The organism is Hansschlegelia plantiphila, from assembly GCF_027922265.1.
Classification (GTDB): domain Bacteria; phylum Pseudomonadota; class Alphaproteobacteria; order Rhizobiales; family Methylopilaceae; genus Methylopila; species Methylopila plantiphila.
In genome coordinates, this window is the sequence record NZ_BSFI01000018.1 from 1 (window position 1) to 54,652 (window position 54,652).

At 66.5% G+C, this 54,652-nt stretch carries 46 protein-coding genes and 3 pseudogenes; 35 read left to right on the forward strand and 14 right to left on the reverse strand.

Annotation, left to right across the window (positions count from 1 at the left end):
• Window positions 1-284 (forward strand): annotated as a pseudogene (locus PKE75_RS13280) (3-deoxy-8-phosphooctulonate synthase); the annotation flags it as partial.
• A 21-nt stretch (window positions 285-305) separates the two neighbouring features.
• On the opposite strand, the gene PKE75_RS13285 reads toward PKE75_RS13280, so the two are convergent.
• Window positions 306-944: an acyltransferase gene (locus PKE75_RS13285; RefSeq protein ID WP_271169222.1), complete on the reverse strand. Its 639-nt coding sequence runs from the start codon at window positions 942-944 to the stop codon at window positions 306-308.
• Between the two features lie 46 nt (window positions 945-990).
• Window positions 991-2,145 carry a right-handed parallel beta-helix repeat-containing protein gene (locus PKE75_RS13290; protein WP_271169223.1) on the reverse strand — a complete coding sequence of 385 codons (1,155 nt, stop codon included), beginning with the start codon at window positions 2,143-2,145 and terminating at the stop codon, window positions 991-993.
• Window positions 2,146-2,580: 435 nt separating this feature from the next.
• Between PKE75_RS13290 and PKE75_RS13295 the strand changes: the two genes are divergently transcribed.
• The 5 genes and pseudogenes from PKE75_RS13295 (at window position 2,581) to PKE75_RS13315 (ending at window position 7,974) form a co-directional block, all read left to right on the forward strand.
• On the forward strand, window positions 2,581-3,591 hold the full coding sequence (locus PKE75_RS13295; RefSeq protein WP_428979142.1) for a KpsF/GutQ family sugar-phosphate isomerase: 1,011 nt from the start codon (window positions 2,581-2,583) through the stop codon (window positions 3,589-3,591).
• 196 nt (window positions 3,592-3,787) lie between these two features.
• Window positions 3,788-5,536 carry a capsular polysaccharide export protein, LipB/KpsS family gene (locus PKE75_RS13300; RefSeq protein WP_271169225.1) on the forward strand — a complete coding sequence of 583 codons (1,749 nt, stop codon included), beginning with the start codon at window positions 3,788-3,790 and terminating at the stop codon, window positions 5,534-5,536.
• Between the two features lie 45 nt (window positions 5,537-5,581).
• On the forward strand, window positions 5,582-6,667 hold the full coding sequence (locus PKE75_RS13305; protein WP_271169226.1) for an FkbM family methyltransferase: 1,086 nt from the start codon (window positions 5,582-5,584) through the stop codon (window positions 6,665-6,667).
• 152 nt (window positions 6,668-6,819) lie between these two features.
• Window positions 6,820-7,104 (forward strand): annotated as a pseudogene (locus tag PKE75_RS13310) (HAD hydrolase family protein); the annotation flags it as partial.
• Window positions 7,105-7,200: 96 nt separating this feature from the next.
• Complete coding sequence (locus tag PKE75_RS13315) at window positions 7,201-7,974, forward strand: 3-deoxy-manno-octulosonate cytidylyltransferase (RefSeq protein WP_271169266.1); 774 nt, start codon at window positions 7,201-7,203, stop codon at window positions 7,972-7,974.
• 632 nt (window positions 7,975-8,606) lie between these two features.
• Here the strand turns inward: PKE75_RS13315 and pstS are convergent.
• Window positions 8,607-9,617: a phosphate ABC transporter substrate-binding protein PstS gene (gene pstS, locus PKE75_RS13320; RefSeq protein ID WP_271169227.1), complete on the reverse strand. Its 1,011-nt coding sequence runs from the start codon at window positions 9,615-9,617 to the stop codon at window positions 8,607-8,609.
• 32 nt (window positions 9,618-9,649) lie between these two features.
• Complete coding sequence (gene phnA / locus PKE75_RS13325) at window positions 9,650-10,933, reverse strand: phosphonoacetate hydrolase (RefSeq protein WP_271169228.1); 1,284 nt, start codon at window positions 10,931-10,933, stop codon at window positions 9,650-9,652.
• A 128-nt stretch (window positions 10,934-11,061) separates the two neighbouring features.
• Here phnA and PKE75_RS13330 point away from each other — a divergent pair, with 128 nt between their 5' ends.
• Window positions 11,062-12,000, forward strand: a complete 939-nt coding sequence (locus PKE75_RS13330; protein WP_271169229.1) for a LysR substrate-binding domain-containing protein — start codon at window positions 11,062-11,064, stop codon at window positions 11,998-12,000.
• 181 nt (window positions 12,001-12,181) lie between these two features.
• On the opposite strand, the gene PKE75_RS13335 is transcribed toward PKE75_RS13330, so the two are convergent.
• The gene (locus PKE75_RS13335; RefSeq protein WP_271169230.1) at window positions 12,182-12,418 is read right to left on the reverse strand and encodes an SANT/Myb-like DNA-binding domain-containing protein; all 237 of its coding nucleotides are present in this window, start codon (window positions 12,416-12,418) and stop codon (window positions 12,182-12,184) included.
• Between the two features lie 85 nt (window positions 12,419-12,503).
• Window positions 12,504-12,844 (reverse strand): annotated as a pseudogene (locus PKE75_RS13340) (IS6 family transposase); the annotation flags it as partial.
• A 584-nt stretch (window positions 12,845-13,428) separates the two neighbouring features.
• Between PKE75_RS13340 and groES the strand changes: the two are divergent.
• The 16 genes from groES (at window position 13,429) to PKE75_RS13420 (ending at window position 30,631) form a co-directional block, all read left to right on the forward strand.
• Window positions 13,429-13,722, forward strand: a complete 294-nt coding sequence (gene groES / locus PKE75_RS13345) for a co-chaperone GroES (protein WP_271169231.1) — start codon at window positions 13,429-13,431, stop codon at window positions 13,720-13,722.
• A 62-nt stretch (window positions 13,723-13,784) separates the two neighbouring features.
• A complete protein-coding gene (gene groL, locus PKE75_RS13350) occupies window positions 13,785-15,410 on the forward strand; it encodes a chaperonin GroEL (RefSeq protein ID WP_271169232.1) in 1,626 nt (541 codons plus the stop codon).
• 95 nt (window positions 15,411-15,505) lie between these two features.
• The gene (locus tag PKE75_RS13355) at window positions 15,506-15,901 is read left to right on the forward strand and encodes a hypothetical protein (protein ID WP_271169233.1); all 396 of its coding nucleotides are present in this window, start codon (window positions 15,506-15,508) and stop codon (window positions 15,899-15,901) included.
• Window positions 15,898-16,758 (forward strand): alpha/beta fold hydrolase, encoded by an 861-nt coding sequence (locus PKE75_RS13360; RefSeq protein ID WP_271169234.1) that lies wholly within the window; start codon window positions 15,898-15,900, stop codon window positions 16,756-16,758. The genes PKE75_RS13355 and PKE75_RS13360 overlap by 4 nt, the downstream gene beginning before the upstream one ends.
• Window positions 16,759-17,108: 350 nt before the next feature.
• The gene (locus tag PKE75_RS13365; RefSeq protein ID WP_271169235.1) at window positions 17,109-17,453 is read left to right on the forward strand and encodes a hypothetical protein; all 345 of its coding nucleotides are present in this window, start codon (window positions 17,109-17,111) and stop codon (window positions 17,451-17,453) included.
• Complete coding sequence (locus PKE75_RS13370; RefSeq protein WP_271169236.1) at window positions 17,450-18,814, forward strand: LLM class flavin-dependent oxidoreductase; 1,365 nt, start codon at window positions 17,450-17,452, stop codon at window positions 18,812-18,814. Before PKE75_RS13365 ends, PKE75_RS13370 begins: the two co-directional genes overlap by 4 nt.
• Window positions 18,815-18,848: 34 nt before the next feature.
• The gene (locus tag PKE75_RS13375; protein ID WP_271169237.1) at window positions 18,849-19,640 is read left to right on the forward strand and encodes an ABC transporter ATP-binding protein; all 792 of its coding nucleotides are present in this window, start codon (window positions 18,849-18,851) and stop codon (window positions 19,638-19,640) included.
• Window position 19,641: 1 nt separating this feature from the next.
• Complete coding sequence (locus PKE75_RS13380; protein WP_271169238.1) at window positions 19,642-20,472, forward strand: ABC transporter permease; 831 nt, start codon at window positions 19,642-19,644, stop codon at window positions 20,470-20,472.
• A gap of 26 nt (window positions 20,473-20,498) precedes the next feature.
• Window positions 20,499-21,554, forward strand: a complete 1,056-nt coding sequence (locus PKE75_RS13385; protein ID WP_271169239.1) for an ABC transporter substrate-binding protein — start codon at window positions 20,499-20,501, stop codon at window positions 21,552-21,554.
• 189 nt (window positions 21,555-21,743) lie between these two features.
• Window positions 21,744-22,703 carry an aliphatic sulfonate ABC transporter substrate-binding protein gene (locus tag PKE75_RS13390; protein ID WP_271169240.1) on the forward strand — a complete coding sequence of 320 codons (960 nt, stop codon included), beginning with the start codon at window positions 21,744-21,746 and terminating at the stop codon, window positions 22,701-22,703.
• Window positions 22,704-22,713: 10 nt separating this feature from the next.
• Window positions 22,714-23,826 (forward strand): FMNH2-dependent alkanesulfonate monooxygenase, encoded by a 1,113-nt coding sequence (gene ssuD, locus PKE75_RS13395; RefSeq protein WP_271169241.1) that lies wholly within the window; start codon window positions 22,714-22,716, stop codon window positions 23,824-23,826.
• Between the two features lie 761 nt (window positions 23,827-24,587).
• Window positions 24,588-24,821 (forward strand): hypothetical protein, encoded by a 234-nt coding sequence (locus tag PKE75_RS13400; protein ID WP_271169242.1) that lies wholly within the window; start codon window positions 24,588-24,590, stop codon window positions 24,819-24,821.
• Between the two features lie 24 nt (window positions 24,822-24,845).
• The gene (locus tag PKE75_RS13405; protein ID WP_271169243.1) at window positions 24,846-26,171 is read left to right on the forward strand and encodes a tetratricopeptide repeat protein; all 1,326 of its coding nucleotides are present in this window, start codon (window positions 24,846-24,848) and stop codon (window positions 26,169-26,171) included.
• Between the two features lie 81 nt (window positions 26,172-26,252).
• A complete protein-coding gene (locus PKE75_RS13410; protein ID WP_271169244.1) occupies window positions 26,253-27,299 on the forward strand; it encodes a sulfate ABC transporter substrate-binding protein in 1,047 nt (348 codons plus the stop codon).
• Window positions 27,296-29,047 carry a SulP family inorganic anion transporter gene (locus PKE75_RS13415; protein WP_271169245.1) on the forward strand — a complete coding sequence of 584 codons (1,752 nt, stop codon included), beginning with the start codon at window positions 27,296-27,298 and terminating at the stop codon, window positions 29,045-29,047. Before PKE75_RS13410 ends, PKE75_RS13415 begins: the two co-directional genes overlap by 4 nt.
• Window positions 29,048-29,215: 168 nt before the next feature.
• Complete coding sequence (locus tag PKE75_RS13420) at window positions 29,216-30,631, forward strand: FAD/NAD(P)-binding protein (RefSeq protein WP_271169246.1); 1,416 nt, start codon at window positions 29,216-29,218, stop codon at window positions 30,629-30,631.
• 159 nt (window positions 30,632-30,790) lie between these two features.
• Here the strand turns inward: PKE75_RS13420 and PKE75_RS13425 are convergent, their stop codons facing one another.
• From PKE75_RS13425 to PKE75_RS13440, 4 genes are all read right to left on the reverse strand, one after another.
• Window positions 30,791-31,183: a hypothetical protein gene (locus PKE75_RS13425; protein ID WP_271169247.1), complete on the reverse strand. Its 393-nt coding sequence runs from the start codon at window positions 31,181-31,183 to the stop codon at window positions 30,791-30,793.
• An 82-nt stretch (window positions 31,184-31,265) separates the two neighbouring features.
• Window positions 31,266-32,768, reverse strand: coding sequence for an APC family permease (locus PKE75_RS13430; RefSeq protein ID WP_271169248.1), 1,503 nt, complete (start codon window positions 32,766-32,768; stop codon window positions 31,266-31,268).
• A gap of 404 nt (window positions 32,769-33,172) precedes the next feature.
• Window positions 33,173-35,608 carry a heavy metal translocating P-type ATPase gene (locus PKE75_RS13435; RefSeq protein WP_271169249.1) on the reverse strand — a complete coding sequence of 812 codons (2,436 nt, stop codon included), beginning with the start codon at window positions 35,606-35,608 and terminating at the stop codon, window positions 33,173-33,175.
• A 556-nt stretch (window positions 35,609-36,164) separates the two neighbouring features.
• On the reverse strand, window positions 36,165-36,593 hold the full coding sequence (locus PKE75_RS13440) for a hypothetical protein (RefSeq protein ID WP_271169250.1): 429 nt from the start codon (window positions 36,591-36,593) through the stop codon (window positions 36,165-36,167).
• A gap of 586 nt (window positions 36,594-37,179) precedes the next feature.
• Between PKE75_RS13440 and PKE75_RS13445 the strand changes: the two genes are divergently transcribed.
• Window positions 37,180-38,151, forward strand: a complete 972-nt coding sequence (locus PKE75_RS13445) for an exopolysaccharide biosynthesis protein (RefSeq protein ID WP_271169251.1) — start codon at window positions 37,180-37,182, stop codon at window positions 38,149-38,151.
• Window positions 38,148-38,474 (forward strand): hypothetical protein, encoded by a 327-nt coding sequence (locus PKE75_RS13450; protein WP_271169252.1) that lies wholly within the window; start codon window positions 38,148-38,150, stop codon window positions 38,472-38,474. The genes PKE75_RS13445 and PKE75_RS13450 overlap by 4 nt, the downstream gene beginning before the upstream one ends.
• Window positions 38,475-38,477: 3 nt before the next feature.
• Here the strand turns inward: PKE75_RS13450 and PKE75_RS13455 are convergent, their stop codons facing one another.
• Window positions 38,478-40,601 carry a P-type ATPase actuator domain-containing protein gene (locus PKE75_RS13455; RefSeq protein WP_271169253.1) on the reverse strand — a complete coding sequence of 708 codons (2,124 nt, stop codon included), beginning with the start codon at window positions 40,599-40,601 and terminating at the stop codon, window positions 38,478-38,480.
• Between the two features lie 467 nt (window positions 40,602-41,068).
• Between PKE75_RS13455 and cysT the strand changes: the two genes are divergently transcribed.
• Genes cysT through PKE75_RS13470 form a run of 3 tightly spaced genes read left to right on the forward strand, consistent with a single transcriptional unit; the run spans window position 41,069 to window position 43,890 of the window.
• Window positions 41,069-41,938: a sulfate ABC transporter permease subunit CysT gene (gene cysT, locus PKE75_RS13460; RefSeq protein WP_428979143.1), complete on the forward strand. Its 870-nt coding sequence runs from the start codon at window positions 41,069-41,071 to the stop codon at window positions 41,936-41,938.
• On the forward strand, window positions 41,928-42,824 hold the full coding sequence (cysW, locus tag PKE75_RS13465; RefSeq protein ID WP_271169254.1) for a sulfate ABC transporter permease subunit CysW: 897 nt from the start codon (window positions 41,928-41,930) through the stop codon (window positions 42,822-42,824). The genes cysT and cysW overlap by 11 nt, the downstream gene beginning before the upstream one ends.
• Window positions 42,825-42,837: 13 nt before the next feature.
• Window positions 42,838-43,890 (forward strand): sulfate/molybdate ABC transporter ATP-binding protein, encoded by a 1,053-nt coding sequence (locus PKE75_RS13470; RefSeq protein ID WP_271169255.1) that lies wholly within the window; start codon window positions 42,838-42,840, stop codon window positions 43,888-43,890.
• 125 nt (window positions 43,891-44,015) lie between these two features.
• Here PKE75_RS13470 and PKE75_RS13475 read toward each other — a convergent pair whose 3' ends face one another.
• From PKE75_RS13475 to PKE75_RS13485, 3 genes are all read right to left on the reverse strand, one after another.
• Entirely contained in the window at window positions 44,016-44,342 is a 327-nt protein-coding gene (locus tag PKE75_RS13475; RefSeq protein ID WP_271169256.1) for a 4Fe-4S binding protein, read from the reverse strand.
• Window positions 44,339-45,949, reverse strand: a complete 1,611-nt coding sequence (locus tag PKE75_RS13480; RefSeq protein ID WP_271169257.1) for an FAD-binding protein — start codon at window positions 45,947-45,949, stop codon at window positions 44,339-44,341. Before PKE75_RS13480 ends, PKE75_RS13475 begins: the two co-directional genes overlap by 4 nt.
• Before the next feature lie 98 nt (window positions 45,950-46,047).
• Entirely contained in the window at window positions 46,048-46,821 is a 774-nt protein-coding gene (locus PKE75_RS13485) for a Crp/Fnr family transcriptional regulator (RefSeq protein WP_271169258.1), read from the reverse strand.
• Between the two features lie 194 nt (window positions 46,822-47,015).
• On the opposite strand from PKE75_RS13485, the gene PKE75_RS13490 reads away from it, so the two are divergent.
• The 7 genes from PKE75_RS13490 (at window position 47,016) to PKE75_RS13520 (ending at window position 54,341) form a co-directional block, all read left to right on the forward strand.
• The gene (locus PKE75_RS13490; protein ID WP_271169259.1) at window positions 47,016-48,449 is read left to right on the forward strand and encodes an amidase; all 1,434 of its coding nucleotides are present in this window, start codon (window positions 47,016-47,018) and stop codon (window positions 48,447-48,449) included.
• Window positions 48,450-48,511: 62 nt separating this feature from the next.
• Entirely contained in the window at window positions 48,512-49,486 is a 975-nt protein-coding gene (locus PKE75_RS13495) for an ABC transporter substrate-binding protein (RefSeq protein WP_271169260.1), read from the forward strand.
• A complete protein-coding gene (locus tag PKE75_RS13500; protein ID WP_428979141.1) occupies window positions 49,483-50,313 on the forward strand; it encodes an ABC transporter ATP-binding protein in 831 nt (276 codons plus the stop codon). Before PKE75_RS13495 ends, PKE75_RS13500 begins: the two co-directional genes overlap by 4 nt.
• Window position 50,314: 1 nt before the next feature.
• Window positions 50,315-51,163: an ABC transporter permease gene (locus PKE75_RS13505; RefSeq protein ID WP_271169262.1), complete on the forward strand. Its 849-nt coding sequence runs from the start codon at window positions 50,315-50,317 to the stop codon at window positions 51,161-51,163.
• Complete coding sequence (locus tag PKE75_RS13510; protein ID WP_271169263.1) at window positions 51,160-52,614, forward strand: amidase family protein; 1,455 nt, start codon at window positions 51,160-51,162, stop codon at window positions 52,612-52,614. The genes PKE75_RS13505 and PKE75_RS13510 overlap by 4 nt, the downstream gene beginning before the upstream one ends.
• A 3-nt stretch (window positions 52,615-52,617) precedes the next feature.
• Window positions 52,618-53,676, forward strand: a complete 1,059-nt coding sequence (locus PKE75_RS13515; protein ID WP_271169264.1) for an LLM class flavin-dependent oxidoreductase — start codon at window positions 52,618-52,620, stop codon at window positions 53,674-53,676.
• A gap of 434 nt (window positions 53,677-54,110) precedes the next feature.
• Window positions 54,111-54,341 (forward strand): hypothetical protein, encoded by a 231-nt coding sequence (locus PKE75_RS13520; RefSeq protein WP_271169265.1) that lies wholly within the window; start codon window positions 54,111-54,113, stop codon window positions 54,339-54,341.
• The last annotated feature ends 311 nt before the right edge of the window (window positions 54,342-54,652 follow it).

A 54,652-nucleotide genomic window follows, 5' to 3' on the forward strand; every position in this document is an offset into this window, starting at 1 on the left:
GCGCGCTGCCCGAGATGGCGAAGACCGGCGCGCCGGTGATCTTCGACGCCACTCATTCCGTCCAGCAGCCGGGCGGGCAGGGGACGTCGTCCGGCGGTCAGCGCGAATTCGTGCCGGTGCTGGCGCGGGCGGCGGTCGCCGTCGGCGTGGCGGGCGTGTTCATCGAGACCCATCCCGACCCCGATCACGCGCCCTCCGATGGACCCAACATGGTCCCGCTGAAAGAGATGGCGGCGCTCCTCGATCGGCTGATGGCGTTCGATCGGCTCGCCAAATCCGCCTGACGAGAGCGGGGAGGCTCGGGCTTAGGCTTCGCGCAGCGCCGGCGCCGCCTCGAACGGGAGCAGGCGGCGATCCCAATCCACGTTCCGGCGGATGATCGCCGCAGGCACGCCGGCGATCAGCACATAGGGCTCGTAGAACGACTTGTTCACGAACGACTTTGCGCCGACGATCGAATGCTCCGGGATGCGGACGCCCTTCGACACCACCGCGTCGAGCCCGATCCAGACGTGATCTCCTATCGTCACCGAGCCCGGTCGGTTGAGCCGCAGGCCGGTCGTGCGATCGATGATGGAGTGCGAGTCCGAGGTCCTGATCTCGATGCGCTTCGAGAACATGCAATCCTCCCCGATGGTCACGTCGCAGCCTTCGACGCTGTAGAGCGTGACGTGCTGGAACGTCGTTCGGGCGCCGATGCGGACGGTCCGGCCGTTCCCCTTGATGACGATCCGGCCGTTCAGGATGCAGCCGTCTCCGATCGTCAGCCGGTTGCGCGACCCCTTCACGGTGATCTGCAGACCGGCGAGCTTGCCGCCCGAGCCGAGATCCACGCGGTTCCCGTCCCCTCCTATGGCTAGCACGGACGGCATGTCGGTCCGGTCTCCGGCATAGGTGACCCTGTTGTTCCTCGGGTCGGTCTCGTCGAAGGGTTCGTCGGTCACGTGCGGCTCCCGGGCCGATGAATGAGCTGGTCGTCCACGTCCCGGCCTATCGGGCTCGGCCGCAGGTGTCGGCGTAATTCAAGCCCTTGAACGGCATGAGACCGGCGGCGCATCGCACGGCGGACGGCGAAGCCTCCCGGCCGTTCAGGTCGTTTTGGCCGAACTGCGAGGTCGAAGCGCCGAACGTGAAGACGTATCCGTCTCCCTCCGACCGACAGTGATTGCCGGAGACTGAAACATTCAGCACCGGGCGGCCGAGCATCTCGGACCGCGGCCCCGTCCCGACCACGACGCACGAGTCCGAGGCGGCGATGTCGTTGTTCACGACGCGGTTGCCGTCATCCTCGATGACGGCCGCCACGCCGATATCCGAAAAGACGTTGCCGGCGATGACGTTGTTCGGCGCGCGGTCGAGCACGTATCTGCCGTCGCCGTAATACGGGTCGCCGCAATCTGACGAGGTCAGGATGCGGCTTTGCCGCGAAGCCGCCCAGACGCCGATGAGCGATCCCTGGATCAGGTTGTCCTCAATCCTGTTCCGCTCGCTCGGCATGATGCGCTTGAAGTTCCGGCCGTGGCCGGAGACCGCCTCCTGGCAGTTCTTATACAGGTAGACCGCGCCGCCATTGCCGCGGAACGTGTTGCGGCGAATGACATTGTCGCTCGACGAGTCGATCGCGATCCCCTCGCGCCGGCCGAGTCCTCTGCGGGCGTGACGCGGCGATCCGAGCCCGTTGGCGGCGATCTCGCTGCCTTCAACCGTCGTGCGCAGCGAGTGCGGCCCGATATAGACGCCGACTCCCGCGTTCCCGGTCAGGCGTGAGCCGGTTATCCGCACGTCCTGCGAGTAGGCCAGAACGTAGACGCCGGCGATCTCGTTGCCGGACGAGACGACGTTGTCGAGGGTGACGTCGCGGGTCGCGGCCTCGTATCGCGCTGCCGCCGTGTATCGCTTTTCGCGCACCGAGGCGGGCGATCGCCAGCCGACGACGATCCCGCTGCTGGTCGCGTTCGCGATGCGGCAGTTCCTGACGGTGACGCCGCTGACGCCGGCGCCAACGCCGATCTCGACGCCGAAGGGATGGCGGCGCGCAAGGTCGATCAGCGCGCCGCGGCAGTCGAGGGTGACCCCGCTCGTCTTCAGTACGATCGGCGCGTCGTAGACGCAGTTCGGCTCCAGCAGAACGCTCGGGCCTGACATGTCGGGCGGCGGGCACGCCGCGGACTGAGATTTCTCAGAAGTCGCCGGAGCGGCCCGCGGCGCTCCTGGAAGAAGTGCGACGCAGACAGCGAGGGTCGTCACAGCAGCCCGGACGGCTGCCGCCCGACGGCTCGGGCCGCCCAGCCGTAGGCCCTCCTGAAACTGTGTAGCCGCCAAAAGGACCCACCTGGCCGCGGGCGTTCAGTCAACGCAAGCGCAACAAACCCGAAGCTTATGATAATACGCAAGCAATGACAGTTTCATGACATTCATATACTTGTAACAACTGTAATGATTGTCACACCAATGAGAATCATACTTGTTTGTGACGGAACGCACATTTATCGTCCAAATACAGTCTGAAACGGCAGGGCGGCGATGCTGTCGTCTTTCATCGTCGGTGATCGGCTCTCGTTCAGGAGATCGCGTATGGATATGGCAGTGCAGCAGCAGAGTGACGCGCTGGCTTCCGGCCGGGCGTTCTCCGCTTCCGTGAACTCTGCGCTGCGAACTGTCGACGTCGAGGTCGCCGGCGTCGCGCGCCTCCGAAAGTCTCTGGAAGGCGCGCTCGGCGCAGTCTTCGAGGATGCGGTGGATCTCATCGACCGCTCCGCGGGCCGGACGATCGTCACCGGCATGGGCAAGAGCGGGCACATCGGCCGCAAGATCGCCGCCACCCTCGCCTCGACCGGCACCCCGGCCTTTTTCGTGCATCCCGCGGAAGCGAGCCATGGCGACCTCGGCATGATCACGGCCGATGACGTGGTGCTCGCTTTGTCCTGGTCAGGCGAGACGGCGGAGCTCCGCGACCTCGTGAACTATGCGGGCCGCTTCAGGGTGCCGCTGGTGGCGATCACCTCGAATGGCGGCAGCGCGCTCGGCAAGGCGGCCGATCTGGCGCTCGTCCTTCCGGCGGTCGCGGAGGCGTGCCCGCACGGGCTTGCGCCCACGACCTCGACCTTGATGCAGCTCGCGCTCGGCGACGCGCTCTCGGTCGCGCTGCTCGAGCGTCGGCGGTTCACGCGGCATGAGTTCAAGCGGTTCCATCCCGGCGGCAAGCTGGGCGGCGTGCTGACGCTCGTGAAGGACGTCATGCGGTCGGGCGAGTCGGCTCCGGTCGTCCGCTCTGGAGCCGGCATGGCGGAGGCGCTGATCATGATGTCGGCCAAGAGCCTCGGCTGCGTCGCCGTCGCCGACGCCTCGGGCGCGCTGATCGGTGTGATCACGGACGGCGACCTGCGACGGCATATGGGGCCTCAGCTCACCAACATGGCGGTCGACGCCGTCATGACCCGCGCGCCGCAGACCATATCGGGCGACGAACTCGCCGCCACCGCGCTGAGCGAGATGCAAGCGAACGTGATCTCGGCCCTGTTCGTGGTGGACAAGGGGCCGGGCATCGGCGTCGTGCACATGCACGACCTGATCAAGCTCGGGGTCGCCTGAAGCCGTGGAGGCCCTTCCTTCCGCCCGAACGCGCCTGTCGTCCGAAGAGGTCACGGCTCTTTCGCCCGCCGCCTTCGCCGGACTGCGGCTCGTGCCGCCGGAGCCTCGGCCCGAGCCGGCTCCTCCGGCCGTTCGAACGCGTCGTCGCGCTTGGTTCGCCGACCGGGCCCAGCTGGAATCCGCCGCGCTCGCCCTGATGAAGGCGAAGAATTTCGCGGCGGCCGAACGCAGGCTGGTCCGCCTCGCCCTGACCGGGCCGATCAGCGACATCTGCTACCTCGATTATGTCCGCAAGGTCATCTATCCGAGGCATGCGACCCGAACGGCCGACATCGGCCGCAGCCGCGATCTCACGCGATTCCAGGCGCACATGAATCGCGCCTTCGTCCTCGCCGGAGAAGGCGATCTCGCCGGCGCGCAGGATCAGCTGCACGAGTTGCTGAAGCTCACCGGGCCGAACGCCGACGTCTGGCACGCGATCTGGTTCATCTGCCGCTACGGCGGAGAGATCGACGCCTCGGTGACTGCGGGGCAGAAGTATCTGGAGCTGACGCCCGGCGTAAAATTCCGCTTCGCCAAAGGTCTAGCGCTCGCCGCCGAGCGCATCGGACGGATCGGCGTGATGAAATTCGCGCTTAAGCGCGCAATCAAGGACGCCAAGGAGTGCGAGAAGCAGCCGAAGCTGTTCAAGCGTGAATATGTGCGGCTCGCCCGGTTCTGGCTCGACGTCTATGATCTCGAACGCGCCGAGCGGGTGCTGGCGCTGGCGCGCAAGCGCAAGCTTTCCGGCGTCGACGACCTCGCCGAGACGCTCGCGCTGGTGCGGAGCGAGGCGAAGGACTGGCTCCACCACGCCGAAGCCGCTCGGCTCGATCTCCAGAGGCGCATCAAGGGCGTGAAGATGCCGACGCCGCCGCGCGCGGTGGAGGTGGTGCTGCCCTCGGCGGCGCTGACCTTCAAGCCGAGCGAGAACCGGCTGTTCCGCTCAACGCTTCGGTGCGTGCACACCGAGATATTCGCCGCGCTCGAGACGACCGGGCGGCCGGTCCGCATCCGGTCGAAGCTCGACAGTCAGACCGTCGTGCCCGGGCGGAAGGACAGACGGCTGGTGTCGTACCACACGCAGGACGCGCCCGGCCTGAGCATCCATTTCAAGGAGGCCTACCATCCCGGCTATATCACCCTCGATCCGCAGGGTTACGCGGGCTGGTGTTCGGTCGCCGATCTCGAACTCGACGCGCTGAAGCTCGGCGCCGTCAGCCTGGAGAAGGCCGAGACGTTCTTCCATGAGCGCGCCACGACGCTGATCTCGAAAAACGTCTCGAAGTATGAGCAGCCCGATATCGCCGCGCAGGCGCTGCCGACGCCTTATCTGTTCGTCGGCCTCCAGATCATCAACGACTCGGTGCAGCGGCTGGCCCACATGCCGATGCTCACAATGCTTCAGGAGGTTTCGGACTACTGCCGCCTCAACGGCCTCAACCTCGTGGTCAAACGGCATCCCCTGTGCACCTCGCCTGCGGTGGCGGAGCGTCTGAGGGCCGGAGAGGCGACGGGCGAGTTCATCGTCTCGTCCGCTTCGGTGCATCAGCTCATCCGCGGCGCCACCGCCATCTGCGTGGTGAACTCCGGGGTGGGCTTCGAGGCGCTGTTCCACCTGAAGCCTGTCTACCTGTTCGGCAAGAGCGACTATCGGCACGCCTGCTACGAGGTCAGGCGGCCCGGCGACTTCACCGCGATGTTCCGCGGCGAGCTTCCGTTGCTGCCGTCCGCGACGCTCAAGCGCTACATCTACTGGCTGCACCATTCCCACTTCATCGACTGCAGCGACTCCGAGACCGCGAGAGCCGAGATCCGCGCCCGAGTCCTCAAATATATCGACAGCAAGAAGAGCAGGAACTTCTTCGACTCCCTGCGCCGGGGGATCGCATCGCGGTTTTTCTAGGGGCGGGCGGCAATAAGACGGGGCGTAAACTTGACGAGAAACGACATGATCCGGATGGTCTCCGAGGCGCCGCTCTACCGGCGGAATCATCAAAAGTCCGACTATGCGCGTCCGACCTTCATCGTCTGCGACGTCGACGAGATGGAGAAGGCCAGCAAATGGTTCAAATCGGCGGCCGGCCGCAACGCCGAGTTCATCGGCGGCCTGCAGGGGCAGCGGGACCTCACCGTCATCGGCAATGTCGACGTGCAGCAGCTTCGCGAGCGGCCTGAGCTCGCCGTCGTGGCGTTCGGCCGGCAGGTGCGCCGTAAATGCATCGGGCTGGCGCTCAACGGCTTCCGCAACGTGCTGTTCCGCGAGGACCAGAAGTATCGCGGAGGCCGCACCCAGTTCAACTTTCTAGAGAAGAACGGATCTGCGCTGTCCGAACTCTTCGATTTGCTTGCGGACGACGAGAGCCGGCTGACGTTGAGCTCAATCATCCGCCACCGCATCTCCGGCGACCACGGCTTTCTGCGGATCGCGGACTATCCCGAATACAATCATCCGCAGGTCAGAGCGCTGGGTGGATATGCGGTGATCGACGCCGGCGCCTATGACGGGCGGACGTCGCTCGATTTCGCCCGCGGCGTCGGGGCGGGCGGCAAGGTCTACGCCTTCGAGCCCGACAGGTCGAACGTGAAGCGGATCGAGCGCGCGCTCGCCGACGAACTGACCGCGGACCACGGGACGGTCGAGATCGTCGAGGCGGCGCTCACGGATCAGGAAGGCTTCGTGCGCCTCAAGGCGAGCGCATCCGGCTCCTCCAACATCGACGACGACGGCGACACCATCGTGCGTTCGACCTCGGTCGACAGCTTCCTCTCCGAGGACGCCTCCCGCCGGTGCGACCTCATCAGCATCGACGTCGAAGGATTCGAGCAGGCGGTGCTCTCAGGCGCCAAGGACACTTTGGCCTCGAAGCGCCCGATGCTGCAGGTCAGCATCTATCACTCGATAGAGCACCTGTTCGAGATCCCGCTTTCGTTGGCGAAGATCCTTCCGGACTACAAATTCTATCTTGGACATCACAACAGCTACAGCACGGAAAGCGATCTCTACGCGGTTCCCGTCGAGCGGGTTGCGAGCTGACCATGCTTCGGCGGATCGCCCGGCCCGAGCCGCTCGCTTTCCCGGCGCGGGCGAAGGCGCTGGTGATGGATTTCGACGGGGTGTTCACCGACGATCGGGTGCTCGTCGACCAGGACGGCCGCGAGGCGGTGTTCGCCAGCCGTTCCGACGGCATGGGGCTCGACCGGTTGCGCGATCTGACCGCGATCCGGACGCTGATCCTGTCGAAGGAGTCCAATCCGGTGGTCTCGGCAAGGGCGAGGAAGCTCAGGATCGAGGTCCGGCAGGGCGTTCTGAACAAGCTTCCAGAGCTCGACCGCTGGCTCGAGGAGAACGGCCTCGCGCGCGAGGACGCCGTCTATATCGGCAATGACGTCAACGATCTCGACTGCCTGCGGGCTGTCGGTTTCCCGGTCGCGCCCTCCGACGCGCGGCCGGAAGCGCTCGCCGCCGCGCGCCAGGTCACCTCCGCGCCCGGCGGCCGCGGCGCGTTGCGGGAACTGTGCGAGGCGCTGATCGAGGCGGTCTCGACGACGGCCGCGGCGCGGTCCGCCATACGGCCTGTCGTGCTGATCCCCGCGCGGCTCGGAGCCAGCCGGCTGCCGAACAAACCGCTGGCGGACATCGCCGGCGAGCCGATGATCACGCATGTCTGGCGGCGAGCGAGCGAGGCCGGCGTCGGGCCGGTGATCGTCGCGACCGATTCCGCCGAGGTTGCCGAGGCCGTCGCCCGCGTCGGCGGCCGGGCGGAGCTGACCCGCGCCGACCACGCCTCCGGCTCAGACCGGATCTCCGAGGCGCTCGCGGCCGTCGATCCGGATTGCGACTTCAACGTCGTGCTCAACGTCCAGGGCGACCTGCCGACGATCGACCCGGAGGCGATACGCCGAAGCCTGACGCCGCTCGACGACCCGGAGGTCGAGATCGCGACGCTGGTCGCCGAGATCCGCCGCGAGGAGGAGAAGACCGCGCCGAGCGTCGTCAAGATGATCGGCTCGGAGATCGATCCCGGCCGCTTCCGCTGTCTGTACTTCACTCGCGCGGCCGCTCCCTGGGGGCCGGGGCCGCTTCATCATCATATCGGGCTCTACGCCTACCGCCGCGCGGCGCTGGAACGCTTCGTGGCTCTGCCGCCCTCGCCGCTCGAGCGGCGCGAGAAGCTCGAGCAGCTAAGGGCGATCGAAGCCGGCATGCGCGTCGACGCCGTCGCGGTGGAGGTCGTGCCCCTCGGCGTCGACACGCCTGAGGATCTGGCGCGGGCGAGGGAGATCATGGGGCAGCCGCTTTCGGCGCCCGGCTCAGCTGATACCGCGTCTCGGAGAGCGTGACTCGGTGGGGCATCGTCGCGGTAATCGGCTGAGCTCATGACGGCCGGCGAAGCCCGAAAGCCCGATTATTCTGCGGTAGCGCCAGATTGACTCCGTTCGGGCGGGCACCAAGCAGGCGATTGTTATTGATCTGCTGGCGCGGCCGGGCGGAGCAACGCTCAGCGATCGACGCCACGGGCTGGCTGCCGCACACGACCCGGGGCGGTGCTGAGCGGCCTGCGCAAGAAGGGCTTTGATCTCACCTCCGAGAAGCCGGATGAGGGCGAACGTCGCTACTCCATCACGGCAGCAGCTCAGGCGTCCGCCTGACCATGCCCGGCGATCCCGCGAGGATGGAAGCCGACCTGGTGCGTCTGGGCGAGCTCGACTTCGCGACGCTCAGGGCGCGGTGGCGCAGCGTGACCAGCCGCGCCGCGCCGGCGGGCGTCCGTCGCGACAAGCTTGGCGGCCTCATGCGCACGCCCCGGCAACCGCCGGCGATGGGGCTGGATCGCCGCACGCAGCCCCTGAACCTCGAGCGTGATCGAAGCGGCGGCGCGCGGGATCCCGGGTCCCAAACACGTGACGCAACCTGCAGGCGCGTTGCGCAAAAGAACGGGCGCGGCCCAGCAGGCGCGCCGGGCCATCCGGCGTTATTTCCCGAGGGTCGTCATGATTTCGGCTTTGATCGGCGCCGGCAGAGGAACGTACTGGAGCGATCGGGCCGCATCGTCGCCGTGGGCGAACGCCCATGAGAAGAACTTCATCACCGCCTCCGACGTGCCGGCCTTGTGCGATCCCATTGGCACCAGGACGAAGGTCGGAGTGACGATCGGCCAGCTCTGTTCTCCCGGCGTGTCGGTGAGGTCGACGGCGAAGTGCGCCGCGGATTTCCAGTCGGCGCTCTCGACCGCCGCGGCGAAGGTTTCTCCGGAGGGCGCCACGAAGCGGCCGGCCTTGTTCCTGAGCTGGATCGTCGTCAGGTGGTTCGCCACGGCGTAGGAGAATTCGGCGTAGGCGATGCTGCCCGCCGTCACCGGCGTCGTCGTGGCCGCTCCGAAGCTCCCCTTGACGCCCGCGCCGACCGGCCAGTCCAACGTCATGCCGACGCCCATCCGCTTGCGCCACGCCTCGCTCGCCTTCGACAGGTATCTGGACAGGGCGTAAGTCCCGCCAGATCCGCCGGCGTGGTAGAGCAGCGCGATCTCCATCTTGGGCAGCTTGAGCCCGGGGTTGAGGCTCGCGATGCGGGCGTCATCCCACCGCCGGATGTTCCCCATGAAGATGTCGGCCAGCGCGTCGGCGGTGAGCCGAAGTTCGTTCGACCGGACGCCCGGCAGATTGACGACCACCGCATAGCCGCCGGCGACGGTGGGAAATTGCAGGATGTCGCCCTGCTTGAGCTTGTCGTCGTCCATCGGCACGTCCGAGGCGCCGAAATCGGTCAGGCCCTTCAAGACCTGGTTCTGACCGATGCCCGAGCCGGAGGGCTGGTAGTTCAGATGCAGGCCCGTCTCCTTCGCCTCCTCGGACGCCCACCGGCTGTAGATGGGCTGGGCGAAGGCGGAGCCGGTGCCGAGGATCGTCGTCTCGGCGGTCCGTCCTTCCTGCGAGAAGGCGGCGACGACAGCGAGCGCAAGCAGGCTCGTCGGGAAAACACGCATGGGGACTTCTCCTTGGAGCGTCACGTCCGGCTTCAGCGGCGGGCAGGCGTCTGGGCGAGCCCGTTCAGCGCGAAATCGAAGATGTCGAGGTTGCGCAGCAGCCCGGTCTCGGCGCGCTCCCGGTAGGACTGCGCGAGCGGGCGGGAGATCAGGAATGGCACGCGCTGCTCGGCGAGGCCGCCATGCGAGCGCAAAGGGTGGTCGCCCAGCGCGGAGAGGTCATGGTCCTCCTGGCGGGCGCCGAGCGCGGTGGCGCGATCTGAGAAGATCGCGAAGTCGCCCTCGCGGTCCGGCGGCAGCTGGTAGCGCTCGCAGACCGTCGCCCGGTCGAGGACGAGCTCGACGCCGGGGAGCGAGCGGGCGAAGGTCATCATCGCCGCGACGTCGCCGGGTCCGCGCAGGTGCACGCGCACGAATCCGCCAAGCGCGCCATGGTGGCGGACGAACGGATCGGCGATCGGACAGATCACCCGCACGCTGCCCGCGCCGAACGCCCCGTTGAGGGCGTCCTCGACGTAGACGACGTTCGGGCGTCCGTCCGCGCCGGACTTCCTCGCCATGCCGTGATCGGCCGTCAGCGCGACGGTCGCCCCGAGCGCCATCAGGCGCGCGATACGAGCGTCGACGGCGGCGTGGAACGCGTTCGCCTCAGGCTCGCCCGGCTCGTATTTGTGCTGAACGTAATCGGAGGTCGACAGATAAGTCAGCGCAGGCCGCGCGAGCTCCATGAGCCTGACGCCCGCATCGAGCGCGAAGAGCGACAGGTCGGCCGAGTACTGGTCGGGGCGGCTGCGTCCGACGAGCTCTTCCGCGCTCGCGAAGCCGAGCGGCGCAAGCGTCGCCGACTCGGGGCGCTCCGACGAAAAGGCGAACCCCTCCATCTCGTAGGCGAGCACCTTGAGGAGCTTGTCCTTCGCCGTGACGACCGCGGTCTCGACGCCGGCTCGGCTCATCGCGCCGAGGATGGTGCCGCACCGGAGCCGCCGCGCGTCGGTGACCATGATCTCCTCGCCGGTGTCCGCGTCGAGGTAGTAATTGCCGTTGATGCCGTGGATCGCGGGCGGCGCGCCGGTGACGATCGACGTGTTGTTGGTGTTCGTGGTCGTCGGGACCGTGGCGAGGGCGGTCCCGACATAGCCCGCTTCGCGCAGCGAGGCCATCGTGGGCAGGACGCCGTCGGCGATGCCCTTGTCGAGATATTCGGGATCGAAGCCGTCGAGGCAGATGACGACGACGGGCTGCTCTGGAGCGGCGTAGCTCCGGCCGTTCACCGTGACGGTCGTCTCGTGTCGCCGGGGGAATGGGGTCTGCGCCATGTCTGTTGTCCGATGCTGAGGCCGCCGGCCGGCATGAACCGCCAGCGCGCCGCGACGTCAGTACGGAAGCGCAGACGGAGATAAAATCGATAAATACTCACCTCAGTGTGAGAAAAATTCCGTATCAGATGGCGGTGCGCAGGGCGCCGTCACGACGGGGGTGGGGCTTGAAGGAACGCGAATTGCCGCTGACGGCGTTGCGCGCCTTCGCGGTCGCGGCGCGCTCACGAAATCTCGCGGCGGCGGCCGACCAGCTCGGCGTCACGCATGGCGCCGTGAGCAAGCAGATCGCGACGCTGGAGGCGCGGCTCGGCCAGAGCCTCTTCGTCCGACACAGGCGCAGCCTGGAGCTGACGCCTTACGGGCGCGTGCTCGCCGAGCGGGTGAGCGAAGCGATGAGGGATATCGCAGCGGCCTGCGACTACGTTCGCCGCGACCGCTCGCGACGGGCCATCTCGGTCGAGGCCCCCGCCACCTTCGCCATGTACTTCCTGCTGCCGCGCATCAAGGCGTTCGAGGCGCTGCATCCCTCCGTGTCGGTCTGGATCTCGACGCGCGTCACGGGTCAGCCGGCCGACCTGCTAAACCATGACGTCGTGATCAGCCGCGGGCCGCTCGAACATGGCCTCGCGAGGACCGGCCGGCCGCGGCTGCTGTTCACGGAGAGCCTGACGCCGGTCGGAGCGATCCCCTTGCTCCGCAGAATGCCGGTGCGGCGGCCGAAGGACGTCGCCGGGCACGCCACCATCGCGTCGGCCAGCCGGCCGGGCGAGTGGGAGGATTGGTTCGCCCGCGCAGAGCTGGGCAAGCCCATGATCGAAGGGGGACACCGCTTCGATCACCTCAATGTCGCGCTGCATGCGGTTCGCGACGGACTCGGCCTGACGATCGCGCCGCTGCAGTTCTTCAACGACGCGACCCGCCCGTATGGCCTGCGCTGCCCGCTCCCCCGGATCGTCATCCCCGGGCGCTCCTACTTCGCGCAGTCGACGCACAAACCCGGGACCGCGGACGCGGAGACGTTCATGACGTGGCTGCAGGATCTCTGTGAGGCCGACGACGCGTAATCGTCGCCCCGGCGGCGGCCGCGGAAGGAACATCGCCCGCTAGCGACCTCGGCAACGGCAGTTCGCGCCAATAACGTCGAACGCCGCCGCTGACCAAGCGCGCGCGTCGACGCGGGACCCTTAAAGCGGCCGAGCCGGAAAGCGCCAGCGCGTCGTCACAGTCTATACGTCGCGAGCACGGCTAACGGAGCTTGGCGATCCCGACGCCGTCAAGTCTCGCGCGGTCCTTGATGGATTCCTCGCTGCGGGTCATCGCCTTCGAAATTGCCTTCAGCGCCATGCCTTTCTTCGCGAGCGCCTTGAGCTTCTCAAGTTCCTCGTCTGTCCAGGGTTGGCGATGCCGTTCAAATCGCTCTGTCACAATCTGCTCCTTCTCTGCCGGGAGATTGCCGGCGTTCGCGCCATCCAATAGCGGCATTGTCACGGGAACCGGGGGACCTCTGCCTGACGGCAGAGGCCGGGAACCCGGATCAAGCTGCGGTGGCGTCGGCCCATGTCTGGTGAGCTCCGGCATTTCGCCGCCGCTGGATCAAGAGGTCAAGCACTTCGCCTTCGCTGTCGACAGCACGCCAGAGCCACAGCCGCTCGCCGCCGATGCGAACAGCCATCTCGTCGAGACGCCACTGCGATGACGGGCGAGGCAGGCGTCGTCGAAGCTCCCGGGCAAAGGCCGGGCCGCACTTCGTTACCCACCGCCTGATTGTCTCGTAGGATACGTCGACGCCCCGTTCGGCGAGCAGATCCTCGACGTCTCTGAAGCTCAGCGTGAACCTCAGATACAGCAGACCCCATGCTTGATCACGGCGGGAGGGAAGCGATGACGAGCGTAGGAGATCGCGGTCATTTACGACCGTACCGCGGCAGCTGGACGTGAACGTGACAATGCCATGCGTTTGCCCTCGAGATCTTTGAGCGTGGCGATGCCGCCGCTCGCTGCGAAGGCGACCTGTTATCTGTCATGGGACCACCTGAGGGCGCCGATGCCGAATAGAGCGTCAGGATCCAACCCACCGCCCATTATGCTATAAAATCGATAGTTTATATCTAATAATGATTGACGGGCGTTTGAAGCGGTCGCATCGTTGGGGCGTTGCAGGTCTTTATCCAACCCGTCGCGAATCCAGACCAAATGGTTTGCGCCTTCGCAGGCGGTCTGAGCCCCGCGACGGACGCGGGTGTTTCGCAAGGCTTCATCGGGCATTCGAAATGGCTGTTCTGTCCTCGACCGCCCTGACCTCTCGTTCGCCCCAGCGCTTCGCGGCGGCAGGGCGATGTCGAAGCTGACAGTCCAGTTGCCGCCACGCCGCAACGGCTGACGCTCCCTCGCTGAAGAGTTCAATCGGTCCGGCAGGCCCCGCGCCTTTGCGTCGGCGCGTCCAACGGCCGGCGACCTTCAGCTTCGAAACTCCAAAAACAAGGACAGCATTCATGAGCTTTCGCCCCCTCCACGACCGCGTGGTGATCCGTCGTCTTGACGGCGAAGAGAAAACCAAGGGCGGGATCATCATTCCCGACACCGCGAAGGAGAAGCCCCAGGAGGGCGAGGTCGTGGCCGTCGGCCCCGGCGCGCGCGACGAGCAGGGCAAACTGATTGCGCCGGACGTGAAGGCCGGCGACCGCGTGCTGTTCGGCAAGTGGTCCGGCACCGAAGTCAAGATCGACGGGGCTGACGTCCTGATCGTCAAGGAGACCGACATTCTCGGCGTCGTCGGCGGCGCCTGACTGCACGCCTTCGCCACATCGAACCGGCGCCAGAAGCCGCTTCATTTCCAAGGATTATTCAGATGGCTGCGAAAGACGTGAAATTCTCCACCGACGCCCGCGAGCGGCTGCTGCGCGGCGTCGACATTCTCGCCAACGCGGTGAAGGTCACGCTCGGTCCCAAGGGCCGCAACGTCGTGATCGAGAAGAGCTTCGGCGCGCCTCGCATCACCAAAGACGGGGTCACCGTCGCGAAGGAGATCGAGCTCGAGGACAAGTTCGAGAACCTTGGCGCGCAGTTGCTTCGCGAGGTCGCCACCAAGACCAACGATCTCGCCGGCGACGGCACGACGACCGCAACGGTGCTTGCCCAGGCGATCGTCAGGGAGGGCGCCAAGGCGGTCGCCGGCGGCCTTAATCCGCAGGACCTGAAGCGCGGGATCGACCTCGGCGTGTCGGCCGCGATCAAGGACATCGTCGAGCGCGCGCGGAAGGTCCAGTCCGCGGACGAGATCGCGCAGGTCGGCACGATCTCGGCGAATGGCGAGAAGGAGATTGGCGACATCATCGCCGAGGCCGTCAAGCGCGTCGGCAACGAAGGCGTCATCACGGTCGAGGAGAACAGGAGTTTCGAGACGGAGCTCGAAGTCGTCGAGGGCCTGCAGTTCGACCGCGGCTACCTGAGCCCATATTTCGTCACCAACGCCGAGAAGCTGCTTGTGGAGTTCGACGACCCCCACATCCTGATTCATGAGAAGAAACTGTCGAGCCTGCAGCCGTTGCTGCCGGTTTTGGAGGCGGTCGTTCAGTCAGCGAAGCCGTTGCTCATCATTGCGGAAGACGTCGAGGGCGAGGCGCTTGCAACGCTGGTGGTGAACAAGCTTCGCGGCGGCCTCAAGGTTGCGGCCGTCAAGGCCCCCGGCTTCGGCGACCGTCGCAAGGCGCTGCTTGAGGACATCGCGATCCTCACCAACGGCCAAGTGATCTCCGAGGACGTCGGCATCAAGCTCGAGAACGTCACGATCGACCAGCTGGGCCGAGCTCGGAAGGTGCGGATCGACAAGGACAGCACGACCTTGGTCGACGGCGCGGGCGACGGCGACGCCATCAAGGCCCGCGCGGCGCAGATCAAGGCGCAGATCGAGGAGACGACTTCCGACTACGACAAGGAGAAGCTGCAGGAGAGGCTGGCGAAGATCTCCGGCGGCGTCGCGGTGATCCGCGTCGGCGGGGCCACGGAGGTCGAGGTCAAGGAGAAGAAGGACAGGGTCGACGACGCCCTCAATGCTACCCGGGCCGCGATCGAGGAAGGCGTGGTTCCCGGCGGCGGCGTCGCCCTCCTCAGGGCCAAGGCTGCGGTCGCCCAGTTGCGGAGCGACAACGCCGACGTCCAGGCCGGCGTCCACATCGTGCTGAAAGCGCTTGAGGCGCCCCTCCGCCAGATCGTGGAGAACGCGGGCGTCGAGGGCTCGATCGTCGTCGGCAAGATCCTCGACAACCCGTCCTTCACCTTCGGCTTCAACGCGCAGACGGAACAGTATGTCGATCTGCTCGAGGCCGGCATCCTCGATCCGGTCAAGGTCGTGCGCACCGCCCTCCAGGACGCGGGGTCGGTCGCTGGGCTGCTGGTGACGACCGAAGCGCTGATCGCGGATCTGCCGAAAGACAAGTCGCCGTCGCAGCCTAGCGGCCCCGGCCTCGACTACTGACGAACTTGGGCGGGCGTGCCGACGCCGCCCGCCCAAGCTCGTCCTCCCGCCCTTTTTTGCTCGCTCGCAAGTTCTCCACCGGAAGGGCGCATGCCATGAGCACTACCATCGTCTCGAGGCCAGGCTTGGACATCGATTCCCCACAGCAGGCGCGTCGCCACCTGGCGCGCGACCGGCTTTCTCTGCCCGAGACGATCGCGCAGTCCATTGGCACGGTGGCTCCATCGGGGACGCCGGCGCTCGTCATCCCCGGGCGGCTCAGGGCGTGGCACGGCGCGATCAGCCTTGTCACCATCCTACTGTTGCTGGTTCCGCTCGCCGGCAGCCTCTACCCTGTCCCGGCATGGCCGTTCTCGGCGCTGCCATACGTCTTCCTCGGGCTGCTGGCGCTCGGCGTCTCTTGGTTCCTGATCCTGAAGGCGCGCGCGCCTGAGCAGCTCCAGGCGCTCGAGGCCGATCTGCTGGGCGCCGGCGAAGCTGGGGGCGCATGATGAGCGGTTCCGTCGCCAGGCATGACAGCCGGTTCGTCACGCTGCCCAACGGGTTGTTGCATCACTACGCGACGGTCGGCGACCGCGGACCGAAAATCGTCCTGCTGCACGGCTACGCCGACAGCTGGCGCAGCTTCGAGCCGCTGTTCAAGGTCCTCGGTCGGGACGCCCAGCTGTTCGCTCTCGACCAGCGCGGCCACGGCCATACCGAACCGGGCGGACGCTACGCGATGGCGGATCTCGCCCAGGACGCGATCGACTTCATCGCGACGGTCGCTCGGGAGCCCGTCCACCTCGTCGGCCACTCGTTGGGAGCGATCGTCGCGCAGCGCGCCGCCGAGCGCCGGCCCGACCTGCTCCGGAGCCTGACAATCATCGGCGGCGCACGCAGCGCCGCCGCCCATCCGGGGCTGGCGGCGCTGCGTGTCCAAATCGGCGATTTCGGTGACGCCATTCCGCCGGACTTCATCAAGGCGTTCCAAGAGAGCACCGTCAGCGCGCCGCTCCGCCCGAGCCGGCTCGCGGCGATCGTCAAGGAGAGCCGGAAGTTGCGGCCCGAGACCTGGCGGAACGCGCTCGAGGCTCTTCTTAACGAGCCGCGGGCTAGAAAGGCGTTAGAGATCCGCGTTCCCGCGCTTTCATTGTGGGGCGTCGAGGACGGCGTGTTCCACAAGGGTGAGCAGGTCGCGCTTTCGCGCGCGATCCCGCATCTGGAGACCATCCACTACGCTGGACTCGGCCATGCGCCACATTGGGAGGCGCCCGACCGCGTCGCCCGGGACATCCGCAGCTTTGCCTTGGCCGTCGCTCCGGGGCGGCTTCGGGAGATTAATCGTGAGCGTCCGCACGCTTGGTAGGACCAATGTCGGCTGGACCCTCCGGGGACCGTCCGACCCCATGCTCCGACCAAGCGCCTATGCTCATCGATTAATCCAAGCCAGCGAAACCCATTAATTATAGAAAATCTATAGATTTGATGATTTTAAGATTGACGCGTTTCGTTTCTGGCATCACGATCGAGAAGTTCTCCGGCGGTTCCGGCCTGAGCGCGGGTTTGGAAAGAGCGGCTTGCCCCGCATCATCAAAGGCTAAAGCGCCACGATGCGTGCCGAAACGCTCGCGAGAGTTTTTTTAAAAATGTGTGGGTTCTCGTCGCTATGAACGGCGCTTGCGTCATCAAAGTCTCCGGCCGGCCTCGTCGTCCCTGATGCCGGCGGCGTTCGCTTCTTCGCGGCCATCGGCGAAGCATTTTAGCTCGACGGGCAGATCTTCCGTTCGGCCGCCCACGCCGGCTCTGCCGTTCGGTCCGCCTTCGCCGCTGCTGGGCACGCTGACGCCATCAGCTCCCGCTATCGCAAGCGGCCTGTCGTTTGCGGCGCTCCGCGGACTGACGCGCTGGGCCACGATCGCAGGCCTCGTGGTCGGCGGCCTGTTCGCAGCCCCGTTCACAGCGCTGCTCGTGAAGAAGCTGTCGGCTCGCACGCTGATGGTCACTGTCGGGCTGCTGATCGCCTCCCTCAGCGTCTTCAATCTCTCTAAGGTCATCCTGTGAGCCCAGTTCCGACGAGGCGCCTCGACAGACTGAAGCTCGGAGCCTTCCATTACGTCTCTGGCCATCACGTGGCGGCCTGGCGCCATCCTCTCGCCTCGGTCGACGATAGCTTGCGCGACTACGTGGCGTTCGCCCGCACGGCAGAGGCGGCAAAATTCGACGCCGTCTTCCTGGCCGACAGCGTTGGTATACGGCTCAACCTTCCCGCCTCTGTCAGCCGCAACCCGCATAGCGGCGTCACGCCGTTCGAGCCGCTGACGCTGCTCTCGGCGATTGCGGGACATACGAGCCGCATCGGACTCGTGGCGACGGCCTCCACCAGCTTCAGCGACCCCTACAATCTGGCTCGGCAGTTCGCCTCGCTTGACCGGCTGAGTGCGGGCCGTGCGGGGTGGAACCTCGTCACCACGCAGGAGCCGGAGGTCGCTCTCAATTTTGGCCACGCTGCGCCAGTGCCGCATGCCAAGCGCTACGAGCGCGCGGAAGAGTTCGCCGACGTCGTGCTCGGCCTTTGGGACAGTTTTGAGGACGACGCCTTCCTGCGCGATCGGGTCAGCGGCAAATATTATGATCCGAGGAAGCTGCACCAGCTCAACCATCATGGGGAGCATTTTCAGGTCCGCGGACCCCTCAACGCCCCGCGCCCCCCGCAGGGCCGACCGGTCGTGATCCAGGCGGGCTCGTCCGAGCCCGGCAAGGAGCTCGCTGCACGAACGGCCGAAGTCATTTTCACCGCCCAGCAGACGCTAGAGGAGGCGACATCCTTCTACGCCGACGTGAAGGGCCGGCTTGCGAAATACGGGCGTTCGCCCGACGACCTCAAGATCATGCCGGGGGCCTTCATCGTGACGGCCCGTACGGAAGCAGAAGCCCAGGAGAAGTTTGAGGAACTGCAGGGCTTGGTGCAGCCCGAGGTCGGCCTCGAGCTTCTGCGCACTCATCTCGGGGTCGACCTCTCCGGGCATCCGCTCGACGGTCCTCTGCCTCCTTTGCCCGAAATCGCGGGCGGGAAGAGCCGGCAGGCGTTGGTCGCCGACCTCGCGCAGCGCGAAAACCTGTCAATCCGCGAGCTTTATCTACGCATTGCCGGGGCGCGTGGTCATTGGCAGCTCGTCGGCAGCGGCGAGCAGATCGCCGATCAGCTGGAGGAGCGCTTTCTTAATTACGGCGCTGACGGCTTCAATTTGATGTCGCCGATCCTTCCGGGCGGGCTCACCGACTTCATCGACTTCGTGCTGCCAGAGCTGCGCCGGCGCGGCCTGTTCCGCACGGAATACGAGGGTCGGACGCTGCGCGAAAACCTCGGCCTTTCGCGGCCGGAGAACCGGCACGTCGCCCGCCGCTCTGTCGCGGCCGAGTGATCGTGGCTTTTCCTCGCTATCCGCTAAGATCCCGATGACCGCCGGCCCGCTCTCCATCGATGACGTCTCGAAGACATATGCTGGCGCGCGACCCAACGGCGCCGTGCGCGCGCTGTCCCGCGTCAGCCTCGACATTGGCGAGGGCGAATTCCTCTCGATCATCGGCCCGTCCGGATGCGGGAAGACGACGCTGCTCAACATGATCGCCGGCTTCGTGACGCCGTCGACCGGCGTCGTCCGGCGGGGGGCGGTCGCGATCGCTGGCCCTGGCCCCGACCGAACGATGATGTTCCAGGACTACGCGCTGTTTCCCTGGCTCACCGTCGCCGACAACATCGCCTTCGGTCTGCGCGCAAAAGGTCTGTCCCGACGTGAGCGCGAGACCGCAGTCGCGCGTTTCGTTGACCTCGCCCGCCTGAAGGGCTTCGAAGACCGGTTGCCGCACGAGCTCTCTGGCGGCATGCGCCAGCGCGTCAGCGTCGCCCGCGCGCTCGCCCCGGACCCTGACATCGTCCTCATGGACGAGCCTTTTGCCGCCCTCGACTCGCTCACCCGGGACGCGCTGCAGGAGGAATTGCTCGCGATCTGGGAACGTTCGGGAAAGACCTTCGTCCTCGTCACCCACAATATCGAGGAAGCCCTGTTCCTCAGCGACCGGGTGGTCGTGATGGCGCCTCGACCTGGACGCATCCAGACGATCGTAGAAATTCCTCTGCCTCGTCCACGTTCGCCCGACCTACGCACGCGCGATCCCGTGTTCATGGCGCTGAAGCAGCGCCTCTTCGACCTTCTGCACGACGCCCCGCAACCTTCGGAAGGGCGCTGAGGTGTCGACATCGGATCTGCCTGCATCCTCCGTCCCAGGCGTGGTTACGTCGGCCGGGAAACTATCCACGCTTGCAGCAGCAGCCGTCTGGCGCGGCCACCATCTCGCCGTGGTCCCGGCGCTTCTCCTGCTCTGGGAAGCGGCCGTGCGTTGGGGCTTCGTCAACGCCAATCTCTTCCCGCCGCCGTCCGCGATCCTAGAGGCGCTGCACGATCTTGCCTCGGCTGGAATGCTGTGGAGTGACCTCGCCGCGAGTGTGACGCGCGTAGGGGTGGGCTTCTCGGTCGCGGCCGTAATCGCCGTGTCGCTCGGCCTCGCGCTTGGGCGCCTGCCGGCCCTTGCCCGCTATCTCCTGCCAATCGTCGAGCTCGTGCGGCCGATCTCGGTCATCGCATGGATACCGATTGCGATCCTCTGGTTCGGCTTGGGCGACCGGCCGGCGTGGTTCCTGATCGCGCTCGGAGCGTTTTTTCCCGTCTTCACCAACGCCTACGACGCGGCCCGGGCGCTCCCGGACACCTATGTGCGCGTCGCCCGCTGCTTCGGCGCCTCATCGGGTCTGTTTATCCGCCAGGTGCTCATCCCGGCGACACTGCCGCAGGTCCTTACAGGTCTGCGGATCGGCCTCGGCACCGGCTGGACCTGCGTGATCGCCGCTGAGTTGATCTCGTCGACCTCCGGCCTCGGCTACCTCATCCAGATGGCGCGCACGACGATCGAGACCGAGAAAGTACTCGCCGGAATGGCGGTGATCGGCCTCGTCGGCTTCGCAATGAACCGCCTGATGGTAGCGCTCGAGCGCGCCATCGTCCGCGGCCCGCGATCCCGCTGACCGCTTCAATCCAAGGATCGCCTGTCATGAAGAGAAGAACATTCCTGTTCGGCGCAGCCGGCGCAACGCTCGGCGCCTCGCTTGCGAAACCGTCGATACTGCGCGCGGCGGCATCCGATCCTCTCCAGATCCGCCTTGGCTACCAGACCCTCTGGAGCAGCGCCGGCGAGATCTTTGAGACGCTGCGACACACCAACATCCTGGCGCTGCACGGCATCCAGGCTGACTTCAAGCCCTTCACCTTTGGCGGCCCGCTCGCCGAGGGCGCGGTAGCAGGCGCAATCGACAACATCTCGGCCGCAGACGCGCCGCTGCTGCGCGGCTCCTCGCGTCTGCCAGGCACGAAGGTGCTGCACCGCTCGCACGACTTCCGCTTCGCGATCATCGCGCGTCCGGATTTCGAAGGCGGCCTCGCGGACCTCCGAGGCAAGCGGCTTTCCGGTCCATTCTCCACCACGGTGTTCCCACGCAGCGTTCAGGCGATCGTGGACGCCGGCGTGCAGGATCCGTTCAAGGAAATCCGCATCGTCAACCAGGACATCGCCGAACAGGCGGATTCGCTACGCGGCGGCCTCGTCGACGCAGTGACGACATGGGACCCGACCTACGAGCGCCTGATCCAGCAGAAACTGGGCAAGCCGATCTGGACGAGTTCGACCGGCCAGGGCGCGGGCTACCAAGGCCTCACCTGCGAGTGGCTGAAGGCAAACGGAGAGGACGGCGCGGGCCGCTTCCTGAAAGCCTGGACGGTCGCGACTTGGTGGACGTCGAACAACCTCGCGCAGGCGCAAGGCTGGTTCGCCGCGACCTCGCGCCTCGATCCATCGCTGCTCGCAGCCGCGGCGGCCGCCGACAGGCATCTTCGCGCGCCGGTGAAGGACCTCACCGCGATCGACCTTGTGGTAACGCCAGACGAGATCGCGGGCACCCAGAAGGTGCTGGATTTCCTCGTCGCGCAGAAGCTGCTGGCGAACCCGATCGACGCTGCGAGCTTCTACGATGGCGGTCCGCTCGCCCGCGTCCGGAAGCAAATCGCCGCGGGGGACCACGTGGATCTCGCAAAGATATCGCCTGTGGGATGAGTTCTCCCCCGATGCAAAACGCCGGCACGTATTCGATTAAAGAATGCCTGCGGGTTTCTTGATCCTGCAGTCCGTGTTGCAGCTTTTACCTCCCGAGTGACCAAGCGAGCTGCGCCGATCGCACGGGTGCGTCGAACAGAATTTCGCGCGCGCCGATTATCGATTTTGTAATTGTTTAGGGCTGTTAGCATGCGTCTGAATAGGGACTTTCTCCGACTGGTCGCGGCCGCCCTGCTCTTGGTTTCGGCCAGCGCTGCAGCCGAGGCTGAAGGTAGTTCGATCGAGACGTTACGGCTCGGCTTTCAGAAATACGGCACCCTGATCGTGCTCAAGGCGGAAGGCTCGCTCGAGCGGCGGCTTAAGGACAAGGGGATCGCGGTCACCTGGGCTGAGTTCCAGGGAGGCGTGAAGGTGCTCGAGGCGCTGCGCGTCGGCGCGATCGATTTCGGGACTACTGGCGACGCGCCGCCGGTTATCGCGCAGGCGCAGGGCGCGCCCTTCGTCTATGTCGCCGTCGAACCGCCGGCGCCGCATGGGGAAGCCTTGGTGGTGCGGGCCGATTCGCCGTTCCAGACCGTCTCCGACCTTAAAGGCAAGCGGATCGCGACCTCGCGCGGCGGCAACGCGCATTACCTTTCGCTTCAGTCGCTGGCCGCAGCCGGCCTTTCGGGCAAGGACGTCACCTGGTCCTGGCTGTTCCCAGCCGACGCCCGGCCCGCGCTCGAGTCGGGAGCGGTCGACGCTTGGGGCGTGTGGGACCCGTTCCTCGCGGGGGCGCAGAAGGGCGGCCAGTTGCGCGTGCTCGCCGACGGCGCCACCGCCGGGGTCGCCAACCACCAGTTCTTCCTGGCGAGCCGCGATCTCGCCGACAAACATCCCGAAATCGTCGCCATCATCCTCGACGAGCTCGCCAAGATCGACCAGCGCGCGCTTCAGGACCCAACGTTGATCGTGGCAGCCGTCGCCGACGCGACCGGGATCGACCGCGAGGCGCTGGATGTCGCGATCCGCCGGATGGGCTTCGGCGTGAAACCGCTCACCGCCGAGATCGTCGACAGCCAGCAGAAGCTCGCCGACGCCTTTCTCAAGGAAGGCATTATCGACAACCCTATCACAGTCCAAGACAACGTCGCCGGCGCCTCGCGGTGAGGCTGGCGGCATGAATATCTACTGGTTCCTGCCGACCTTCGGCGACGGGCATTATCTCGGCACGTCGATCGGCGCGCGGCCTCCCAGCTTCAGCTATCTCCGCCAAATCGCGGAAGCCGCGGAGGATCTCGGCTATGGCGGGGTGCTGGTGCCGTCAGGGCGAAGCTGCGAGGACAGCTGGGCCGTTGCATCCGCGCTGTCACAGGTCACCCGACGGCTCAAATTCCTCGTCGCGCTGCGTCCGGGGACGGTGACGCCCACCGTCGCGGCGCGCATGGCGAACACGATCAACCGGATTTCCGGCGGCCGTTTGCTGCTCAATGTGGTCGCCGGCGGCGATCCCGATGAGCTCGCCGGCGACGGCGTTTTCTTGCCGCATGACGAACGCTACGCGCAGGCGGCGGAATTCATCAAGGTCTGGCGACGGCTGCAGGCCGGCGAACGCGTCGACTACGACGGCCAGCACGTCAAAGTGCGCGGCGCCGAGCTCTACTTGTTTCCTGAGGAGGCGCCCGAGCCGGTCGAGCCCTCGCTCTGGGCGGGAGGGTCGTCGGAGGCCGGCCACCAGTTCATCGCGGAGCACGTCGACGTCTATCTCAGCTGGGGCGAGCCGATCGCCGCCGTGGCGGAGAAAATCACCGACGTGAAGCGCAGAGCCTCCGCCGCCGGCCGGACGCTGCGGTTCGGGCTCCGAATGCAGACCGTGGTGCGGCGGACCGAAGCGGAGGCCTGGGCTGCGGCCGAAAACCTGCTTGCTCATGTCGACGACGCCGCCATCCGGCAGGCGCAGGAGGCGCTCGCCCGCTTTGATTCGGAGGGCCAGAAGCGCATGGTCGCGCTCCACCGCGGATCGCGCGAGCGGCTCGAAGTCGCGCCGAACCTCTGGGCGGGGTTCGGGCTCGTGCGCGGCGGTGTGGGCGCGGCTCTTGTCGGCAGCGCCGAGAACGCGGCCGCCCGCCTGAAGGAATACGCCGACCTCGGGATCGACTATTTCATCCTCTCGGGCCTGCCTCATCTCGAGGAGGCCTACCGCTTCGCAGAACTGGTGTTGCCGCTTCTTGGCAAGCAATCGAAGCGGGAGCGCAGTATTTACGCCACGATGGGTGCTATGGGCCGCGCATGAGAGCGAGCCGTATTTTTCGGCTTTCAGGGGTAGGGTGCGGCTGACGCGTTGGACGCTGCGTTCTTACCGGTTTCCGAGAAATCTGTAAGCCTCGCTGCGACGGTGTCCGCGCGTCCACGTCTCGGCGATCCCTGTACTCGGACGGCGCATGACAAGACTCGAAGGGCGAGGGCAGGGCTGCTTACTGCCAAACCTGACATGACGCCTAGCCGAAGAGCCCTCATTGTATTTTGGGTGTCAAAGCCGGAGTCTGTGCGCCCGCAGACCGCGCCTTCAAAGTCAGAGACACCAGCCGCCCGTGTTGAGACCGAAGAGCCGAGCGCGGCTCGTGATGGCTAAGTGCGGCGATCCAAGCGATGCGGAGGATCAGCTGAAACTCCCGTTCGGCGGGGCAAAAGACGCAGTTCTTGAAGTCGCACTCGACCGCACGAGCGCAATTAAACTAATTCAATAGAATATATAGAATTATGTTGACCGGACGTTCGATCGGGCGCAATTTGGCGTCACCTCACGTCCCTGGACGCTGAGGCGCGGGTTTTGAACGAGCAGCTTGCTCCGCGTCACCAAAGCTAAAGCGCCGCGATGCGTGTCGAACGCTCGTGGTCCACCCACAAGGTTCGTCATGCGCGTCCCGACGTCGTTCCTTCCCGCCGACCTCCCAGCCCGGCCTCGATCAGCGCTCCGGCGATGTCGGCTCTAAAGCGCTGACGTCACGGCCCGCATCGAGGTCGGTTTTTCGTCATCTGGGGAGGGCAGTGCAGATGAACCGCGCTTGCGTCCTTGAATTTCTCGGTCGTCCGGCCGGTCTCATCGTTCCTCAGGAAGACGGGAGCTTCCGGTTCTTCGCCTCGGTCGCCGAAGCCTATCCGCTCGAGGATCGCGTGTTTCAGTCAACCGTCGACGCGAGCGCGGCGCTCCGCGCCCTCAAGCCGCGGCCGGGGTTCTCCGGGCGCGCCCCGTCGTTCGGAAGCCCGGGCCGGCGCTTCGCGAGCTGAGCCGAGGTCGAGGGGATTTCCGACATGCCGAGAGACGCGCAGGGACTTGAGCTGACCGGATCGCCGCAAAGCGCGGCGGCGTTCGATCGCGCTGTCGCCGACTATCTCGGCTGGGCCGGCGATCCGGTCGCCGCGCTCCAGCAAGCGACCACCGTCGATCCGGGCTTTGCGCTCGGTCACAGCGCGGCGGCCTTGCTCCTGCTGCTGAATGGCTTCCGGGGCGACAACCCGGCCGTGACCGACGCGATCGCGGCCGGCGAGGCCGCGCTCCGCGGCGCAAGCGAGCGCGAGGCGCTGCACCTCGCGGCGGCGAAGGCCTGGGCTTCGGGGGATATCGTCGACGCCGCGGGCGTGTGGGAGGCCATACTGCTCGACCACCCGCAGGACGCGCTCGCGCTGAGGTTTGCGCACGACACCTATTTCTACCTCGGACAGTCGCTCGACATCCGGGACTCCGTCGCGCGCGTGTTGCCGGAATGGGATCCGGAAGGACCGAACTATGGATTCGTCCTTGGTCAATATGCCTTCGGCCTCGAAGAGGCCGGCGAGTTGCGCAAGGCCGAGGACGTCGGTCGCCGGGCGATCGAGCGCAACCCGGCCGACGGATGGGCGGTTCACGCCGTCGCCCACGTCTTGGAGACCGAGAGCCGGCAGGCCGAGGGCGTGGCGTTCCTGAAGGACGCGCGTCCGCAATGGAGCGCGGCCCATGCGCTTGCGGTCCACAACGGCTGGCATCTCGCGCTCTACCTCATCGAGGAAGGGCGTCTCGAAGAAGCCCTGGCCGATTACGACCGCTTCGTCGCGCCGCGGATCGCCGGGGACTCGCTGCTCGATCTCGTCGATGCGGCTGCCCTGCTCTGGCGGATCGAACTCGCAGACGGCCATGTCGGCGACCGGTGGGCGGCGCTCGCGGCGCAATGGCTTACCCGTGTCGATGACCATGTGCTGGTCTTTAACGACATCCATCTCGCGCTCGCCATCGCCCGCGCGGGCGATGCGGGCGGGATCGAAAGGCTGAAGTCCTCGCTCGAGGCCTATGTCCGGAACGGGCGCGGCGACAACCGGGAGATCACCGCGGATGTCGGGCGCCGCCTCGTCGACGCCGTGATCGCGTTCGCCGGCGGCGACTATGCGGAGACCGTCCGGCTGATCCTGCCCGTCCGACACAAGGTTGCGCGGATTGGCGGGAGCCACGCCCAACGCGATCTCGTCACCCAGACTTTGATCGCCGCCGCGTGCCGCGCCGGCAACCGGGCGCTCGAGCGGGCCTTGCTCGCGGAGCGGCTTGCTGTCCGGCCGACGCCCGCGACGCGCGCCGCCTACGAGGCCGCGCGAGCCCGCGCCGCCTAGGCCTCACCTTCAACCGAAAAACAAACCACCGCGGGGCGGGACCACCCAAGCCCGCCTAGCTTCAGTTTCGGGGGAAATCACGTGAGTTTTCTCAATCGCCGTCAGTTTTTCCTCGATATCGGCGCCTTGGCGGCGCTGGTCGTCGGCGCCGTCCTCATCGGTGGCAAGCACGCCGCGACCGCCGTTCCGCGCCAAGATAAGATCGTCAACGTATCCTACGATCCGACCCGGGAGCTCTACCAGGCGCTCAATCCGGCTTTCGTCGCGTCCTACGAGAAGGCGACTGGCCGTCACGTGACGGTCGAGCAGTCCCATGGCGGCTCGTCCCGGCAGGCCAAGAAGGTGGCGAGCGGCGACCTCGTCGCGGACGTCGTCACCCTCGGTCTGCGGGCGGATGTCGACGGCCTGCGCAAGCGCGGCCTGGTCGCGGACCACTGGGAGGACCGTCTCCCCAACCATTCCATCCCCTACACCTCGACGATCGTGTTCGTCGTGCGCGGCGCGAATGTTCGCGGGGTGAAGGACTGGCCCGACCTGCTGCAGCCGGGGCTGGAGGTCGTCACGCCGGATCCCCGCAGCTCGGGCAACGGCAAGCTGACCGCGCTCGCGGCATGGCTTGCCGTGGTCACGCGCGGGGGGAGCGAGGCGGACGCCCGCGCCTACCTCAAGAGCTTCTATTCGCACGTGCCCGAACTCGCGGAGGGCGCCCGCGGCGCTTCGACCGTGTTTTCGGTCAAGGAGACCGGCGACGTTCACGTAACGTGGGAAAACGAGGGCCTGCGTGAAGTTGCGGCGTCGAACGGCAAGCTGCAGATCGTCTATCCGCCGGTCAGCGTCCTCGCGGAACCGTATGTCGCGTGGGTCGACAAGACGGACGGCGAGCGCGGGACCGGCGACATCGCCAAGGCCTATCTCGAATTCCTCTTCACTGATGAGGCTCAGGAGCAGATCGCGCGTCTTGGATACCGCCCCTACAAGCCGGGGATCGCGGAGAAGGCCGGCGTCCGGTTCGCGGACATCAAGCTCCTGCCGACATCCGTGATCTCTCCGGACTGGAATGACCTCAACGACAAGTTCTTCTCCGAAAACGGCATCGTCACCACGATCGTGGAAGGTGCAAAGTCATGATCGCGAAGCTCGCCTATGGCGCGGACTTTCTGAAGCGCGACGTGGTCGCCGGCCTGACGGTCGCCGCCATCTCGTTGCCGCAGGGCATGGCTTACGCGTTGCTTGCCGGCGTCGACCCTCGCTATGGGCTCTACTCGGCCATCGTGGTCACGCTCGTTGCGTCGATCTTCGGGTCCTCCTCCCACCTGATCAACGGACCGACTTCTGCGATCGCCCTCGTCGTGTTTGCGGCCCTGTCGCATTTCGATCCCGACCAGCGCGTCGAGGCGGCCGAGGCGATGTTCCTGCTCGCCGTCATGGTCGGTTCGATCCAGGTCCTGATCGCCGTCTTCCGGCTTGGCGATCTCACCCGATACATCTCCGAATCCGTCATTCTCGGCTTCATGGCCGCAGCCTCGCTGGTGCTTGCGATCGGTCAGATCAGCAATGCGCTAGGCGTCCGCAGCAAGGGGACGGGCGACCAGCACATCCTCTACCGCCTCTGGCTGACGCTGACCGAAGGCGATCCCGTCAGCGCGAAAGCGATCGGCGTCAGCGCGGCGACGCTCGCGCTGGCGGTCGTCCTGCGTCAGGTGGTGAGGCGCTGCAGGCTGCCCCAGTTCGACATGTTCGCGAGCCTCGTGCTCGTCGCAGGCGTCGCGTTTCTGCTTGGATGGACCGTGCCAGGCGCCGACGGGAAATCCGCGCTGCGGGTGGCGGGCGCGGTGCCGAGCAGTCTTCCGGCCTTCCACATCCCCGACATCAAGCTCAACTGGATCACGGATCTCGCGTCCGACAGCGTGGCGATCGCGTTCCTCGGACTTCTCGAGGCGCTCGCGATCGCCAAGTCGATCGCGAACCAGACCAAGCAACCGCTCGACTACAACCGGCAATGCCTCGCCGAGGGCCTCGCCAACTTCACCGGCGGCTTCTTCCAGAGCCTTCCGGGATCGGGCTCGCTGTCGCGCTCGGCGATCAACCACCAGGCCGGCGCCGCGACCAAGTTCTCCGGCATCATCACCGCCGCCCTCGTCGCGGTCGCGGTGCTGCTGTTTGCGCCGCTCTCACGTTACGTCCCGACGGCCGCGCTCGCCGCGCTGCTGCTGCTGACGGCCTACCGCCTGTTCGACCTGCACCGCATAAAATACACGCTGCGCGCGACTTGGGTCGACGCCGGGGCGTTCATCGTCACTGCAATCTCGGGCATTGCGTTCGGTCTCGACCTCGCCATCCTGATCGGCGTCGGGGTCTCGATCCTGCTGTTCGTGCCGCGCGCGGCGAAGCTCAAGGCGAGCGAGCTGATCCTCGACGAGCAGAACGTGGTGCGCGAGCGCCTCAAGGGGGAACCGGCGAACCAGGCTTTCATCATCTACGATCTCGAAGGCGAACTGTTCTTCGGCGCCGCGCCGGATCTGAACCGGCATCTTACGCTGGTCGAGCATAAGGCGAAGGCCCGCAAGATCAGCCATGTGCTGCTTCGCCTGAAGCGCGTGCGCCATCCCGACGTCGTCAGTCTGGAGATCTTCGAGCACTTCCTGAGGCAGAGCGAGACCGAGGGCATCAAGGTCTGGCTGTCCGGTCTGCAGCCGGACCTGCTGCAGGCGTTCGACCGCCTCGGCTTCCAGCACTGGTATCCCGCCGACCGGCTGTTCCCCTCGCGCTATGACGACAACTCGTCCACGATCGACGCGGTCAACCGCATTCGGCGGGAATTGCCGGCGCCCGAGCACGACGCGGCTCCCCATCAGGCGTTGTCCTATCAGGCTTAACGGCCAATAAGCGGCGTGCCCATATCTGCGTGGCGCGCGCGCCGTGTCCGAACGGCTCGATCACCTGTGCATCGCCTGCGTCTGCGAGCGAGGTCTTGTGGCCATCGTCCCATCGATCGCTGCACGATGATTGCGGTCGGCCCGAACCATCGTCACTCGGAATATTTCATGGTCGCTGAACAACCGAATCTGCGCAGCATCGTCATCGTGGGCGGGGGGCTGAGCGGCGTCCTTCTTGCGTTGCGCGCCATCGAGAACCCCGGCAATCGGGTCGTTCTGATCGAACGATCGAGTGCGCTCGGCCGCGGGGTCGCCTATGGCGCGTGCGATCACGCGCATCTTCTCAACGTGCCGGTGTTCCGGATGGAGGTCGGCCTGACGCCGACCTTCGAACACTGGCTGCGTGCAAACCGGCCTCACGAACTGAATACCGAGGACGGAGAGCTGCGGGACAGTTTTGTCACCCGGCGATCCTTCGGCGACTACATCGAGGAGATCGTCGAGCACAACGTGGCGGCTGGCCGGCTCAAGCGTCTTCGCGGCGAAGTGGTGGAGATCGGTCGGGAGGAGACGCCTTACGCGCTGCTCAAGGACGGCCGCGTGCTGAAGGGCGATCAGGTCGTGCTGGCGACCGGCAACCTCCCGCCCAAGACGCCGCGCTTCATCGATGAGGGCGGCGTGCTCGATTCTCCGGTCTTCATTCCCGACCCCTGGGACGTCCATCGGGACAGGTTGCCCGCCGGCGACGGCCGGGTGCTGCTGATAGGCGCGGGGCTGACGATGGTGGACGTCGCGCTGCGCCTTGTGCGCAACGGTCATACCGGCCCGATCACAGCGCTGTCTCGCCATGGCCTGCTGCCGAGCCGCCATGCGCATGGCGGCGAGTGGCGCAACGCGTTCCACGACCGCCCGCTGCCGCCGCTTCAGGCGTTTCGGCTGCTGCGGCGTGAGACGCGCGAAGCGGCCGCGCAGGGCGTGCCATGGCAGCGGGTGATCGACGCCGTGCGCCCAAGCCTGGCGAGCATATGGATTTCCTGGGACAGCGCGGATCGTCGGCGTTTCCTGCGTCACTGCCGAACGATCTGGGACGTCCGACGCCATCGCATGCCGACCGCCGTCGCGACTCAGATCGAGGCTCTCGTAAAAGCCGGCGCGCTCGATCTGCGGGCAGGCCGCATCCAGAAGGTGGATCGCGCAGGCGATGGGGCCATCGTGACGCTGCGTCCCCGCGGCGCCCGGGACAGCGTGCAGATCGAGGTTGACGCGATCATCAACTGCACCGGTCCGCGTTCGTCGTTCGATGACATGAACGAGCCCGCCTTCGTCAAGCTCAAGGAGCTCGGGCTGCTGGTCGCTGATGAACTTGGGCTCGGCGTCAGGACGTTCGGCTGCGCGGTAGTCGACAGATATTCGATCCCGTCCGATTGGCTGTTTGCAATCGGCCCGCTCACGCGGCCGGAATGGTGGGAGATCACGGCCGTGCCGGAGATTTCGGCGCAGAGCTACTATCTCGCGGGCGGACTCGGATTGTCCGGCCAGAACTCTTTGCTGCGCAACTTCGTCGACCTGGGCGCCGGTATCTGACGCTCGCCATTCAACCGCGCGCAAGAACGCGGCTCAGCCAGCCGCGGCGCCTTCCGCCAAGATCGTGAGCCGAATAACAAAAGGCATGGCCGGGGATGATCCCGCCATGCCTTTTCGTGTCGGTTCGAGTCGGTCTGTCCGGACCCAGAGCGTTTGCGCTCAGGCGGCGTCGGTGGCGATGACCTTGGTCGTCCTGCGGGCCTTCGGCTTCACGGCGGCGGGAAGCTCATCGGCCGCGTCAGGCACAGCCTTGCGCGCCTCGATCGCCTCGAACGCGGCTTCCGCGCCTTCCTCGAAGCCGCGGCGGACCACGTTTCCTGCCGGCAGCAGCTCCTTCAGAAACACCGCCCCGAACACCAGGCCGTAGGACGCGCCGTAGGCGGCCTTGTACGCGCCGACGCCGACTGCAGCGCCCGACTTCTCAGCGGCGACCTTGACGGAGGCGCCGGCGCTCGCGCCGGCCTCGCTCACGTACCCGGCGGCGGTTCCGAGAACGTCGCTCAGCGCCGTGAAGGCGTTCCGTTCCGGGGTTTCAGCAGCGATATCGCTCATGCGCTCGTTCCTTTGTCGACGCGGTGGAGAAAATGAATGCGTTCGGACGGGGGGCCCTGCAGCTTGGCCCCTCGCAGAGGTGTCAGCGAACCCTGTCGGGGATGGTCGCGAACTGGAGGCGGACATCGTCGGCCGCGCCCTGCACTCCAGCGATCATGCGCGGCCGCCGGACGCGCTCGGTCAGCAGCCAAGCAACGCCGGCCGCCATGTAGGCGAGGAATATCCCGGCGAGGACCGAGTTTGGATAGTCGATCGGCGGGAACATCGTGCTCCCTGGCAGGCCGAACGTTCCGAGAAGCGGCAGGATCATGAAGCCGACGCCGCTGGCGGAGTAGGCGATCGCGCGCTTTGTCAGCTTGCCGATCGACCGCAGGTAGAACGGCGCCGCCACGGTGATCAGGATGTAGACGAGGATGAAGCCGAAGCTGCAGAGCGTGCCGAAATAGCCCTGGGCGTCGAACGCGCTGACGCCGGACAGGTAGCAGGCTGCAGGCGCAGCGAAGGTGATCAGCGCGGCGAGCGCGACCGCGACATGAGGCGTGCGGTTGGTCTCGTGCGCCTCGCCGAGCGCTTCGAAGAACAGTCCGTGGCGCGCCATGGAGAACAGGATGCGCGCGGTCGAGTTGATCGCGGCCAGCGTGCAGGCGAAGAAGCTGAGCAGCACGCCGATCGTGATCACAGTTCCGAGCGGCCTCCAGCCGAGGCTCGAGGCCAGATAGTTCAGCGGCGCCTCAGACTGGGCGAGCGGCGCGTCGGAGCCCTCGAAACCGAGCACGACGACATAGGCCATGAAGATGAACACGAGGCCCGAAAACAGCACGCTGTGCGTGACGGACCGCGGTATCGACCGGAGCGCGTCCTTGGCCTCGGCGCCGAGCGAGGTCGAACTCTCGAACCCCGAAAACCCGAACACGACGAGCACCACGCCGACCAGGATCCCGCTCGGCGTCGCGCCCTCGAGCTTGAACTGATGCATGTCCGCGACGAAGCCGTGGCGCGCCCAGATGACGACGCCGAGGATCAGGATCGACACCAGCGCGATCGCCTCGAAGGCCAGCATCGTCTTTGCAGAAAGCTGGATGTTCTTCATCGCGATCCAGCATGCGGCGCCCGCGCCGGCAATAAACCAGACGAGCGTGGGGAGCTGATGCCCGATCGCCTGGTCGAGCAGCACGTTGGCGACGATCGCGAAGCCGCAGAGCGTCGACATGCCCGTGAGCGTGTAGGCGAACACAAGGGCCCAGCCGCCGAGAATGCCCGAGGTCGGCCCGAGCCCCTGCACGATGTAGCTGTAGAGCGACCCCGGCGACGCCGACCGCGTCGCGAACTGGTTCACGTTGAGGCTGACCAGAAACAGCCCGAGCATCCCGATCGCGAAGCTGAGCCAGGCGCCGTTTCCTGCCGAGGCGAAGATCAGGCCAAGGATCGCCGCCGGCACCGTCGAGGGCGCGATGACGGAGACCGACTGGGCCAGAACCTCGGGATAGGAGAGGCAGGCGCCGCGGAGTTCGGTATGTTCGGTCGAGGGCGGCGAGCGCGTCTCCCGACCATTGCTTCTGTCCGGAGCGAATGCCTGCGATTTCATCCTGGAGTTTACCTCGCCGGAACGTTGGAGACGGGCGCTAGATCAACGCCAGAGGCAGGGTCGAAAGTAATCCGACAATCAGTTCTCGGCTTTTGCCGGATGGAGCGCCAATCAAAGAGGCGCGCAGCCTATTGTTCGGCGCCGACCCAACCAACGCCGCCATACGATCGGCGCTAGTTCGAGAGTGATTGTCACTAAACTGACATATGATGCAGCGCAATAATCAATTTTGCAATGCAGTTCTGATTGAAATGCAGCCATGCTGCAAGAAATAAAATAACAGTCCGTATATCTACTAGATTTATGCTCTTTCACCGAAACAGCTAGCAGCCGCAAAATCTGCGGGCCGCGCGCGTCCCCGGGCTCCGCTTCCGGCCAAGCGGATCAGCGATCTTGACCTGGCGTCACCTGAGCAGGAGGCGTTCCCTTTCCTTTTGCGCACGCAGCGCGCTCGCCTTTCGGAGCGGCAGCAGGCCGTTGCCGACGGCGAGGAGGCCGCCGATCTGGTTGAAGATCATCGAGTGCATCACGCCGAAGCCGCCGAAGAAGGCGCCGGCGATGCAGATCGCGTTCGGCACGACAACGAGGCCCCAGCTGCGATTGATGTTCCGGTTCAAATCGCGCGACACGTCGTGGAGGTAGAGAAGCTTCGTCAGGCTGTCCTCCATGAGGACCACCTGGGCCGTGTCGGTTGCGATGCTTGATGCGCCGCGCAGAGAGATCGAGACGTTGGCCTTCTTGAGCGCGATCGAGTCGTTCACGCCGTCGCCGACGAAGCAGACCGTGCGGCCTTCTTTCTGCAGGAGCTCGACGTATCGCGCCTTGTCCTGGGGCAGGACCTCCGCGAAGTGTCGGTCCATCCCGAGGCGCTCGGCCAGTCTGCGGGTGGGCCGCTCATGGTCGCCTGAGATGATCGCCAGATGTTGCGCGCCGCGGGCGCGCAGCCCGTTGATCACGTCGAATGCTTCGGGCCGTTCGGCGGCCTGCAGCTCCAGGGCGCCGCCGAGCTTGCCGTCGACCCCGACCATCACCAGCGAGTGGCCCTCGTCATGGGCGCGCTCAAGCTCTCTCTGCGCGGAAGCCGGCAGCCTGACGCCTTCGTGGGTCATGTAGCGCGCGCTGCCGACCCGCACGACATGGCCCTCGACCTCGACGGTGATGCCGTAGCCCACGTCGTATTTGGAGTCGTCGGTCGCCGGCACGGTCAGGTTGAGGGCGCGCGCCTTGTCGATGATGGCTTTGGCGATCGGGTGGCTGAAGCGGTTCTCGGCAGCCGCGGCCCATACAAGGATCTGGTCTTCCGAATAGCCGCCATAGGTCAGGATGCGTCCGACCTCGGGGCGCTCGCGCGTCAGCGTTCCGGTCTTGTCGAACAGGAAGGTGTCGACCTTTCGCAGGCTCTCCAATGCGCGCCCGTCCTTCACCAAAACGCCGTGCTCGGCGCTGAGGGTGAGCGACGAAAGCATCGCGATCGGAGCGGCCATCCGGATGCCCGTGCCGAGATCGCAATTGACCACTGCGGTGGCGCTCGCGATGCCTGTCGTCACGAGGCCGAGCGCGCCGAGCGCAAGAGTCGGCGCGACCGCCTTGTCCGCTAGCTCCTCGCCACGGGACTGGGACTTCAGCTTGTATCCGGCGGTGTCGTTCAGGATCTGCGCGAGCTTCGCCGACGTGGTCTGGTCGCCGGCGCTCGTCACCGCCACGCGCACCTTTCCGGCAATCAGCGTGGTCGACGCAAGCACGCGGTCGCCCTTGAGCTTTTCCACGGGCGCGGACTCGCCGGTCAGCGTGTGCTGGTCGATCATCGCCATGCCGTCGACCACCTCGCCGTCGACCGGCACGGCCTCGCCGGTATGCACGGCGATGACGTCTCCGACCTTCAGCCGCTCAAGCGGCGTCTCGACCTCGACGCCGTCGACTTCGAGCCAGACGAAGCGCGGCTGCTTGCCGAACACGTTCAGCAGCATCTTCTTAGAATCGTCCTCGGTCTTCTCGACCAGCTTCCGCGACACGCTGAGCGTGAAGCCGAGCACCGTTCCGGCAAGCACCTGGTTGGTCGCGAGGCATGCCGCGACGACGATGGCGTCGAGCACGTCGACCCCGAGGCGCTTTTCCTTGAAAAGCACCTCATAGGCGCTCTTGAAGCTCGGGATAACGGAATAAAGGAAGACGACCGCGCTGAGCGGAGCGAGGCCCGGCACCAGAAAACGGCTCGCCGCGGCGAGCACGACGGAGGCCGTCGCCACGGGCAGGTCGAGATCGATCGGCGAAATCGGAGCGTCGCCCGAGGCGGCCAGCACGCTGTCCAGAAGTTCGACAAGCTGGTCCTGTCGGATCTCCCGCGGATTGTAATGGATGAGCACAGTGCCGGTGAGCTCGTTCGTCGCGTAGCGGTCGACGCCGAACGTGTTCATGAACTCGCGTTCGATCGCCTGTCCAAGCTCGCGTCTGCGCAGCAGGCTGACGTTGTGAAGCCGCACGCGCCCTTCGATCTGGCTTCGCACGGTCCAGGTCGACAATCGGCGGCCGTAGCGCTGAAGCCGCAAGGTTTTCGAGGATCCCAGGCCAAGCGTCTCGGGAAGGATCAGTTGATCGGGTGCCGGACGTGCGGCGTCGCGGCGCGACAGCGCGCGGCCAAGGTCGATGGCGCGCTGGTCTCCGGACGCAAGCGGCGCATCGAACCGGACCTGGGCGTGGCGGCGCTGCGCGTCGATCGTGACCTCGACGACGCCGGGCGCCTGGAATGCGCGCTCGAAGAACGAACGCGCGAATGCGCTGCGGGGGTTTGCAAACAGCGTCGGGCTGTCGAACTGCACGACGGCGCTCGATGGAAACGACACGCCGAGATCGGTCCGGGCGGTCGTTGCGGTTGCTCGGCCCACGCGATGGGCGCGGTGCGGAGCGCCCGATGCCGTTGCGGCGCGGGGCCGGGACTTGGCGGGTTTGGCAGTGGATCGCTCGGATGAACTGGTCAGCGTCACGTCTCAGCGCTCCGAAGAGATGTTTGGGCCCGACACGAGACGCGCGTCCGGAGCGGGGGTCGCAATTTCAGGCCTGACGCTCGGCTGGGCGGCGGCTCTCCGATGCCGGCGCTCGGCGGCGAGATCCTCGGCTGCTTCTTTCTTTTCGAGAATGCTTCGGGCGCCGGCGGCATAGGCGTCCGAGGCAAGCTCCCCAGCCCAATTCAGCCCGCGCCTCAACGCCGCAATAAGCCCCGCGGCGGCGGACGCCGCCACGGGGCGGCGCCGGAAGACGATCTCGTACTGCTTATTCATAGCGCGAGCCGGCGGCAGGGCGCGACGCGCGGATGTCTTGTCTGGACCAGTTGTCGTCATGGCGCTCGCAGAACCCGACAGGAAGGAGGGACGAAGGCCGCCGCTTGGGCGGCCTTCGCGCTCAGACCGCTGCCTTCTTTGTGACGCGCACCGTCTTGCGGGCCTGCGGCGACGCCTTCTTCTTCGCCGTCGCCTGCTTCGTCAACTCTTCGTTCAGATCCTCGCCGACGAGCGGCGCTTTCTCGGCCCGGCGCGCTGCGACCGCGTCGAACGCCGCCTCGGCGCCCTCCTCGAACCCACGGCGCACGGCGCTGTCTTCCGGCAGGAGCTCCTTCAGGAAGACCGCCCCGAAGACCAGACCGAACGAGACGCCATAAGCGGTGTGATAGGCGCCCGAGCTGACGCCGGACTTCACCTTGCGCGCCGCAATCTTGGCCGACGCGCTTGCGTTCGTCCTGGCGTCTCCGATGGAGTCCGCCGCCGCCTCGAGCGCGTCGCCGAGTATCGAAAAAGCGCTGTTTTCATGGGGATCCGCTATGGTCGCAGACATCAGGTCATTTCCCTTCGACTGGAAGTCTGAGTTCCACGCGCTGCTTGCGAAGCGCGTAGAGCGTTGGACAATAATAGACAGTAACGGGCCGACCCAACACGACCGGCGTCAGTAAAACATGGCGGATTTCGCCCGCGGTCAAGCTTATCAATCCAAATCGGCTCCAAGAATGGCGCTCGCCTCTCAGAAATATTTGTCCCGCACGACTTTCTTTCGGTCATTTCCACCGCATTCGGCCGATCACACACACGGTCCCTGGTGCGGCCAACCCGCTGCGAACGCCCCAACCAAGCGCCCATTCCGCATCTATTTGTCTCAATCGATCGAATTTGTAGAAATAAGACTAGCCGTCAGCGGATTCGTTGTCAATTATGTGAACGGCGCTCGGCGCGTCGCATCTTGTCCAGACAGATGACGGACAGATGGCCCGCGAAAGAAAAAGAAGATGCAGATCAAAATGTTGGGAGCGGTTGCGACCGAGCGGCGGCAGTTCGCGAAGGCCTGTTTGGGCTGCTCCGCGGCATGTCTCAAAAAATAGACAAGAGCACTCTACCGTCTTTGTCGAATGACGTTGGCGCTGTTTGGGATGCGCCGTCGTCCTGAGGAAGGCTATCAGACCGTGATAACCGCCGTCTCTGTTCCGACCAAGCCTCGCAAAAAACACGCCGGCGGCGCTTCGCTTGCGCGCACGTCCGATATTCTCCGCGCCGTCCTCTCGAACAACCCGAACGTCGAGACGTTCACGATCGGAAGCATCCTAGACGCGATCGGGGCGGACCGCGTCGAAGCCTCGATGATGCTGTTTTCGGTCCCAGCCGTCGTTCCGGTGACGGGCGCCCCGGCATTCTCCGGCGTCAGCTCGTGCGCGCTCGGAGGCCACTTCGTGAGCGGCCGGACGTCGCTCAAGGTTCCGAAGGTGATCTTGTCCAAGACGGTGCCCCGGCGTTCGCTGGCCGCGGCCGTGCATGCGCTGCTGCCGATCCTCGAACGGGCGGAAAAGCTCATGAAGCCGAGGCTGGCCTGGCTGGTCAGTCCTGTGGCGCGGCGACTGCTGGGCGTGCTGCTCTTCGTGCTGGCGGTGACGATCGCCTTCCCCGTAATTGGCCTCGACCCGCTGCACGGAACGTCGATCTTCATGATCTCGCTCGGGCTCGCCGAGAAGGACGGCCTCGCGGTCCTCATCGGCGCCGCGGTCGGGATCCTGTCTCTCGCGCTGATCGCCTCGGCCGGCTTGACGCTCAAGAGCCTTCGCGCCAAGGCCGCCAAACTCCTGAAGAAGCTCGTCCGGCGCCTCGGGCTGGACGCTCTCGCCTTTCACTGCGAACAGCGCGGCTGGAAACGGCTCGCGGACATTCTCCGCTTCCGCTGGGCGGACGTCCTGTTGATGTGGGATCCGGAAGGACGCAACGCCGCGCCCGAGACGCCCGCCGCTGAACGCTCCGGTAAGACCGCAGCGGCGCGGCGCGCCATCAGCTCAACCCAACCGCGGCCTGTGCGTCGCAGCGCCGAAATCGCTGTTGCGGCGTCCTCGAACACAAGGCGGTCGGCCACAAAATGAAGCGGCAGAAGATCTACGAGTTTCCCGTCGACAAGGTCCTGAACGCCGCGCGGCGTAAATCGATCGAACGGAACATCGAGAAGAACGCGTCGCTCGCTCCCAAAGACTTCGAATATGGCTGGGACGAAGAGAACGGGGATCTGCTTCACATCGTGATCGATCCTGTCGAAATCGAAGTCGAGTTCCAGCAGGATAAGGTGGAGCTGTTTGCGACAGCGCCGCTGTGGGCGCGGGTCGCTTTCACCGAGAAGAAGAAGGTCGAGCTCAGAAGCCTCGTCGAAACCGTGCTGGTCGACGCGAAGCTGATCTCGGCCCCGAAATAGCGCTCAGGTTCTGGCGGAGGGACCCGAGCCCGCGCCGGCGTTGACCGCCGTAAGCAGCAGCGCGTTCCGGGCGTCGTGCTCCGCCGTCAGCTGGCGCAGCCGGCGGGCGTGCCGCGCGTAGAGCAGCGCCGTTCCAAAATTTGACACCAGGCCGGCCTGAAGCCCGCCGAACCGGGCGAACAGCGCGCCCGCCACGCCGAGCAGGTTGAAGGCGTAGACGTTGCGATAATCGCTTGCGAGCGTGGCGCGATGGTTGCGCCCGACGTCTCGCAGCTCGAGCAGGCCGTTCAGACCGCCATGAAGCACGAGCACGTCCGCCCGGTCGTCGGGCGCTGACGCGAAACCGGCGATCGAGACCGACACCGCGCTCGATGACATGGCGGCCGCGGCGCCGGGCGCGGATCCGTCGCCGATCCAGACCGCCCTGCGGCCGAGGCCTCTGATCGCATCCGCCTTGCCGTTGTCGTCGAGATCGCCGAATGCGAGATCGACGCCGACGCTCTCGGCGCCCCTCTTCGCTTTTGTCTCGGCGCCGCCCGAGAGGAGGACAAAGCGCGCATGGGGGTTCTGCTTTCTGAGGGCGCTCACGACGTCGACGCCCGCCGCGGCGGTCACGCCTGCCGAAGTCTCGGCGTCCCGGCCGAGCCCAACGCTTTCATCGAATACGAACACATCGATATCGGCTATCTGGTCGAGCGCGCCAGGCTTGCGGAGCAACAGTCCGCGGTCGAGGGCTTCGACGAATCCGGTCAGCGCGGCGAGCTGGGCGCTCAGCCTCGGAGCGGTCGCATAGTCCGGCCTGATGATCGCCTGGGACGGCCGAAGCGTGCGCGTCGTGATCAGGCTGAGGGCGGCGAGCGCCAGGGCGGGCTTGGCGTTGCGGTTCGCGATCAGTTCGGCGCGGGCGGATGAGGGAAGTCCGCTGAAGCCTGCGTGCGGCAGGGCTCGGGAGATATGCGCGGCGGCAGTCGCCTCCCCAGCGCGCTCGACCCTGATCGTCAGCTCCCCGGCGACAACGAGCGACCCGGCGTGCACGGCGCCGCCAACCGCCACGTTGGACGCTTGCGTCGAGCCCGTCGCGAGCACGTCGGCGACAGCCGCGGCGCCCGCTGTCACGACGCCGTCGACGGGTGAGCGCTCTCCCCTTCGCACTATGACAAGCACGCCCGGTCGGAGGTCATCAACATGGATTTCTACGGAGAGCCCGTCGGGATGCGGGATGCGCGCCCATGACGGCCGGCGGCGGTGAGCGGCGAACAGCCGCCGCTGCCGCTCGACGATCGTCCGGCGCGCGAACTCCGGCCAGAACTGCATGAACGTCGTGATGATCGTGCCGCCGAGCGGCATTCCGCTCACCAGCATGAAGGCGAGACCGGTGGAATAGAGCGCGGGAAGACCGATCTGGCCATGGCGAAGCTGCCGCGCGGCGAGAATCACGTTCGGCGCGCCGAACAGAGCCACGCCGGCAACGGCGACCGGGCGGAGCGCCGGCGCGACCGTCTGGCCGACGGCCGCAAGTCCCAGCAGCGCGCCGGCGACGTAGAGCCGGCGCCGCGACGGCGGGCCCTCGAGCCCGCTCAGCACCTTGGGCCAGGCTCGTTCGAGTTCGCGCGCCAGACGAGCCGGCGTCTGGAGCCGAGAGTCGAAACGGATCGACGCCCCGGCCGTCAGGACGCTTGCCCGGAAGTCCTCGATCCCGGAGAGCCCGGCCAATTCCTCCTCCAGCCGGAAGACGACGTCCCTGCGTCCGCGAAGCGCGGGATGCGCGAACCTGATCTGATCGTCGGCCTCCATCCGCACGCGCCACGTCGAAAGCTCGTCGCCGACCCGGATGACGCGCAGCGGCCAGGCCGAAGGCGCGTCGAGGAAGAGGCCGGAGGCGTGGCGCGGCTGCGCAAGTGTCCCGCCGTCGAGGCCCGGGGCCGTGTCGTCCCCCCGCAGTGCGCGGCTCAGCCGTCGCCATATCGACGGCGCGTCTCGAGAAGCTGCGTATCGCACGCGCGCGAATGCGTTGCTTCTTCGCACCTCCACCGCCCGAACGTCGGGGACCGAAAAGGCCCTGTCCAGGAAATCACGAAGCTGCGGGCGGCGCGTTTCGTGGAACAGATCTTCGCTCCAGATCGACACGCCGTCTGATCCCGGGGCGATCCTTATGCGCGCGGCCTCAGTCATGCGTCAGCGACCCTGAAGTTCATGGGAGGCGCGATCGGCTGGCTGCCGACCGACGGCGCGGCCGCGCGCTGGCGGCGTCGCGACAGTCTGCGCCGCTGCCTCCGAGACCTTTCGGCAAAATGCGGAAACGCATCGTGCCTGCCGGTCGCGTGCGGAGCGGCGTCCCTCGGCGTAATCCGAGTAATCTACTAAATCAATTGATTTTATCAAAATATTCTTGACACTGCGGTGGACGCCTCGCACGTTGCCGGCGAGGATGGCCAAACGGCTGAACTTCGAGGTTTGCGACAATCGACCCAAGATTCGGTCGTATCCATCGAAGTCTCGAAGCCGGACTTGGCCGACCGATACCTGTCGACTCAATATAAGTGGAAACGTGCGTGTCCCAAAACGACAGCATCTTGGCGGCGAACGGATTGGCCATCCCGCTTGGCCAATCGACCGCAGGCAAGCCGAAGCCGCCTCGCTCGATTGTGCGCAGGAAAAGCGTGCTGCCGGGGTTTGGATTGGCGCTCGGCTTTAGCTGGTTCTATCTGACCCTGATGATCCTTCTGCCGCTCGCCGCGGTCGTGCTCTGGACCGCGTCGCTCGGGCCCGCGCGCATCCTTCAGATCGCGAGCGACCCGCGCATCTTCCTCGCGCTGAGGCTCAGCTTCGGCCTTTCGCTCGCAGCCGCGGCCGTCAACGCGGTGTTCGGTCTGCTGCTCGCCTGGACGCTGACGCGGTACGACTTCCCCGGCCGCCGGCTGGTCGACGCAGCGGTCGATCTGCCCTTCGCGCTCCCGACCGCGGTGGCGGGCATCGCGCTCGCGGCGATCTACGCCCCGAACGGCTGGGTCGGCTCGATCGTCCCGTTCAAGATCGCCTTCACGCCGCTCGGCATCTTCGTCGCGCTCGTGTTCATCGGGCTGCCCTTCGTCGTTCGCACGGTCCAGCCGGTGCTGAGCGACCTCGATCAGGGGCTCGAGGAGGCCGCGGCGACGCTTGGAGCCAATCGAGCGACGACGATCTTCAAGGTCGTGCTGCCGACGCTCACGCCGGCCCTGCTGACGGGTTTTGCGCTCGCTTTCGCGCGCGCAGTCGGCGAATACGGCTCGGTGATCTTCATCGCCGGCAACATCCCCTACGTCTCCGAGATCGCGCCGCTGCTGATCATCATGCGGCTTGAGGAGTTCGACTACGGCAGCGCGACCGCCGTCGCGACGATGATGCTGACCCTGTCGTTCGCCGTGCTGCTGTTCGTCAATCTCGTTGAAGCCTGGTCGCGGAAGAGGCTTGGTCATGCCTACTGATCTGGCGATTGCTGCGCTCTCGCCGGCGCGTCCAAAGCCGGCGCTTTTCACCTCGCCTGTCACCGAGGCGCCGATCACCCGCGCGCTTGTCATCGCGGTTTCGCTGGCGTTTCTCGCAGCCGTTCTGCTGCTGCCGCTTTTGGCGGTGTTCACCGAGGCCTTTCGCGGCGGCGTCGCGAAGTATTTCGAGAGCCTGGACGATCCCGACACCTGGTCGGCGATCAAGCTGACCCTGATCGTCACAGCCATCGCGGTCCCGCTCAACGTCGTCTTCGGCCTCGCCGCCTCCTGGGCGATCGCGAAGTTCGACTTCCGCGGGAAGAGCATCATGGTCACGCTGATCGATTTGCCGTTTTCGGTTTCGCCGGTCGTGTCGGGCATGTGCTACGTGCTGCTGTTCGGCGCGCAGGGCTATTTCGGAAAGTATCTGGACAGCATCAATCTCCAGATCATCTTCGCCACCCCGGGACTAGTGCTGGCGACGATCTTCGTCACCTTCCCGTTCGTCGCCCGCGAGCTGATCCCGCTGATGCAGGAACAAGGCTCGACCGAGGAGGAGGCTGCGCTTTCCCTTGGCGCGGGCGGCTGGCGCACTTTTTGGTCGGTGACGCTGCCCAACGTCCGCTGGGCGCTGCTTTACGGGGTGCTGCTGTCGAACGCCCGCGCGATGGGCGAGTTCGGCGCGGTGTCGGTCGTCTCCGGCCATCTCAGGGGGCTGACGAACACCGTCCCCCTGCAGGTCGAGATTCTTTACAACGACTACAACTTCGTCGCCGCCTTCGCCGTCGCGTCCGTGCTCGCGAGTCTCGGGCTGGTCACCCTCGTCATCAAATCTGGCCTTGAATGGCGCTTCGCCGACCAGCTTTCGGCCAGCCGCCGTCGTTGAAAGGACGCTTAAAATGGATCTCAAGATCCGGCACGTCCGGAAAGATTACGGCGTCTTCCCCGCGCTGAACGACGTCAGCCTCGATATCCGTTCCGGCGAGCTGGTCGCGCTACTCGGTCCCTCAGGTTCGGGCAAGACGACGCTGCTTCGCGCGATTGCAGGCCTTGAGACGATCGACGATGGCGAGATCCTGTTCGGTGACGAGGACGCGGTGGGCTGGTCAGTCCAGGAGCGCAATGTCGGGTTCGTCTTCCAGCATTACGCCCTTTTCAGGCACATGAAGGTGTTCGACAATATCGCGTTCGGCCTGCGGGTGCGCGACAGGTCGCGCCGACCAGCCGAGGCCGACATCCGGAAGAAGGTGACCGGGTTGCTCGAACTCGTGCAGCTTCCCGATCTCGCCAATCGCTATCCCGCGCAGCTCTCGGGCGGCCAGCGGCAGCGCGTCGCGCTCGCTCGCGCCCTCGCGATCGAGCCGCAGTTGCTCCTGCTCGACGAGCCGTTCGGCGCGCTCGACGCTCAGGTGCGCAAGGATCTCCGCCGCTGGCTGCGGCAGATCCACGACGAGACCGGCCACACCACCGTTTTCGTGACCCATGACCAGGAAGAGGCCCTCGAGCTCGCGGACCGGGTCGCCGTGCTGCACAAGGGCAAGCTTCAGCAGGTCGGCACGCCCGACGACATCTACGATCGCCCGGCCACGCCGTTCGTGTATTCGTTCATCGGGGATTCCAGCTCGTTGCCGATCCATGTGCGCAAGGGGGAGGCGCTCTTGGACCAGACGGTGATACCGGTGGGCTCCGTCTCCGGTCCCGATGGCGAAGCGCGTCTGCACATCCGGCCGCAGGACATTTCGCTGCAGGCGGTCGGTCAGGGCGTCCAGGGACGCATCGCGCTGCTTCGACGAAACGGCGCGTTCCGTCGGGCCGACATCGAAATCGGCGCCGATCGGACGCTGATCGAGGCTCAGATCCCGCCGCATCTCGAAGTTTCGGAAGGCGACCAGGTCGGAATCCACTTCGAGCGGTTCGCGATCTATCCGTCGGGAAGCCGACAGTCCATCTGACGAAAGAAGCGGTCATCGACAGACCGCTTCTTCATTTGAGCTTCGTTTCTGAAACCAGTGGCATTCAAGACGCGCCGGTGCGCAGGAACTCCAAGGCGGCGTTACCCGCGCTACGCCCGGTCTTGTTAAAACGACTTCACCAGCTTGTGCATCGCGTCGCTAAGCGCACGCGGCCTCCCAGTCTTTGTCCAGCCGAGCGCCGATCGGTAGCTGCCCAGAAGATCACGCGCGACAAGGCGGGGTTCATCGACCGCGACCGTCTCGTCCGCGTCGGGGGCGACATACAGCGCGTCTTCGGGGCAATAGGCCTCGCACATGAAGCAGGTCTGGCAGTCCGACTGCCGCGCGATCGTCGGGATTGAGGCCGGGACGGCGTCGAACACGTTGGTCGGGCATATCGCGACGCAGATGTTGCAGCCGGTGCAACGTTCCTCGCTGACGAGTTCGATCATGCGGCGACCTCTTCCGTCTGAGCGAGCGCCCCGCCGAAGCGCGTCTGGACCTCGTCGAGTCCACTCGTGAACAGATGACGCCGAAGGCTCTCGTCCGTGCCCGGCCGGTCTTCACGGCGGTGCATGCCGCGGGTTTCGTCGCGGGCGAGACCGCTGCGATACATCCACCGTGCGACGGCGGTCATCGCCGCCGCTTCTCGGGCGCGGACGACGTCCTCGCGCGACGCAGGAACGCCCCGCCGCATCGTCCGCCATTGCTCGTCGAGGCGCTCAAGCGCCAGCGTCAGTCGGTCCGGATGTCGGAAGTAGTTGGTCTGGAACGAGAAGGTCTGGGCCTGGACCGCATGGATCGCGGCGGCCGGATCGAACGCCGCGCCGCCGCCATCCGCAAGCGCCGCGCCTCCGGCCGCCTGCAGGTCGCCGGCTCTTGCGCGACCGCGGCTGAACTCCGCGGCTCCCGCGCCGGCCCACCGGCCGGACGAGATCGCCCAGGCCGCGTTGTGACTTCCCCCGCCCGTGAAGCCGCCGCAGATCAGCTCGCGGGTCGCGGCGTCGCCGGCGGCGTAAAGCCCGGGAACGGTGGTCGCGCAGGAGTCGTCGACGATCCGGAGGCCGCCGGTCCCGCGCACCGTTCCCTCAAGACGCAACGTGATGGCGAAGCGGTCATTGAACGGATCCAGCCCCCTGCGGTCGAATGGCAGGAAGAAGTTCGGCTGGGACGCGCGCATCGCCCGGCGGATCGACTCGTCGGCCTTGTCGAGCCGACCGAACACCGGGCCCTTCTCGAGGGCCCGTGCGATCACCGAACGACCGCCCTGCGAGGCGGCGCCGGGGATAGCGTCGCCCGCTTCGTCGGTGAACGTCGCCCATTTGTAGAATGCCGACTTCGTCACCGACGAGAACGCCGGCGACAGGCCGTAGGCGTTGGAGAATTCCATTCCGGAAAACTCCGCCCCGATCTCGGCCGCCATCAAGTGGCCGTCGCCGGTCAGGACGTTCGTTCCAAGCGCGCGGCTGAGGAACGCGCAGCCGCCGGTGGCGATCACGACGGCGCCTGCGCGCACGGTCCAGTCGTCGCCCTTCTGTCGGCGGACCCCGCGGGCGCCGGCGGCCGCGCCGTCCGGACCGACGAGGAGCTCAAGCGCCGGGCTGTGATCGAGAATCCGCACGCCGGCGCTCTTCGCGAGCTTGCGCATGAGGCGCATGTATTCCGGGCCTTGCAACGACACCCGGATCGAGGAGCCGGTCTCCTCGTCGCGCGGAAAGGGATAGCCGCGTTCGGCTAGCTCGTTCATGCCGTCGAAGGTCGCGTCAAGCACGCGGCGGGACCATCGGTCGTCGGCGAGGTGACCGCCGAGTGCGCGGCGGCTTTCGATCGCCGCCCGCCGCCGCGTCTCATCAGGCGGCACGTACCAGACCGAGGTGCCCGAAGGCGCGGTGGCGCCGGACGTGCCGCAAAACCCCTTGTCCGCAAGCACGACGGTCGCGCCGGCGCGCGCTGCTGCGACGGCCGCCCACGCGCCGGCGGGGCCGCCGCCGAGCACGAGGACGTCAGCGTCGAGTTCTACCGCGGCTGAAGGGGACGAACGTCCGGTGTCCTGCGCCATCTGGTTTCCTTGATTGTCTGGGTGAAGGCGAGACCTGCGGGCGCCGCGTTCGTTCGGGCGTCGGCGCCATGGTCTGACGGTTGCGCGAGGAGGCTTCGCTATCCGCCCGCTGCGCCGAACACGATGTCGCGCAGGCGCTCGGGGCGCGCGATCCGGATGCCTCGGGCGTCGATCGAGACCACGCCCTCCTTCTGGAAGCGCCTCAGCATCATCGTCACCCATTGACGCGTCGAGCCGACCATCGCCGCGATCTGGTCATGCGTGATCTTGCGCGGCACCATGATCGCCGCGCCGTCGGCCACGCCGGAGAGCTCGCCGAGATTGAGCAGGAACTGCGCGAGGCGCTCGATCACCGAGCGCGTGCCCAGCATCTGCGCCATCGCGGTGTAGCTTCGGCCTTTCGCGGCGAGTCCCTCGATCAGGCAGAGCGCGAAGTTCGGCAGCTGGGTTATGAGCTGAAGCAGCGCCGGGCCCGACAAGGCCAGGACGCGGCAGTCGTCCACCGCGGCGCCTGACCAGAGGTGGACGCCTTCGCCGGAGATCTGCGGACCGCCGATAAAATGGCCGGGGGTCCAGTAGGCGAGCGTGATCTCCCGCCCCGACGGCGCGCTGTAGAACACCCGCGCGCGGCCGTGCTCGATGATGAAGATGCCCTGGTGGCGGTCGCCCTGCGTGAATATCGCCTCGCCGGCCGGGATGGCGATCTCGCGGCCCGCCGCGCGTACGACGCCGCGCTCCTCGGGCGTCAGTCCATCCATGAAATGCGCGCCGTCGTCGAGCCCCGCCACGGTTTCGCTGAGGAACAGCGCCGTGTCTCCCGGCAGTCCTTGCGTCGCCGCTCCCAGGCGGGGCGTGTTCGCGGCCCGCTTCAAGCGAACGTCCTGTCCGGCGGGTTCAAACGACAGCATGCGACCTCAAGGCGATCCGAACGGCGCTGCCGGGCGCGAGCCCATAGACGCGGTAAAACTCCGCACTCTTAATACACAAAATCCATCGATTTAGAAATTAATGACGTTACAGCCTGTCGCAGGTCTTCTCAGGTAGCGCGCATCAACAGGGCGCTCGCATGACCCATCCGTCTCAAGCCGTTTCAGTCGAGCGCGTCGCGCCCGGCGCCGATCTCGCTCTTTCGACGGCGGCGGAGCTCGGCGCGTTGTTCGCGGCTGGAAAAGCGTCGCCGGTCGAGGCGCTTGCGGCAGTTTTGAAGCGGATCGAGCGGCTCGACCGCCACGTCAACGCCTTCGCGCTGCTCGACGCGGAGCGGGCTTATGCCGACGCGCGCGCATCGGAAGCGCGCTGGGCGCGCGGCGAGGCGCTCGGCGCCATCGATGGCGTGCCCACAGCGCTCAAGGATTTGATCGCCGCGAAGGATTGGCCGACCCTGCGCGGCAGCCGCGTCGTCGATCCTGACCAGCCGTGGGAAGAGGATTCGCCCGCCACTGCGCGCCTGCGCGAAGGCGGCGCGGTGCTGATCGGCAAGACGACGACCGCCGAGTTCGGGTGGACGGCGCTCGCCGACAGTCCGCTCACCGGCATCACGCGCAACCCGTGGGACCTGACCCGCACCGCCGGCGGCAGCAGCGGCGGCTCGGCGGCCGCTGCGGCGCTCAGCCTTGCGCCACTCCACGTCGCGACCGATGGCGGCGGCTCCACGCGTCTTCCCGCGTCGAATTCGGGCGCTTTTGGCTTCAAGCCGACCTTTGGGCGCGCGGCGGGATATCCGTCCGCTCATACCGGAACGCTGTTCCACATCACTCCGTTGACGCGCACGGTCGGGGACGCCGCTCTGCTGCTCGGCGTGATCGGCCGACCCGACCCGCGCGACTGGCATGCGCTGCCGGCTGCGCCGGAAAATTGGCTGAGCGATCTCGACGGAGGCGTGAGGGGACTGCGCATCGCGTTCAGTCCGGACCTCGGCTACGCCGATGTCGAACCTGAGGTCGCGACGGCGGTCGCAAGCGCCGTACGGACGTTCTCGGATCTCGGCGCCAAGGTCGAGCAGATCGATCTCGATCTCGACGACCCGCTGCCGATCTATCGCATGCTCGCCGACGCCGCGGTCGCACGGTTGTTCGCCAATTTTCCGGAGCAGCGCCGCGGCCTGGCCGACCCGGACTTCCAGAAGGTCGCCGAGCGCGGCCGGGAGATCGACGCCGTCGCCTATCTCGGCGCGGTCGAGGCGCGCGAGGCGCTCGGACGACGCTTCGCACTGTTGCATGAGCGCTTCGACCTGCTGCTGACGCCGACGACCGCGGTTCCCGCGATCGCGGCAGACCATGCGGCGATAACGGGCTCCCGCGGCGTCACGCCGTCGCCCTTCACCTATCCGTTCAACCTGACGCAGCAGCCGGCCGCGAGCGTTCCGGCAGGCCTCACGCGCGCGGGCCTTCCGGTCGGACTGCAGATCATCGGGCCCAAATACGCCGACGCCCGCGTGCTGCGCGCCGCTCGAGCCTTCGAGTCCGTCCGCCCGTTCGCCCGGCCGCGCGACCCTGCCTGATGCGCCTATCCCCCTATTCCCTATTCGCCCGCCAACGCGCGCGCCACGCCGGAGCACCTTCCATGACCCGCATTTCGATCCAGCCGCTGAAGCGGCTCGCGCAGGCCCTCGCGGGGGCCGCGCTGCTTTTCGGGCAGGCCTCTCCGGCCGCTGCACAGGCCGTCTCGATCGGCGAGGGCCTCGGCGCGACGTGGGGACAGTTCTACGTCGCCGACAGTCTGAAGCTCTGGCAGAAGCAAGGCCTCGAGCCCAAGGTCGTCAACTTCCCCTCCGGGCGCCTCGTGCTCGATGCGCTTGTCGGCGGGGGCGTCGCGTTCGGAACGGCCGCGGAGACGCCGGTGGTGTTCGCGGCCCTGAACGGCCTTCCCGTCCGCATCATCGGAACGCTGAACAGGCACGAGCCCTTCGATGTGGTCGCGACGACCGAGATCAAGACGATCGCGGATCTGAAGGGCAAGAAGGTCGGCTACGCACAGGGCACCAACGCGCACTACTATCTGTCGAAGGCGCTCGAGCAGGCGGGCCTGAAGTTCTCCGACGTGACCGCGGTGAGCCTGACGCCCACCGACTTTGTGGCCAGCCTCGTGAACGGGGCGCTCGATGCCTTCGTCTGGACCGAGCCGGTCATCACCAAGGCGCTGGCGGAGGGCAAGGGACGCTTCCACGCCATCAAGACGCCGGGGCTCTACACGACCTTCTCGTCGATCATCACGCTGCAGTCGACCATCGACAACAACCCGGAACTGCTGACGAAGGCGCTGAAAGCGCTTATCGAGGCGGACCAGGCCGTCAAGTCGAATCCGGACGCGGCCATCGCGATCGTGGCGGAGAAGATCAGACTCGATCCCGAGATCACCAAGGGCTTCTGGAACCGCTTCAACTACGACCTCGGCCTCGACAAGCCCGCGCTGGTGTCCGCACTGAAGGAACAGGCGCAGTGGGCCATCGACAATAAGCTGGTGCGCCCCGACGCGACGATCCCCGACTTCGACAAGGTCGTGGTCGGCGGGCTGTTCGACGCCGCCCGGGCCAAATGAGCGCGGCGTCTTCAGCGGCCGTGATTGAACGACCGACGCCGTCGGCGGCGGCGCAGGACCTTCCGGCTAGCGCTCTGATCCGGTGCGAGGCCGTCGGCCACGTCTATCGCTCAACGCTCGGCGACGAGACGCAGGCGCTCGCCAGCGTATCCCTTGCGGTCGCCGACGGCGAATTCCTCTGCCTGCTCGGCCCGAGCGGATGCGGGAAGACGACCCTGCTCAACATGATCGCCGGCTTCGTCACGCCGACGTCCGGGCGGATCGTCGTCGGCGGCCGGTCGGTCGAGGGCCCCAGCCCCGACCGCGGCCTGGTCTTTCAGGACTATTCGCTGTTCCCGTGGCTCACCGTCGCCGGCAACGTGGCCTTCGGGCCGCGGATGGCGGGCCAGAGCGCTGCGAACCGCAAGACGCTGACCGCCGAACTGCTCGAGCTGGTCGGGCTCGGCGCCGCCGCTGACCGCTACCCCTCCGAGCTCTCCGGCGGTATGCAGCAGCGGGTCGCGATCGCCCGGGCGCTTGCGACGGACCCAGCCGTGCTGCTGATGGACGAACCCTTTGCGGCGCTTGACGCCATGACCCGCGGCGCACTCCAGCGGCAGTTGCTCGAGATCCACGAACGCAAGCGCAAGACGATCGTGTTCGTGACCCACAACATCGCCGAAGCCATCGCGCTCGGAACCCGGATCGTGGTGCTGACTCCCCATCCCGGCAGGATCGCCGAGGATATCCGCGTGGACCTGCCGCGACCGCGCCGGCGCACCTCGAACGGCTTCAACACGCTTTATGAACGGCTCGCCGCCGCGATCGGCGTGGACATGGCGGACTGAGATGGCGCGTGTTTCTTTCGATCAGCCCGCGGTGCTGGGCGCGCTCGGCGCGGGCGGCTTCCTGCTCGCATGGGAGGCGCTGAGCCGCAGCGGCCTCGTCAGCCCGATCATGCTGCCGGCGCCGAGCGTCGTGCTTCAGTCCGGCGTCGCGCTGGTTCAGAGCGGCGAACTCGTCGACCACGTTCTCGCGAGCCTCTGGCGGGCCGCCCTCGGCTTCCTCGCCGGCGCGAGCCTAGGAATCGCGCTCGGCGTTGCGCTCGCGCGGTCCCCGCGGCTCCATGGCCTGCTCAACCCGCTTGTCCAGACCTTCCGGGCGATCCCGTCGCTCGCCTTCGTGCCGCTTGCGATCTTCTGGTTCGGCATCGGCGAGACTTCAAAGATCTTCCTCATCGCCTGGGGCGTGTTCTTCCCCGTCTGGGTCAACACATTCATCGGCGTGCGCGACGTCAGCCCGATCCTCGCGCGCGCCGGCGCGAGCCTCGGCGCCACGGGCTGGCGCATGCTCGCATTCGTCGTGCTGCCGGGCGCGCTGCCTTTCATCATCGCGGGTCTGAAGATCAGTCTGTCGATCGCGATGGTGTTGCTCGTGGCGGCGGAACTCGCGGGCGCGGTCTATGGCGTCGGCTACCTGATCCAGCTGTCCCAGCAGGTTTTCCGGGTGGACCAGATGTTCGTCGGCCTGGCGACGCTCGGCCTGATGGGCTTCGCGGCGGATCTTGCGTTCGACCGGGCGGTCCGCTGGCTGTTCCCATGGATCTGCGCCCGCGCCGGCGACGCGCGCCGGGACGCCGCGCTCCGCCGCGAACGGCGACGGGTCGGCGCGTGGACGCAGGAAAGCTTCACGCCATGACGGGTCTCGCCCGCTCTAAAACCCTGCCGGGCGACCTCGCGACGCGACCGCCCGGCTTAGCGTCGGCGCGGGCCGCTCTCACGAACGGCGCGTCGGTGGTCGATCTCGTCGGCGAAGGCTGGCGGCGCACGAATGCTGCGGCGCAGGACGGCGTCTTCATCGCAATCGCGGAGGAAACATCCGTCCTTGCAGAGGCGCGCCGCATCGACGAGCGCCGCGCCGGGGGCGTCTTCCTGCCGCTCGACGGGCTGACCTTTTCGGTCAAGGACAACGTCCATGTCGCGGGGTTTCCTACGACCGCGAGCTGCGAGGCGATCCGAATTCTGCCCGAGGAGAGCGCGTACGCCGTCGCCCGGTTGCAGGCGGCGGGCGCGGTGGTCGTGGCCAAGAACACGCTCGACCAGTTCGCGACAGGCCTGAACGGCACGCGCAGCGCCGAACCGCTGTGCCGGAACGCGGTCGACTCCGACTACATTCCCGGCGGATCGAGCTCAGGCTCCGCGGTGGCTGTCGCGCGCGGCCTGACGTCGTTCTCGATCGGCACCGACACTGGCGGCTCGGGACGCGTGCCGGCGGCCTGCAACGGGATCGTCGGAGTGAAGCCCACCCTCGGGCTCGTGAGTGGGCGCGGCCTGCTCTACAACAGTCGACTGTTCGACACGCTCTCGGTCTTCGCGCTCGACACGGCCGACGCCTACGAAATCCTCGCCGTCATGGCGGGCCACGACCCGCACGATCCGTACAGCCGGGAGGACGCCGACGCGGTTGAGACCCATGCTGTTTCCGCTGGACGGATGATCCTCGCGACGCCCCGGGCCGATCAGCTCTCATTCTTCGGCGACTCCCGCGCCGAAGCGGCGTTCGCTGCCGACCTCGCGGCGTTGCGCGCGGCGGGCTACACGCTCGAAGAGGTGGACTTCACGCCCTTCGAAGCGGCGGGAAAGCTTCTGTTCGATTCAGCCTTCATCGCCGAGCGGCTGATCGAGTACGGCGCGGTCATCGAGGCCTCGCCCGAGATGGTCCACCCCGCCGTGCGCGCCGCGATCGAACCGGGCGCGCGTTATTCCGCGCAGCAGGCCTTCGAGGCGATCTATAGGCTGGAAAGCCTCAAACGGCAGGTCGCCTGCGTGTTCCGCGAGCACGACGCGCTGGTCTTGCCGACGACACCGACGATCTTCACCATCGCTGAGATGCTGGCCGAACCGACGAGCCGCAACGCTGCGATGGGCCGCTACACCTACTTCGCCAACCCGCTCGACCTGTGCGCGGCGTCCGTTCCTGGAACGGGTCGCAGCGACGGTCTGCCGTCGGCGCTCAGCATTCTGGCGCGCGCGACCGGCGACGCCGTGGTCCACGGCGTCGCCCGGTCTTTCGAAGCTGCGGTCCGATCGCGCTTGACTGAGACAGGCCCGGATTGTGTTCGTGACAGACCCTTAGGCATCGTCCGGTGATCCATGAGCGCTGACTATCTCTGGTACATCCCGAACGACGTCGTCTCAGGCCATCGCGGCGACCCCATCGCGCCCAACCACAACTCCCTCGAGACGCTGACGAGCCAAGCCAGAGCGATCGAAGCGAATGGCTGGAAGGGCGCGCTGATCGGGACCGGTTGGGGCCGTCCGGACACGTTTACGCTCGCAGCCGCTCTCGCCGCGCGCACAACAACCTTCGAGCCGCTGATCGCGGTCCGGCCGGGCTATTGGCGTCCGGCGCATTTCGCCGCCGCGGCCGCCACTCTCGATCACCTCACCGGCGGGCGGGTCCGCGTCAACGTCGTGTCGGGCCAGGACGACTTTGAAGCCTACGGCGACAGCGAGGGCGACCAGTCGAACCGCTACGCGCGGGCGAAGGAGTTCATCCAGATCGTCCGCAAGCTCTGGACCGAGGAGAACGTCACCTATCAGGGCGAGCACTTCCAGGTCGCGAATTCGACCGTGGCGCCTCCCATCGCCGTTCGTGACGGACGGCGGCGGCCTAAGATCTATTTCGGCGGCGCGTCCGAGGCGGCGGAGCGCGTGTCGGTCACGGAGGCCGACGTCCAGCTGTTCTGGGGAGAGACGATTGGCGGCATCGGCGAACGGATCGATCGCCTGAAGTCCCTGGCCGCGGACCTGCGCGAAGACCTGCCGCCGCTCCAGTTCGGCCTGCGGATCACCACCTTCGTGCGGGACACCACGGAGCAGGCTTGGGCCGAGGCCGAAGAGAAGGTCGTCGAGATGGCGCGCGCCCACGGCCGCGGCTGGAACGATCATCGCCGCAAGGTCGCCGTCGGGCAGCAGAGGCTGCTCGATCTACATGAACGCGGCGACGTTCTCGACGACAATCTATACACGGCTCCGGGAAAGTTCGGAGGCGGCGGCGCCGCGACCACCTGGCTGGTCGGATCCGCAGAGGACGTCGCGCGCTCGCTCCGAAAATATCAGGAGCTCGGCGTGTCTCACTTCATCCTGTCGGATACCCCGTATCTGCGTGAGGTCGAGCGCCAGGGGAAGAACCTGCTGCCTCTGCTTTGATAAGACCACGACCACGAGCTACGCGCGCTGCCGGCGGCCTCTGCCAAGCCACGACGCCCGTCGTGCTCGCCAACGTGCTGAGCGCCGAACGTCGACGTCAAGGCGGTAAACGAAACGATCCGGCTCGACGACGCTGCATCACCCGCGTGTCGACCGGGGCGCTTGCGTCGTCGGCTTCCTATGCCGGGACGGCGGCGCACGACGCCTCCGACCGCATCATCTACAACGCGACGTCCCCGCGCTGCTGTTCGACCTAGATAGGATGAGTGCGGCCTATGCGGCCGTGCAGTTCGCACGCTCGAGAATGGAAAACCAAGCCAGCCTGACGACCGACAGGCGGGGGGCCTCCGGCATCTTCTCTCAACCCCGCGCTTGCGGGGTCGCGTCAGTGGCGGCAACCGATCGCCGCCACTGACGATGAAGGAGAAGGTCTCATGACGAACGCAACCTCGTCCGCATCCACCATCAAGCTAACCGACGCACAGCTCGTTCTGCTCTCGGCCGCCGCCCAGCGGGATGATAGCCTCGTCGTGCTGACCGACGCCCGTCCCTCGGTCGCGCGGACGATCGCGGCGCTGCTCCGGAGGCACCTGCCGATGGAGCTCGTCGTTCGGCGGAGGCAGCCGCACTGGCGGCAGGACGAGAATGGGAAGCCGTCGGGCTGAAGCTCACCAGGCTTGGCTATGCCGCGATCGGGGCCGATTACGAAGAGGCTGCGAAGGAGGAAGCTCCTCCTGTCCTCGCTCGGATTGACTCCATCCGCTCCGGCACCGAGCAGGCGATTGTTATTGATCTGCTGGCGCGGCCGGGCGGCGCAACGCTCAGCGGCCTGATCGACGCCACGGGCTGGCTGTGATCCGGCGTGGAATTTTGACCCCGTTGTGAGGGGGATCGGCGTCCAATTTTGCCCCCCGGGGCGTGCGTTGCGCATGCTGCCTGTCTTTGTCAGGGACGGGCGGCCGGGGGATGAAGGGCG

What these genes read in the sequence shown, in the direction of transcription:
- PKE75_RS13290 (WP_271169223.1), bottom strand. Translation starts at nt 2,145, where the DNA reads ATGTCAGGCCCGAGCGTTCTGCTGGAGCCGAACTGCGTCTACGACGCG.
- PKE75_RS13295 (WP_428979142.1), top strand. Translation starts at nt 2,581, where the DNA reads ATGGCAGTGCAGCAGCAGAGTGACGCGCTGGCTTCCGGCCGGGCGTTC.
- PKE75_RS13300 (WP_271169225.1), top strand. Translation starts at nt 3,788, where the DNA reads ATGAAGGCGAAGAATTTCGCGGCGGCCGAACGCAGGCTGGTCCGCCTC.
- PKE75_RS13305 (WP_271169226.1), top strand. Translation starts at nt 5,582, where the DNA reads ATGATCCGGATGGTCTCCGAGGCGCCGCTCTACCGGCGGAATCATCAA.
- pstS (WP_271169227.1), bottom strand. Translation starts at nt 9,617, where the DNA reads ATGCGTGTTTTCCCGACGAGCCTGCTTGCGCTCGCTGTCGTCGCCGCC.
- phnA (WP_271169228.1), bottom strand. Translation starts at nt 10,933, where the DNA reads ATGGCGCAGACCCCATTCCCCCGGCGACACGAGACGACCGTCACGGTG.
- PKE75_RS13330 (WP_271169229.1), top strand. Translation starts at nt 11,062, where the DNA reads ATGGCGGTGCGCAGGGCGCCGTCACGACGGGGGTGGGGCTTGAAGGAA.
- PKE75_RS13335 (WP_271169230.1), bottom strand. Translation starts at nt 12,418, where the DNA reads ATGCCGCTATTGGATGGCGCGAACGCCGGCAATCTCCCGGCAGAGAAG.
- groES (WP_271169231.1), top strand. Translation starts at nt 13,429, where the DNA reads ATGAGCTTTCGCCCCCTCCACGACCGCGTGGTGATCCGTCGTCTTGAC.
- groL (WP_271169232.1), top strand. Translation starts at nt 13,785, where the DNA reads ATGGCTGCGAAAGACGTGAAATTCTCCACCGACGCCCGCGAGCGGCTG.
- PKE75_RS13355 (WP_271169233.1), top strand. Translation starts at nt 15,506, where the DNA reads ATGAGCACTACCATCGTCTCGAGGCCAGGCTTGGACATCGATTCCCCA.
- PKE75_RS13360 (WP_271169234.1), top strand. Translation starts at nt 15,898, where the DNA reads ATGATGAGCGGTTCCGTCGCCAGGCATGACAGCCGGTTCGTCACGCTG.
- PKE75_RS13365 (WP_271169235.1), top strand. Translation starts at nt 17,109, where the DNA reads ATGCCGGCGGCGTTCGCTTCTTCGCGGCCATCGGCGAAGCATTTTAGC.
- PKE75_RS13375 (WP_271169237.1), top strand. Translation starts at nt 18,849, where the DNA reads ATGACCGCCGGCCCGCTCTCCATCGATGACGTCTCGAAGACATATGCT.
- PKE75_RS13385 (WP_271169239.1), top strand. Translation starts at nt 20,499, where the DNA reads ATGAAGAGAAGAACATTCCTGTTCGGCGCAGCCGGCGCAACGCTCGGC.
- PKE75_RS13390 (WP_271169240.1), top strand. Translation starts at nt 21,744, where the DNA reads ATGCGTCTGAATAGGGACTTTCTCCGACTGGTCGCGGCCGCCCTGCTC.
- ssuD (WP_271169241.1), top strand. Translation starts at nt 22,714, where the DNA reads ATGAATATCTACTGGTTCCTGCCGACCTTCGGCGACGGGCATTATCTC.
- PKE75_RS13400 (WP_271169242.1), top strand. Translation starts at nt 24,588, where the DNA reads ATGAACCGCGCTTGCGTCCTTGAATTTCTCGGTCGTCCGGCCGGTCTC.
- PKE75_RS13405 (WP_271169243.1), top strand. Translation starts at nt 24,846, where the DNA reads ATGCCGAGAGACGCGCAGGGACTTGAGCTGACCGGATCGCCGCAAAGC.
- PKE75_RS13415 (WP_271169245.1), top strand. Translation starts at nt 27,296, where the DNA reads ATGATCGCGAAGCTCGCCTATGGCGCGGACTTTCTGAAGCGCGACGTG.
- PKE75_RS13420 (WP_271169246.1), top strand. Translation starts at nt 29,216, where the DNA reads ATGGTCGCTGAACAACCGAATCTGCGCAGCATCGTCATCGTGGGCGGG.
- PKE75_RS13425 (WP_271169247.1), bottom strand. Translation starts at nt 31,183, where the DNA reads ATGAGCGATATCGCTGCTGAAACCCCGGAACGGAACGCCTTCACGGCG.
- PKE75_RS13430 (WP_271169248.1), bottom strand. Translation starts at nt 32,768, where the DNA reads ATGAAATCGCAGGCATTCGCTCCGGACAGAAGCAATGGTCGGGAGACG.
- PKE75_RS13440 (WP_271169250.1), bottom strand. Translation starts at nt 36,593, where the DNA reads ATGTCTGCGACCATAGCGGATCCCCATGAAAACAGCGCTTTTTCGATA.
- PKE75_RS13445 (WP_271169251.1), top strand. Translation starts at nt 37,180, where the DNA reads ATGCGCCGTCGTCCTGAGGAAGGCTATCAGACCGTGATAACCGCCGTC.
- PKE75_RS13450 (WP_271169252.1), top strand. Translation starts at nt 38,148, where the DNA reads ATGAAGCGGCAGAAGATCTACGAGTTTCCCGTCGACAAGGTCCTGAAC.
- cysW (WP_271169254.1), top strand. Translation starts at nt 41,928, where the DNA reads ATGCCTACTGATCTGGCGATTGCTGCGCTCTCGCCGGCGCGTCCAAAG.
- PKE75_RS13470 (WP_271169255.1), top strand. Translation starts at nt 42,838, where the DNA reads ATGGATCTCAAGATCCGGCACGTCCGGAAAGATTACGGCGTCTTCCCC.
- PKE75_RS13475 (WP_271169256.1), bottom strand. Translation starts at nt 44,342, where the DNA reads ATGATCGAACTCGTCAGCGAGGAACGTTGCACCGGCTGCAACATCTGC.
- PKE75_RS13480 (WP_271169257.1), bottom strand. Translation starts at nt 45,949, where the DNA reads ATGGCGCAGGACACCGGACGTTCGTCCCCTTCAGCCGCGGTAGAACTC.
- PKE75_RS13490 (WP_271169259.1), top strand. Translation starts at nt 47,016, where the DNA reads ATGACCCATCCGTCTCAAGCCGTTTCAGTCGAGCGCGTCGCGCCCGGC.
- PKE75_RS13495 (WP_271169260.1), top strand. Translation starts at nt 48,512, where the DNA reads ATGACCCGCATTTCGATCCAGCCGCTGAAGCGGCTCGCGCAGGCCCTC.
- PKE75_RS13500 (WP_428979141.1), top strand. Translation starts at nt 49,483, where the DNA reads ATGAGCGCGGCGTCTTCAGCGGCCGTGATTGAACGACCGACGCCGTCG.
- PKE75_RS13505 (WP_271169262.1), top strand. Translation starts at nt 50,315, where the DNA reads ATGGCGCGTGTTTCTTTCGATCAGCCCGCGGTGCTGGGCGCGCTCGGC.
- PKE75_RS13510 (WP_271169263.1), top strand. Translation starts at nt 51,160, where the DNA reads ATGACGGGTCTCGCCCGCTCTAAAACCCTGCCGGGCGACCTCGCGACG.
- PKE75_RS13515 (WP_271169264.1), top strand. Translation starts at nt 52,618, where the DNA reads ATGAGCGCTGACTATCTCTGGTACATCCCGAACGACGTCGTCTCAGGC.
- PKE75_RS13520 (WP_271169265.1), top strand. Translation starts at nt 54,111, where the DNA reads ATGACGAACGCAACCTCGTCCGCATCCACCATCAAGCTAACCGACGCA.